Consider the following 55,782-nt stretch of genomic DNA (forward strand, 5'->3'; position numbering starts at 1 on the left):
GTGCAGCAGCTTGTTCACCCAGGTGATGAACTGCACGATCAAGGGCTCGTTGAGGCCGAGCGAGGTGCGGATGCGCTCGAGCCGTTCCGGCGTTGCATTGTCGCCGGCGAGGATCGCGGCGGGATCGCCGGGGGTGAGGCGGAGCAGGAGGAAGACGAACAGCGCGACGACGCCCATCACGGGCACGGCGGCGAAGATTCGGCGAAGGAGATATCCGAGCAAGTTGGATCCGTCAGATTAGAGTAAATCGGCGGCAGCGGTCATAGCCTGTTCTGCCACCAGCCTAACATTTCAGCAATTCCCGTGCCATCAGGGCCACAGTTTTTGCAGTGCGGTCAGCTGTTTTGGCGACCCCTCTTCAAGGGGGCCAGCGGAGCGTGCCCGCCAGACGAAATATCGCGGCGCGCCAGGCGCGCTCATCCAATCCGGTCACTCCAACGTCGCAAGCAGCCCGGCCATCAGCCGGCCGCGCTCAACGAGACTCTCGACTTCGATATACTCCTCTAACGTGTGGCCATTGGCTCCGCGCACGCCCAGGCCGTCGAGCGTGGGGATTCCCATCGCACCGGTGAAGTTGCCGTCGGAGCCGCCGCCGGAACTCGCATGCGGCAGTTCGGCGCCAAGCGACTTGGCGATGCCGCGCGCCTTCTCATACAACGCCATGGTGCCGGCATCCGGCTCCCACACCGGACGCGTCACCCCGCGCGTCACCTTGAAGGCGACATCGTTGGCCGTGCCCGACAGCGCCAGCATCCGCTCGACGCCGCGATCGAGATCGGCCTGCCGCTTGGCCATGGAGAGCGCTTCGCCGGTGGCGGTCGTGGCAACGCAGTTGACCCATTGCCCGCCATGCACGACGCCGACCGAGAAGGTGCAGTCCTCCGTCGTCATCGCGTCGATGGCGAGAATCTGCCGCGCCATCTCGCGGATCGCCGAGCGTCCCGCCGACAGCGTCGCGCCGGCGTGGCTCGGCCGGCCCGTCGCCTCGAGATTGAAGCGTGCGATGGCGTAACGTCCGGTGGTGACGCCGTTGTCGGCACGGCCGGGCTCGGGCACCAGCACATATTTGTTGCGCGCGGCTTCCGCCTCGATGATGTCGCGCGTCGAGGGCGTGCCGACTTCCTCGTCCGGCGTGAACAGCACGGTGATCGGCAGCGGCGTGGTGAAGGATGCACGCGCCAGTTGCCGGATCGCTTCCAGCGAGAGGTAGTTGCCGCCCTTCATGTCGTAGATGCCGGGGCCGTAGCACCGGTTGCCCTCGCGCCGCCATTTCAGCTTCTCGATGGTACCGACCGGGTGGACGGTATCCATATGGCCGGCGATCAGGATGCCCGGTTCGCCCTGTTTCGGATGCGGAAAGCGCGCGCGGATCACGCCGCCGAAACCTTGCCGGCCGGCGATGCGCTCGATCGTCGCACCCATGATCGCCATATCCCGCGCTGCGATATCGAGCATGCGATTCACCGCACCAGCGTCCCAGGTCGGGCTTTCGCATTCGACCCAGCCGCGCAGACCCTGGAGCATCGCCTCGGAATCGAAAGGAAGATTGGCTGGATTCATCTCAATGTCTCTCAAGCTTCGAAAGATGGAATGCGCATTGCATTGCTGCGGGGCAGGACGAGTGGAGAGTGTTGTAGAGCCAAACCGATCCTTGTGGAGCCCGTGCCCGCGCCGCCAGGGCTTGCAGCGAAACCGGATTGACGCGCTCGGCACTGTCTGCAAGTCTCGAAAGATAAAGGCATTGCATGAGGTTAGTTCGCCCAAGGAACGAGCCGCATGCTTAACCAATAACCTGCCTTTGAACAGTTTCACGTCAGGAGAAACTTTTTATGTTCCACTTCATGCGCCGGGGGCCTCGCGCGTTTGCCTCCAAACTTGCGCTGTCTGTCGTTGCGCTTTCGACGGCGCTTGCCTCGCCAGTGCTTGCAGCCGGCAAGACCATTACGGCGGTGATGCATTCGGATCTGCGCATCATCGATCCGATCTTCACCACGGCCTACATCACGCGTGACCATGGCTACATGGTCTACGACACGCTGGTGGCTCCCGATTCGAGCTTCAAGATCCAGCCGCAGATGGCGGACTGGAAGATCTCCGACGACAAGCTCACCTACACCTTCACGCTGCGCGACGGCCTGAAGTGGCATGACGGTGCGCCGGTGACGGCGGAAGATTGCGTCGCTTCGCTGAAGCGCTGGGCCGCGGTCGACGGCATGGGCCAGAAGCTCCTGGACTTCACCGCGAGCATCGAGGCGACCGACGCCAAGACCATCACGCTGAAGCTGAAGGAGCCCTACGGCCTCGTGCTCGATTCCATCGGCAAGCCGTCCTCGCGCGTCGCCTTCATGATGCCGAAGCGCCTCGCCGAGACGCCGCCGGACAAGCAGATCCCCGAGCAGATTGGCTCGGGCCCCTTCAAGTTCGTGGCATCGGAATTCCAGCCCGGCGTGAAGGCCGTCTACGTCAAGAACACCGACTACGTGCCGCGCAAGGAGCCGGCGAGCTGGACCTCCGGCGGCAAGGTGGCGAAGGTCGACCGCGTCGAATGGATCACCATGCCGGACTCGCAGACCGCCGTGAACGCGCTGCAGTCGGGCGACATCGACTTCATGGAAAACCTGCCCTACGACATGCTGCCGGTGCTGGAGGCAAACAAGGAGATCACGATCGAGGTCTCGAACAAGTTCGGCTTTCAGACGCTCGGCCGGATGAACTTCCTCTATCCGCCGTTCGACAACGTGAAGGTGCGACGAGCCGCTCTTCTGGCGATGAACCAGAAGGACGTTCTCGACGCGCTGGTCGGCAATGCCAAGTACCAGAAGATCTGCGGTGCGTTCTTCGTTTGCGATACGCCGTTCGCGACCGAGGTCGGCGCCGAGACCCTGGTGAAGGGCAATGGCATGGCGGAGGCCAAGAAGGCGCTCGCCGAGTCAGGCTATGACGGCACCCCGGTCGTGGTGATGGCGCCCGGCGACGTCACCACGCTCAAGGCCCAGCCCATCGTCGCGGCCCAGCTGCTGCGCGAAGCCGGCTTCAAGGTCGATCTGCAAGCGACCGATTGGCAGACGGTGGTGAGCCGCCGTGCCAGTCAGAAGCCGCCGAAGGAGGGTGGCTGGAACATGTTCTTCACCAACTGGGTCGCGGCCGACGTCTCCAACCCGATCGCCAATCTCTCGATCGGCGGCCAGGGCAAGAAGGGCGGCTGGTTCGGCTGGGCGGAAAGCGCCAAGATCGAGCAGCTCAAGGACGCGTTCGTCCGCGCGCCGTCGATCGACGAGCAGAAGAAGATCGCCGCCGACATCCAGAAGGAAGCCTATGAGCAGGTGATCTACATCCCGCTGGGGCAATACCTGCTGCCGAGCGGCTGGCGCAAATCGCTGACCGGCGTGCTCGACGGCCCGGCGACGCCGCTGTTCTGGAACGTCGACAAGTCGGAGTAAGGGAGGCGAATTCACGTAGCCTTCGTCGTCTTCACCACGCGGCGCCGCTGTCATCAGCGGCGCCGTTGTCTTTTGTGGTCTTGCGCCGGCGGAAAAGGCGTTGCGGCTTTTAACCTTTCCAGTTTCCAGTCGTTGCTATTTGTTTCAATCTTGAAATAGATGCGTCGTCCTTACGCATCACTTTCCCTCCTCAACCTGATTCCCGTGCCGATCGATTTTGCATTCCAGGCGATGGCCGAACGGTCCGATCGCGCGCCGGCACGTTGGCGGCGGCCTTTCCTGCATTGGCTCGATGGCGTCGAGGCGGGCTGGGCCGTTCCGCTCCTCATCGGCTGCTTCGTCGCGATCTGGACGCTCTATCTGGCGATCGCCTATGCCGGCGGCGGCCTGCACCCTGATACGCTCGAGGCCTGGATGCTGGGGCAGCATTTCGCCTGGGGCTATCACAAGCATCCGCCCTTGACCGGTTGGATTGCCGCCAGCTGGACCTCTGTCTTTCCGCTCAGCGATTGGTCGTTGCAATTGATGGCGATGGCCAATGCCGGGCTTGCGCTGATCTTCGTTGATCGGATCGCGCGGCAATTCGTGACCGGGCACAAGCGCATCCTGGTGCTTTTGCTCCTGATGCTGACGCCGGTCTATCAATTCCATGCCCAGCGCTTCAATGCCAATTCGGTGCTGCTGGCGGTCTGGCCGCTGGCGACCTGGTGCTTCCTGCGCGCATTCGAGACGCGCGCCCCGCTGTGGGCGGTCGCAATGGGATGCACGACGGCGCTGGCGATGGTCGGCAAATATTATTCGATCTTTCTCGTCACGAGCTTCGCGTTTGCCGCGCTGGCGCACCCGGCGCGGCGCGCTTATTTCACCTCCGCTTCGCCCTGGATCTCGGTCGTCGTCGGGCTCGCGGCGCTGTCACCTCACGTCTATTGGCTCGCGACGACGGGCGCGTCGACCTTCACCTACGCGCTGGCGCACACCGGCGGCAACGCTGCGACCTCACTCGGCGAGGCGAGAAACTTTCTGCTGGGGCTGGCGGCGGCGATGAGCATGTCGGCCGTGTTCTGGGTGCTCGTCGCAGGAACGCGCTTGAAGCGGTTTCCCGCGGACTTCGCCGCAATGGGCCCGGGCCTGCGGCTCTTGTTCTACGTCACGATGGGCACGATCGTGCTGCCGGTGGTGACGTCGCTCGTGATGGGCACCGATCTGCCGTCGCTATGGGCGCTGCAGGGACTGTTCCTCTTCACCGTTCTCGTGGTCTGCGGGACGAGCTACCCGATCGAGCGCTTCTACACGGTCAACCTCACCGTGATCGTGGCCGGCGTCGCGCTCGCGGCCGTCCTGATCGCCGCGCCGATCCATGCCGTCTATCGCAATGATCACGGGTATGAGGAGGGCCGGAATCTTTACGCCCAGGCGGCTAGTGAATTGACGCGCGAGTGGCGGGAGCAGACCGGCGTGCCGCTGAGCGCGGTGAGTGGTGATGGTTCGCTGGCCTTCGCCTCCGCGTTCTACAGCCCCGACCATCCACGTCATGCGGCGCCCTTCGAGTACGAACAGACCTTGGGCTTGCCGCGCAAGACGTCGCTCGACCGCGGCTGGGCCGCGCTGTGTTTCCGCGACCAGGAATCTTGCACGCGGTGGATGGCGTGGGCGTCCTCGCAGACCGGGCACTTCGTCAGGCGCGAGTTCACCGTGCGGGCCACCCTGTGGGGGCGGCCCGGTCTCTCGCGGGAGGTGGTCGCTCTGATCGTGCGGCCCCGGGGAATGCGGATGATACCCAAGAGCGCTGCGGATGATTTCAGCGCCAGCAGGCGCGGTTCGGAATAGGCTCCGCGCTCAGCAATGACTGTCGCGGATCTGCTCGAGGCCCTCGCTCGCCAAAGGCGTCGTCAACGTGGCCTGCTCTGCGCTCGGCTCCGAACGTTCCGTCTTCCGCCGTTCGACGTCGTGGTGGTCGTCCCGGTGTTCCGGTTCCATTGAATGTGACCTCTCGAATTGCTGCAGGACAACATCGAGGCGATCGGGAAGTTCCTTAAGCGACGGGACGATGATACGGCTTGAACAGCCGGCCCTTTTCCACCACCAGCACGATCGCGAGCGCAGCGAGCGTCGACAGGAAGAAGCCGATCGAGAACGGCAATAGCGTTCCGTCGAAGCTCTGTCCGATCGCCATGCCGACCACGATTCCGATCAGCGTCGTGATCGAGCCGTAGAGCGAGGAGGCGGTCCCGGCGATGTGGCCCTGCGGCTCCATCGCGAGCGCCGTGAAGTTGGCAACCATCATGCCGAACGAGAACATCATCAGAGCCGAGAGCACCATGAACAGAGCAAGCGGCAGGATGCCGAGCATTTCCGTCAGCAGCATCACGGCAGCGACGATTGTGTAGAGCGTCAGCGCGCCATGCGAGATCACGCGCATGCCGAGCCGCCCGACCAGTCTCGCATTGAGGAAGCCGGCGACGGCCGTGCCGGCTGCAATCGCGGCAAAGGCGAGTGGGAAGTAATGGCCGAGGTGATAGATGCCGGTGAAGACCTGCTGGGCGCAGAAGACAAAGGCAAAGAGCGCGCCGATGACGCTGCCGGCGGCCGTGGCATAGCCGATGGTCTGGCGATTGGTCAGGGTCTGCCGGAATGCCGAGAGCACATCGGCGGGCGCCAGCGATCTACGTCCGGACTCGGGGAGGGTTTCCGGCAGCCGCAGCACGCACCAGGCGAGTGCGAGCAGGCCGTACAGCATCAGTACGACGAAGATGCCGCGCCACGCCGTCACCAGCAGTACCGCCTGTCCGAACGAGGGGGCGATCACGGGCACCGCGATGAACACCATCATGGCAAGCGACATCACGCTCGCCATGCGGCGGCCGACATAGCAGTCGCGCACGATCGAGGTCGCGATCACGCGCGTGGCCGAGGTGCCGAGCCCCTGCAGCGCGCGCGCCAGCAGCAGCGTCTCGAATGAGGGTGCCGCGACCGCCAGCACGCTCGCCACCGCATAGACCGCCATGCCGCCGAGCAGCACCGGCCGGCGGCCGAAGCGGTCCGACAGGGGACCCATGACGAACTGGCCGGCGCCGAAACCGATCAGGAAGGTCGACAGCACCAGCTGGAGATGGTTGGCGACGGGAATGTTGAAGGCTGCCCCGATATTGGGCAGTGCAGGCAGCATCATGTCCATCGCAAGCGGATTCAGCGCCATGATGGACGCGATCACGATGACGAATTCTGGAAATCCCATCGGGCGGTGTCCCGCGGACACCCAATCGTCGGCATTGACGTCAGACAAGAAGCTCACCTCTGAAATTGAGCGACTTTATCCATCGCTCATGCTGCGTTGCACAACCCATGTTTCGGGATGGCTGGCAGGCGGAGGAGGGGCGGACAAGAATTGGTGAGGGGAAGCCCCCGCGCGAGCCGACCGCGGGTCCTGCTATGGCCCGGAAACCAGTGATTCACCATCCCTCCCTAAAGATCGGCGCCGAGCGGGGCAGGTCGGGTCCGGCGGGATGAAACGGAAACGCCTCCTGTCCACTGTGGCGGCCGATCGATGAGGCGCCGCGCCGGCGCCGAGAGAAACCAGGCCAAACAAGGTATCCGATTGTGTCTGATGTCAGCGGTACAGCACGTTGGTTGGAGCCCTCGGCCGACATGGCTTCGAGGCGTAACCTCTGGCTTGCCTGCCTGATCGCACTGACCGCGCTTCTGGTGATCGGCAATCTCGCCAGCGACGTCGGGCTCGATGTGAAATATGGCTGGGACACCCGCGTCAATTGCGCGGCGGTGGATGCCTATGCCGGCGGACTCGATCCCTACTTCGTCAAGAACCTGAAGGGTACCAAGCTCTCTTACCCCTATCTGCCGGTGACGCTGGAGGCCTTCCGTCCCTTTTGCGCGGATGGCATTCTGGTCGCTCATTACAAAACTATCTTTCCCGTGCTGGCCGTGCTCTGCGGCCTTCTCTTGCCAGGTCTTGGCTTGCCCGGTCTTGGCGTGCCCGGTCTTGGCCGAGCGCGCCCGAGCGCTCGCGACGTTGGGCTCAGGGTGCTCTGCGCGCTCGGCGCATTCGTCGGTTTCGAATGGGTCCAGGCGTCGGGCAACTTCGCGATCCTGAGCGGCGTGCTGACCGCGATCGCGCTGAGGCTTCTGCTTTCTCCGCCCTCATCCGGAGCGGCAGAGGACCGCAGCTTTCCGTCGCACCTCGCCGGCGCCGCGCTGCTCGGCCTCGTGATGTCGTTCAAGCTGGTGTTCTTTCCCGTGCTGGCCGCGCTGTACTTCCTGCCGCTGCCGCGCCGCCGCAAGCTGATGCTGATCGCGATGGCTGTGTTCAGCTTCGCCTTGCCGATCCTGATATCGCGGCTGGCATACCCCGATCTGTTCGCGAGCTGGCAACTTGCGGTGGCCGGAAAGATTCCGGACCAGCACCTCGTCGAGCTGTTCGAGAGCAATCCGTCCCTGCTGCTGCTGGCGCGGGATCTGATGGGGCATGTGGGCCTGATCGATAGCAAACCGGCGATCTTCGCAACCTATGCCTTCGCCGTGACCGCACTGGTGCTCGTGCCGTTCGCCCTGTCCATCCTGCGCTTGATCGGGAGCCGCCCGGCGCACGAGGGAGATTCGCTTCCTGCGCGAGTGGATCGCTGGCTGATGGATCACCCCCGTGCAGCCATGCGCATCACGGTGCTGGCGATGTTTGCGCTCTATCTCAGCTCGCCGCGCCTCAAGGAATATGCCTTCTTCGAGCTCGCGCTCTATGCCGCGATCCTGCTGGTCGATCTTCCAGCCAGGGCACTGGCCGCCGCGCTCACCGTCGGTCTCCTGATGCCCTCATTGATCTTCGTGACGGGGAGTTCCCCCGAGGACAATTCCATCCAGCTCTTCAGCGCGCTGATGTTCTTCTGGGTCCTGCTGCTCGACGCCCGTCATGCGGGCCGGGTGCCGGACACGGTCCAGCTATAGCCGTGGCGGTGGTAGAGCCGAACATCCCCGAATCCGCCATCCGACAGCAGTGCCTCCGCTTCGGCGCGCGTGTAGTATTTCGCGTAGGCGGGATTGAGCTGATCGTAGATGGTCAAGCGGCGAACGCTGCGCGGAAACTTCGCCAGCACCGAACGCATGTAGGACCGCATCGGTAGCGGCAATATCCGGCACAGCCCGATATAGGCTGTCAGCGCCCATTCCAGACCATGCGACAGCACCACCAGCAGCCGGTGCGGCAGCAGCACGGTGAGCTTGCGCAGCGGGATCGCGAGCGACAGATAGGTCTCGTTGCCTTCGTAGCCGTAGAGCCAGACGATGCAGCGTCCGCCGGGGCGCAACGCATCATAGGCCGCGCGAACCACCGGCGCCGGCTCGGGGATGTGATGCAGCACCCCCATCGAAACCACATAGTCGAGCCCGAGATCGGGCGGCAAGCGGTCGCCGGGCGCCTGCAAATAGTCGATGCGCTCCGCCCGGGCCGCCGTGTTGTCCTTCAGGACCAGCATGGCATCGGAGGGTTCGACCGCGACGACACGATCCGCCCCGGCATCGAGCAGCATGTTGACGATGCGTCCCGTGCCGCTCCCGATATCGGCGATCCGCTTGCCCTTGACCTCGTCGAGGGAAAGCAACGGACCGAACAGATCGGCAAGCAGGTCCGCCGAGCCGTAATAGGCGGGGTTTTCGCGGAACGCGGTCCATTGCTCGCCGAAATCGTTGATCGTCTGGTCCTTCAGGTCCGGCATGTGCCCGCTCCCTACGCTCGGCGCGGCGAGGGGGTCGCAAGCCCCGTCAACCAGATGCCCAGCGTCAGGATCGGCCACAGCGCGAACGCATTGTCGCTCCTGGCCTCGCGATGCGCAGTCCACAGCAGCCGGATCGCCTCCGGTTTCAGGAAGGGCGCAAAAACGTCGGCCTCCCTGTCGAGCACCCGGTCGCAGATCGGCCGCAGCCCACCGCGTCGCATCAGTTGCGCGATCGGCACGTTGAAGCCGCGCTTGCGCGACCATGCGGCCTCTCCCGGCATGCCCAGGCGCTCGGCGAGTTTGCGCAACACATATTTCGGTGCGCCCTTGGGCCAGGGATTAAGCAGCGAGACATCGAGGCTGCCGGCGAGGTCCATGACCCGTCGATCGAGGATCGGCACGCGCACTTCGAGACCATGCGCCATGCTCATGGCATCGACCTTGGTGAGGACGCTTTGCAGATGGAAGCGCTGGTCCGCGATCAGCGCCCGATCCAGCACGTTGTCATGCGGCTCCGAATAATATTCGGCGTATTCCGCGAACGGGTCAGTCGATGCAAGATCGGCCATACCGCGGTCATAGATCTTCTCGGCGAGAAAGCGGGGAACGAGCCGCCGCCATTGCAGATGCGGGCTGTTGCCGGCTTCGCCCAACCCGAGTGCGAAGCGGGCGAGTTGCGCCGCTGCCGGAAGCCGCTTCTCGTTGCCGCGCACCGACGCATAGGCGAGGCGTCCGGTCAGGCCGGCAAGGCCGCGCGGAACGACGTGGCGCGCGCGCTCCGCCATCATGGTCGCGGCATAGGTCTCATATCCGGCGAAGAACTCGTCTCCGCCATCGCCGGACAGAACCACCGTGGAATGCCGGCGGACCGCACCAGCCAGATGATAGAAGCCCAGCGCGCCCGTGTCGGCGCATTGGCCGTCGAAATGATAGACCACCGCCCGCAGCGACGCCTCGGCATCCTCGCCCGCTTCCCCGTCGATGACGTTGAGCGACAGGCCGGCGGCGGTGGCGATCTGCTGCGCCACCGCGGTTTCATCATGGCTTTTCTCGGTGAAGCCGGCCGTGAACAGCGGCGGCTTCAAGCCGAGCCGGCCGAGCGTCAGGCTGATCAGCGAACTGTCGATGCCGCCGCTCTGCAGCACGGCGAGCGGCACGTCGCTCACCATCTGGCTCTTGACCACGGTTTCGATCGTCGATTGCAGCCGGACAACGGCTTCGTCGAGGTCGCGGATCGCAGGCGCACGCACCGGCCGCCAGAAGCGTCGCTCGGTTCGCTCGCGCTCGGTGAATCCGATCATCGTGCCGGGCGGGAGCTGCTTGATGTCCTGGTACAGGCTCGTTTGCGTCCCTGGATGGCCTGCGGCGAGATAGGTATGCAGGGCCACGGGATCGATCCGCGCGGCGAGGTCTCCGCCCGCCGTAAGTCCCTTGATCTCGCTTGCGAACAGAACGCGGCTGCCGTTCTCGGAATAATACAGCGGCTTGATCCCGATGCCGTCGCGCGCCAGGATCAGGCGGCGCTCCTGCCGATCCCACAGGCCGATCGCGAAAAATCCCTCCAGGCGTTCGAACATCGCCTCACCCCAGGCGAGATACGCGTAAGGGAGGATCTCGGTGTCGCAGGTGCTGCGAAAGCGGACGCCGAACGATCGCTCGAGCTCGCTGCGCAACTCGTGATCGTTGTAGATCTCTCCATTGTAGGTGACGACGATGCGTTCCGAGGCATCGAGCATCGGCTGGCGCCCGGCATCGGAGAGATCGCGGATGGCGAGCCGGCGGTGGGCGAGGCCGACGGGGCCGTCCAGCCAGGTGCTCTCGCCGTCCGGCCCGCGATGGACCAGCGCTGCCGACATCGCCGCAACCGCACGGCCGTCGGCGGGCCGACCGTCACGATGAAAGATGCCCGCTATGCCGCACATCGCGTTCCCTTGCCGCGGGAGGTCATGGTCGCTGATTCATGATCTGCTTCAGCAGCACCGCGAGCAGTCCCATGGCGACGACGAGAATGCTGAGCAGGATCGCGCCGACGCCCAGCACGAAGGCGCTGACGACCTGCAGGATGATCCCGCCGATCAGCGAGACCAGCGCGAGCGCCATGCACATCATCGCCAGCAGCACGAAGATCTTCAGCGGATTGTAGTAGGTGCAGGCCTCCAGGACGTATTGCAGCGTCCGAATGGAGTCGCGGAACAGGTTCACCTTGGAGCGGCCGATGCGCTCCTTGTAGTCGATGTCGATGTAGTCGACGAACTTCGCGTTCATCATGTAGGCGAGCGTCAGCGACGTCGTGAAGCTGAAGAGGTCGCTGACATGCTCGAAATAGGAGATCGCGACCTGCCGGCCGAACACGCGCAGGCCGGAATTTATGTCGGGGATCTCGCGGTTGGCGGTGAATTCGACGATCGCCTTGAGGATCGCGCGCAACGGCGATTTCAGCCTCGACTCGCGGTAGTTGGGCCCGGTCCGGGCGCCGACGACCATGTCGAACCCCTGGTTGAAGCGCGCGACCAGCGCCGGGATCGTCTCCATCGGGTACGAGCCATCCGCGTCGCTGATGACGATCGTGTCGTAGGACGCAGCGCGAATTCCATCCTTCAGCGAGCGGCCATAGCCGATGTTGTGGGGATGCCTGAGCACCTTTGCACCGGCCTGTTCGGCAAGCTCGCCGGTGCCGTCGGCCGAACCATCGTCGACAATGATGATCTCATAGGGAGTGAGCTGAGCGCCGTCGAGGGCCGCCTTGGCTCGATCAATGGTTTCAACGATGCCGTTGCGCTCGTTGAGCGCAGGAATGACGACTGAAATCATAAGCGGCGTGCAATGCAGGTGACGGATTGCCCAAAGAAGCTTCGCGAGAGCGGATCGAGCGCCCGCGACAGCGGCACGGCATATTTGTCGAACAGGGCGATCTGCCCATTGACGGCGGCATCGTTCAGCGAATGATGCCGCTTCAGACGATTGGCAAGCCATCCCAGCCCGCCGATCGGATTGAAGTAATTCAGCCGGACCAGCTCGACCGGTTGATCGGCGAGCAGCTTGGCGAGGCGCGCGGTGGTGTAGCGGCGGCAGTGTCCCGCCAGGCGATCGAGATCGTTGTAGAGCAGCATCAGGGCGGGAACGCTGATCAGGAGATGGCCGCCGGGCTTGAGCACCTGGACCAAATTGGCAACCGCCGTGGCGTCATCCTCGATGTGCTCGAGCACATTGATGGTGAAGACCGCATCGACGCCTTGGGGAAACAGGGAACTCAGCTGATCGCGGACCAGAATGTCGCAGACGGCGAACTTGCGATCGGGCATCGCCTTGGCGGCACGTTCGACGCTTTCGCGGTCGTGGTCCACGCCGCAATAATCGCCCAGCTCGCCCAGCACTCTGCTGTAGAGCCCATGCCCGAACCCGACCTCGAGGATCGCACCCTTCAGGTAGGGACGGAACTGGTCGATAACCCAGTTCATGTAGTTCTGCGCGTCGGCGATTGCGCTCGAATAGGTATCGGCCCCGACTTTCAGGCCTTCCGTCGTGGACTGGGCGGGAAAGGAGGTTTGAGCCATGGAGCCTGCGCCTTGTTCTCGCTCGGGTTAGCAGCGAGCGCCACATTTCTCAAGGACATGTGCAGCACAATCGCCTTAAAGTTGACGGCTCGTGCGACAGGAACATGATGTGCTCCGACGCGCGCTCGATGCGCTGAAATCCCGCCTCGATCATCGATCCGTCGCCTGCTTTCGGTGAAGCGGCTGCTTGGACTCGGGCGAGGGCGATCTTCAGATGCTGAAGCCGTGCAACAGAGCTGTTGGGCAGATCGAGACGTCACCGGAGGCGTGTTCGATGATCGCTCAGCTGAAGCGGAGGGTAGACCGCCTTCATCGCGGAGCATCAAATCTCGTGGTGCGGGCAGCCGGGGTCGAACCGGCACAGCGCTTGCGCACCGAGGGATTTTAAGTCCCTTGCGTCTACCAATTCCGCCATGCCCGCTTGATCCAACGAGATCAAACACTTAAGTCCATCCTGGCCGTCTGGAATTGGCGCGTTGCGAGCCCGGAGGGACGGTTCTTCCTTAAGCGAGCCGGGCGCACAAGGCAAAGCCTCAATCCGGACATCTGTTGTTGCTTTAGGCATTCTCAATCCACGGGGACTATTCATCCGGCATGGCTGCTTCGTTTTCCACTTCGCCGCGCGGCTTCGGCGCGCTCCTCGCGCTGCTTGCGGCCGGCGCCGCGCTGTCCGGCTGCGCCGGCATGAGCGAGACGGTCGCGCCGGCCTTTGCCGATCCCGCCAAATACGAATTGTACGACTGCAAGCAGCTGGAGACCGAGCGCAAGTCGCTCGCCAAGCGCACTGACGATTTGCGGGGGTTGATGGAGAAGGCGGAGACCGGGACGGGTGGCGCCGTGGTGTCCGAGCTCGCCTATCGCAACGACTATGTTGCCGTGCGCGGGTCGGCGCAAATGGCCGAAGACGCCTGGCGCCGCAACAAGTGCCGGGAAACGCCGCCGGAGGCGACCCCGCCTGCCACGCAATTGTCGCCCGCGGCGGCTGCCAAGCCCGCTTCGAAATCCGGGAAAACGTCCCGCTGAGGCGCCGCGCTGGCGGCGCTTCGCATCAGGGCCGCCAGCCGTAGATCCAGTCCTGCCGCGCCAGCATGCGGTCCGGGCCGAGCGCGCGGATCGCAAGATCGCGTGCGGCCGCAAGCGGCCCGCCGAGATGATAGATGCGGCCCTGCTGCCGCGCGGTCCGCTGCACCCGCCGCACCCGCGCCTGACGGGCACGGCCGTATTGCGTCAGCGCAGCACTGATGCCTGCCGTGCTCTCGGCGGCTTCAAGGCTCAGATGCCGGGCGAGCACCGCGGCATCCTCGATCGCCATGCCGGCGCCCTGGGCCGCAAAAGGCAGCATCGCATGCACGGCATCGCCGAGCAGCGCCACCGGACCTTTGCTCCAGGGGCAGCCGTCGGGCACGCCGAACAGCGCCCATTTCCGCCAGCTGTCGACCGTGGCCAGCATCATGCGCGCCGAGGCCGGCCAGCGCGGCGCGGCGAAGGCGTCCATCACTTCCCGCGGATCGCCGGGCGTGCTCCAGCCCGGCCTGTTCCAGGTGCCCGGCAACACAGCGACCACGTTGATCTGGCGTCCGCCCGCGATCGGATAGGCGACGAGATGGGCATTCGGCCCCATCCACAGCTGCACCCGGCGCGCGGTGTAGTCCTTTGGCAGTTGCGTGGCATCCAGCGTGCCGCGCCAGGCGATCAGCCCGGAGAAGCGCGGCTGCACCTCGGGAAACAGATGCTGGCGGACCGTCGACCAGATGCCGTCGGCGCCGATCAGCGCGCTGGCGAGATCGCTGCGGCGGATCGTGCCGCTGCGATGGACCACCGTCAGCCCCTTGGCATGAGGCGCGACATCTTCGAAGGTCGCGCCCAGCTTGAGGTCGATGTCGGGATGATCGGCGACAGCACCGGCCAGCGCGGATTGCAGGTCGGCGCGGTGCACCACCCAATAGGGAGCGCCGGCCCGCAGCGAAGCTGCCTCGCCGAGCGGCATGCGCAAAAGCTCGCCGCCGGCCCGCGCGCTCATGATCGAGACCGCCTCCGGGATGACGGCGCGCAGCCTGAGGCGCTCGGTGAGGCCGAGCTCGACCAGCACGCGGCTGGCATTGGGGGAGAGTTGCAGGCCGGCGCCGACTTCCTCGAGCCGCTCGGCCTTTTCCAGCACAACGATGCGGAAGCCGCGGGCTGCCAGCGCCAGCGCGGCCGTCAGTCCACCGATGCCGGCACCGGCGATGACAATCGTGCGGGAGAGCGCCACCCCTGACCGATGGAAACGGTCAGGCCACCTTGTCCTTCAGGACGCATTCCGGCGGGCGGGCTTCGCCCGCCTTCAGATCGGCCGCGAAGCGGTACAGCGTCGAGCAGTAGGGGCAGATGATCTCGTTGTCGTTGCCGAGGTCGAGGAAGACGTGCGGATGGTCGAACGGAGGGTTGGCGCCAACGCACATGAACTCTTGCGAGCCGATCTCGATGACGGGGACACCGGCATCGTTATGGAAGTGCGGGACGACATGGTCGGACATCGTAACTCATCCTGGAGTGGCAATGGCGGCAGACACAATCACGAACTGACGCGGCATCTTTAAGGCGCCGCGGACCATACTGGTGGGTGTGGATGATTGCTAGTCCAGCGGAACCGAAAGGTTCGCAATTGCCCCATGCTCATTTGCTCATGCAAATTCGACACAATCTTAAGGCCTGAGAGAAGCCCTTCTTTCGTCGGGGACGTTGTGTCGCAATTTTGGCATACTATGTCTGTGGACGAGCAAATTTGCGCCGAATGACGAATCGACCGGCGCAAGGGATCCCAGGGACTTCCGGGCTTTTCCACATGAAGTGGCTGCGAATCACCACAGCGTTGACCGGTATCGCCGCGTGCGGCTTCATGCTCGCGCAGGTAGCACCGCACGCGCGCGAGGCCGGCGCGATCCTCGCCGCCCAGGATGATCCGGCCGTGCTCTCCGAGCTGAAGCTCGATGCATTGCTGCGGCAGAACGACCATCTGGTTCAGGACAACATCGAGGCCGCACTCGCCGCCGGCGATGCGGATCTCGCCGACAGTTTTGTCGCGCTCGCGCGCGACCGCAACATCGCGCTGCCCGACGACCTCCTGGGCCGCGTCAATGACGCGGTCAAAGCCGAAAGCTCCACCTCGCATTTCGCCAAACGTTTCGCCACCGGCCTCGTCACCGGCAATGCCGACGATGTCGCGAGCCTCTCGGGGACGGTGGCGGGCGATCTCTTCGTGATCGGCGACATCAGGGACGTGGTGCGCGAGGGCAAGCATCTTGCCATGGGCGAGGACACCGACCGGCTCGTGCTCGGGCTTGCGGCGGCCGGCCTTGCGGTGACGGCGGCAACCTACGTGTCCGTCGGTGGTGCCGCGCCGGTGCGCGCCGGACTGACGCTGGTGAAGGATGCACGCAAAGTCGGGCGGCTCGGCGAGGGGCTGGCGGTCTGGGCCGGCCGTTCCGCGCGCGAGGTCGTCGACACGCCGGCGCTGCGGAATGCGGTGGTATCAGGCTCGGTGCTGCGGCCGGGCGAGACCGTCAGCGCGATCAAGGCGGCGTTCCGGGCCGAGAAGGCCGGTGCGCTGGTCCGGCTCGGCAAGGATGTCACGCGCGTCGCCGAGAAGACCGGCACGCGCGGGGCGATGGACACGCTGCGCATCGCCGAAGGTCCCAAGGATGTCGCGCGCGCGGCGCGGCTTGCCGAAGCGCAAGGCGGCAAGACGCGCGCGATCATGAAGCTTTTGGGTCGGGGCGCCCTGCTGCTGATCGGCGGCGCGTTCAATCTGGCGCTCTGGCTGCTCAGCGCGGCACTGACGCTGTTCGGCCTTCTCTCCTCCATCAAGGCGACCACCGAGCGCCTGACCCAGGCCTGGTGCGATCGCAAACGGGCGCGGCGGCTTCGCCGTGCCCGGATCGCCGCGGAAGCTGCTCTGGCCAACGCGGCCGTCACGGCGTGAGGCGCGCGGCGCTCCAGGCTATTGTTTGAGCATGATGTTGCCGGAAAACCGCTGCACGCTTTGCCGGATCGTGCTCTAAGATCAATCACTCCCCACAACACCACGGAACTGCTGATGCCGAGCTTTCACAACGGCGCCGTTGAAATTGCCTATCTCGATGAAGGCGAGGGCGATCCGATCATCCTGGTGCACGGCTTTGCCTCGAGCAAGAACGTGAACTGGGTCTATCCGACCTGGGTCTCGGAGCTGCGCAAGAACGGCCGCCGCGTGATTGCGCTCGACAATCGCGGCCATGGCGAAAGCGCAAAGCTCTACGAGCCCGCGCAGTATTCGATCCCGACCATGGCCGGCGACGTGCTTGCGCTGATGGATCATCTCGCCATCCCGCAGGCCGACATCATGGGTTATTCGATGGGCGGACGGATGGCGGCGTGGCTCTCCCTCAACGAGCCGCAGCGCCTGCGCTCGGCAATCCTCGGCGGCATCGGCATCGGCGGCCTGATCGAGGGCACGGGCCCCGGCGAGAACGTCGCCAAGGCGCTGGAAGCGCCAGATCTCGACGACGTCACCGATCCCGTCGGCCGCACCTTTCGCGCGTTCGCCGATCAGACCCGCTCCGACCGCCGTGCGCTGGCCGCCTGCCTGCGCGGCACACGCGACCTCATGACGAGGGACGAAGCTGCGCGTATCGACGTGCCCGTGCTGATCGCGGTCGGCACCACCGACGACGTCGCAGGAAGTGCCAGCGCGCTCGGTGCCATCATCCCCGGCTCCGAAGTGCTCGACATTCCGAACCGCGACCACATGCGCGCGGTCGGCGACAAGGTCTACAAGACCGGCGTGCTGGATTTCCTCTCGCGCCGCGGCTGAGGCATGGTGTCTGAGGCCAGGAGGTTGTTGCCCCGCTATCCTGAAATGTCCCATCACAAGGGGCTGTCCGCTCCCTTCAGGTCCGCGCGAACCCGGGGCGCTTGCACGTAAGATGCCCCCCGCGTGAGGCGGCTATTTTGGGAGGCGACTGTAATCTATGCCCAGCCCGGGCGCGTCGCTCCGCCTCTTCGACTCGAAGGCGGAGATCTTCCAGTTCTGAGAGTCGGGAAGAGAGGTCGTTCAGCCGTTGGGCGAAGAGGATCGCGCAAGACTCCTTCATCAACGCCTCCCGCTCCAAGCTCGGGCCGACTGCGTTGCCCTAGGGGATGGGCGGCGGGAAAACAGGATACCCGTCCAACCGTTCCACTTGCCGTTGAGGCTATGACTTTCGGCATATGGTCCTAACCTGGCGAGGACACCAAAATTCTCGAAAGAGAGACTTGGCTGGTACGCCGGCCAAATCTCGATTTTTGGCATCGAGGTGCTTGTATGTCCTTTGACGCGATGGCCGCGGCGGTCGATTGGTTAGATGCCTACCGCGCCGGCGATGTTGACACGATCTTGCGGATGTACGCTGAAGATGCGGTCATCGTCTGCGGTTGCGGTTGCACGAAGACCATTACAGGGCCCGAAGGTCATCGCGCGTATTGGGTCGATCGGATGATCCAATATCCTGCGTCGAAGCTCGACAACTTACAGCAGGCGGAGGAGGGAGCGCTGATCTCTTACGTCGTGCGTGAAGGCCTGGTCAGCGCGGTCTTGAAGTTCAACGCCGCTGGCCAGGTAGCGGTGCACACCTGCGGACCTTCAAACTGACGTGCGATAGGAAAGCCGCCATCGCGGGCAACGGGATGCGAGCTGGTGCCTCTCCCGGGAACACGGTCCTTCCGCTCGATCGGGAAACACGTGGTAACCCATTTGTGGTTCCGGCAGCCGCGATCCTCGCTTTCCCGAGGCCCTTTTCGCCTGTGCGTTCAGGATTGGGCTCGGAGGAGCACCGCTATGAGCGCGGCAGCCAAGATCACTAGCCATATCAACGAGACGATCGTGGAGGCGAAGTGCCAATCTACGTCGCGGCGCCTGGGGTGCATTGTGTCTCCTTCCGGAGGCCGCGCGTCGGCTCAGCGGCCTCTATCGTCCTTCCCGTTGGGGCTGCCATCGCGGCCGCCATTGCCCCAGCCATTGTTGCCATGGTGCTGATGGTCGTGGTGAACCGCCCTCGCGCCAGACTGTGCAATCGCGTTGGACGTGAGGGACGTTGATAGCAAAAGGGTGATGGTCGGCGGCGTCACGGCGGCGAACTTTCCGCAGGTCTTCAAGAATTCCCGTCGGTCGTCGTCTTGGTCTGGCATTGCAGTGTCTCCAGAGGGGTAAAAGCGATTAAATCATATTAAATAAATTAAATAAATTAAATTTTGTTCCTGGGAACGGGCGGGAATTCCGGCGCCGGGCGCTGACCTTTCGGCATCCTGGAGTCCGGACCTCAGCTCGAGGCGGGTTGGAACGTCGGCAAAGGGGCCCACGAGCGGACGTGCAAGCGGGTCGCTCGAGAGTGCTTGGAGTCCGCCCAGGGGCTGCTATCGGACTCTGGTTCTTTGCCGACGCGGATAGGCTGTTGAACGCCAAGTCAGTTCCGGGTGTTGCTTTCGATGAAAGCGTTCGCTGCTCGGACGAAACCAAGCGCGATGACTCTTCATTCCAATCTCATGGCGCTTTGACGTCGTCGCCAAACCGCCGCGCCAGCGCCGCCAGCACCACGAAGGTGGCGACCCATACCATCCGCGCGCCATAGCGGTCGTGCGGGCCTGAGATGACGGCACAGATGAAGGCGTTGCCGAGCAGGGCCAGCGTCACGGTCGCCGCCAGCAGCGTCAGGTCGTCGAGCCGGCGGTTTGCCAGCGCGTTGCCGAGCAGCGCGACCAGGGCCAGCATCGAGGCCAGCGCCACCGGCACGTGCAGCCAGTTGATCGCGGTGAAGTCGAGCTGCCAATTCTGCTGTCGCGCGGAGCGCATCGGCGCGGCCTGCGCGGGGATGTAGCGCTCGATGATGCCACGGGTGTGCGGGATCCAGCCATTGGTGCCTTCGCCGGTCGCGACATGCAGCAATTGCTGGCCCATCGCCCGCAACGCCGCGCCGGCCTGCCAGGCCGGATAATCCCTGAGCGACTGCACGACGATGTAACCCATCTCCTCGTTCATGCCTTCGAAGCGGCCAAGCGTGTTGAACATGCTCTTGCCCCACAGGAACTCATCTGCCGTCGCCGGCAGCTCATTGCGATAGGGACAGAGCTTGTAGCGTTCGCGCGGGCAATGGTCGTCGAGGTAACGCGCGACGATGCCGTCCTGCATCATGCGGCCGAAGGCGACGCCGTAACCGCCGGGCGTCCAGGCCAGCTTGCCGGACAGCGCATAATTCGCCGAGACCAGCATCAGGCCGCCCGCAACGATGCTGAGGCTGGCCTGCGCCAATCCCGCCAGCGGTAGGCGCTCCTTGAGAAACGGCCGGGCGATCCAGCCCGCGACGCAAAGACCGAGCAGCACGCCGAGCGTGGCGCTGTGGGTGGCGGCGGCAAAGGCGGTGAAGACGAACAGCGAGATCTTCTCGAGCGCCGAGGTGCGGCTTGCGCCGACGACCAGGAGAAACAGCGACAGCACCGAGAGGCCGGCAAAGATGTCGGTGAGCAGCATGCTCGCAAGCCAGGGCAGCGCGGTCGACAGGATCAGGCCAAGGCTGATCGCGACGAAGCGAAAGGTCTGCATCATCGAGAGCACGCGCAGGGTGAGCTGCAACAGCCATAGCGTTGCCAGCGACTGGACCGCGAGGTTGATCCAGAAGCCAAAACTTTCGCCATAGTGCAGATAGAGGCCGAACACCGTGGAGCGGCTCGGGACGAGATAGCCCTCGTACCAGCGCGCCAGATAGCCGCCGGTATCCCATTGCAACAGCGGGTAGCCGTTCCAGAACGCCGGCGCGATCATCAGGAGGGGCAGGGCCACCGCCGCCAGACGCAGCCAAAGCGTATCCGCGGCGCGCCCGCGCAATTGATCGGTGGTGATGCTCAAATCTGCTCCCCGTCCTCGCCCCGAACCATGCTCGCAATAACGGTCGGGAGAGAATTCACCAATAGTTTGACGCCGCCCGACTTGAATTTGGCAAAACTCTGACCACTTTGAGCCAACCTTGCCGCTTGGGGGCTTCGAAAAAAATCTTTTGTTTCAACGTCTTGGCATGCTTTCGCGGGGCAAGGCGCTGTTCACTCCCAGGCAAGCCGGTCAGGACTTCGTCGCCTAAACTATGCTATAGAGCGGGCAAAACGAGCCCACTCGAAAGAGCAAATCCCAAAGAGCAAATCCATGGCAGTGCATCAGGTCAATCCGGGAGGAAAGCTCGCATCGCTCGATCCGATCTGGGATCGGATCCGGGGCGAAGCGGAGGACATCGTCCGTCGCGAGCCGGAGCTTGCGACTTTCATTTATTCGTCCGTGCTGCATCACAGCCGCCTTGAGGATTCGGTGGTCCACCGCGTCGCCGAGCGGCTCGATCACTCCGCATTGTCGGGCGACTTGGTGCGCCAGGCCTATATGGACGCGCTGCGCGACGATCCCGATCTTGGCAACGCCTTCCGCGCCGATCTCGTGGCCGTCTACGACCGCGATCCCGCGACCTCGCGCTTCATCGATCCCTTGCTCTACTTCAAGGGCTTTCACGCGATCCAGACCCATCGCCTCGCGCACTGGCTCTATCTGAGAGGCCGCAAGGATTTCTCGTATTATCTCCAGAGCCGCGCCTCCGCGGTGTTCCAGACCGACATCAATCCCGCCGCGCGCATCGGCCGCGGCATCTTCCTCGACCACGCCACCGGCTTCGTCTGCGGTGAGACGGCGGTGATCGAGGACGACGTCTCGATCCTGCATGGCGTCACGCTCGGCGGCACCGGCAAGGAGAATGAGGATCGTCATCCGAAGATCCGGCACGGCGTCCTGATCGGCGCCGGCGCAAAGATTCTCGGCAACATCGAGATCGGCCATTGCGCGCGCATCGCGGCCGGCTCGGTCGTGGTCAAGCCCGTGCCGCACAACGTGACCGTTGCGGGCGTGCCTGCCAAGGTCGTCGGCGAGGCCGGCTGCGCCGAACCGTCGCGCACGATGGATCAGATGATCAACGCGATGGGGCTTTAAGACCTGGCCTTGAAGGCGAAAAGGGCCGGATTTCCGGCCCTTTCGGTCCCCAAATTCTTTGGCAATTCATGCTGGCGGTTCGTCGCGTCTCGTCCTAAAACCCGCCGACCATTTTCGATCGGAGACTTGCCGTGGACGTCAAAGAAGTCAGAAAGTTAGATGCGTATCTGAAGCGCGTATTCGGCAATCCCAAGATCCGCGTCGTGCCGCGGCCGAAGAAGGACGATTCCGCCGAAGTCTATATCGGCGAGGAATTCATCGGCGTGCTCTTCGTCGACGACGAGGACGACGACCGCTCGTTCCAGTTCCAGATGGCGATCCTCGAAGACGATCTCGTCGATCAGGAATAGATGCGAGCGTGGTCCGGAAAAGTGCGCAGCGGTTTTCCGAAAAGATCATGCTTGAACAACAACCTGAAGCGCGATGACGATTCATCCTGATCGCATCGCGCTTTAGCGCGGTCCGGTGGCGCGATCGGTTCCGGGGTTACGCGCCCACCGCTGCGAGCATGTCGGGGATTGTGACGAATTTTTCCCGCGGCTTGCCGAGCAGGGCTCCCCTGGATTTCTCGGCAGTATCGATCACCATCCAGTCCGGATAGCTCACGACGCGGGTGACGCGGCCGACGACGCGTGCCAGCAGCGCATCCGGCGTGTCCGGGCGCGCTCGCCGATGCGCAAGATCTGCCAGCACGGCCTCTGCCGTGGCGATGCCGCAGCCGCGATTGGTGCCGATCGTGCCGTTCGGACCGCGCTTGCTCCATCCGCAGGCATAGAGGCCCTCGATCACGCAATGCCCGTTCGTGACACGTCCATTGGCATTGGCATGAACGCCGCGATGTGTGTCGTAGGGTACGCCGGTGACGGGCGCCGTCCTGCGGCCGACGCTGCCGAACACGAGGCCGCCGGCGATGTCCTCGACGGCGCCGGACCGGTGCGTCACCGAGAGGGTTTCCACCCGGTCTCGTCCGTGGATCGCGAAGGGCGAGAAGCCAAATCGAAAGACACAGTGGCGCGGCCTGGTCGCGGTCTGCTGCGAAAATCCGCGCAGCAGCGACAGCTTCTCGACCAGCTCCGGATCTGCGGGATGCTGCGGTTCGAAGTCCTTCGGCGTGACATCGCGGTCGTCGACGAGCGTGTCGCATGACCTCAATTCGAGGAAATCGCGCAATTCCTTGGCGCTGAATTTGGCCTGCACCGGTGCGCCGCGGCCGACGATGGAGATCTGGCGAATCCGGCTCGCCGCCAGCACCTCGAGCGCGTGGCGCGCGATGTCGGTCTGTCGCAGCTCGTCGGCGGTCTTGGCGAGAATGCGTGCGACGTCGAGTGCGACATTGCCGTGACCGATGATGATTGCCGCCTGATGGTCGAGATTGAAGCTGAGATCGGCGAAATCGGGGTGTCCGTTGTACCACGCGACGAAATCGCCTGCGCTGTGGCTCCCCGGCAGAGCCTCGCCCGGAATGCCCAGCGGCCGGCTCAGTTCGGCGCCCGTTGCCAACACGACGGCGTTATAGGCCTCACGCAGCTCGTCGACCGTCACATCGTCTCCGACCGTGACACCGCCGAAGAAGCGAAAGCCGGGCATGGCGGCGATGCGGTCGAACGCTGCCGTCACCTGCTTGAGCTTCGGGTGGTCGGGCGCCACGCCGAACCGCACCAGCCCGTACGGCACCGGGAGCCGTTCGAACATGTCGACCGTCACAGATGCACCCGAACGCAAGAGGGCCTCGGCCGTGTAGAAGCCGCTCGGTCCGCTGCCGACGATGGCGACGCGGACTTCGCTTGAAGCGAGGCCTGTCATCGGCCCAGCGCCTGCCGGCGTTCGTCCGCTCCGGGCAGCGCCGGCAGGCGGCCACTGATGACGGGAGTTTCGGCAGCGCGCTTGCGGTTGACGTCGATCCAGAATTTTTTGTCGGCTGCGAGGCGATAGTCGGGCTCGATCGCACCGACCGGGCAGGCCGGCGCGCAACCGCCGCAGTCGATGCAGTTTTCCGGATCGATATAGGTCATGGACTCATCGAGGTGAAAACACTCGACGGGACACACCGTGACGCATTCGGTGTATCGGCACCCCCGGCAATTGTCGGTGACCACATAAGTCATCGTCAGGCCCCGCTGACTTGGACGAGGATGTCGGAGAAGGTCGGGGCTCGGCCGAGGTCGGCGAACGCCGGCGGCGTCAGCACGTGGACCGTCGCGCCCTTGCGATTGGACCGCTGCCAGTAACCGGACGGCGCCACCACGACTCCAGGCATGATATCGGACGAAACGGTCGCAAAGGCTTCGAATGAGCCCCGATCGTTGAATACGCGAATGGGCGCGCCGGCGACGATCCCGCGCTGTGCGGCATCATCTGGATTGAGAAGCACCGCCTGTTCTTCGCCGGCCTGGGCGGTTTGCGCGGGAAGATTGCCGTAATTCGAGTTCAGGAAGGCGTGGCTCTTCGGCGAGATCAGGCTGAGCGGGTAGCGCGTCGCGAGCACCGGCGCCGTGCGCGGGTTCTCGTTCGGCGGGATGTAGTGGGGCAGGGGATCGACGGGCGTGGCATCCTGGTCGCCATTGTAGCCCTGGCGGAACAGCGGCACCACGAAGTTGCCGCCGCCCGCGATCGTCGATTTGAATTCGCACTTGCCGGAGGCGGTCGGGAAATTGCCCTCGCGATGCGGCGCCCAGTCGGCGGGCGCCGGCATGTTGAGGCGCGCATAGCCCTTGGTCTTGACGCCGTCGAGCGTGATGCCTTCGAGAACCGGATTGCTCCAGTCGAGCGAAGCTTCGATGATTTCGTCGTCGGTCCGGAAGAAAGTGGGGTCGGTGATGCCCATTGCGCGCGCCAGGCGGCGGAACAGCTCGGTGTTGGAGACGGCTTCGCCAAGCGGCGCGATCGCCTGGTTGTTGTAGGAGAGGTAAAGGTGCCCCCAGGAGAACATGATGTCCTTCTGCTCGAGCTGCGTGGTTGCGGGCAAAACGATGTCGGCATATCTGGCGGTGTCGGTCAGGAAGTGCTCGCTGACGACGGTGAAGAGATCCTCGCGTCCGAGCCCATTTTCGAGCTTGGCCTGTTCGCTCACCATCGCCATCGGGTTGGCGTTGTAGACGAACAGCGCCTTGATCGGCGGATCGAAGCCGAGTTCGCCGGTCAACGCCGGGCCGAGGCGCCAGGAGTTCAGCACGCGCATCTTCTCGGGCTGGAGGTCGGGCCGCATCAAGACGTCCCATCTGACCGGGAAGGCCCAGATCGGCAGCTGGAGCAGGCCGCCACCGACATGCTTCCAGGCGCCGATCAGCCCCGGAAGGCAGGCGATCGCACGCACGGTCTGGCCGCCGCCGGCATGCCGCTCGACCGCGACGCCGATGCGTATGACGGCGGGCGGTGTGGTCGCAAATTCTCTGGCCAGCTTGAGGATGTCGTCGACGGGAATGCCAGTTTCCTGCGACGCAAATTCCGGGGTGTAGCTCGCCGCGCGGTCCACAAGCTCGTCGTAGCCGATGGTGTATTTGTCGACGTAATCGCGATCGACCAGGTTCTCCTTGATGATGACGTGGATCATCGCCAGCGCGAGCGCGGCGTCAGTGCCGGGCCGGATCGGAATGTGCCAGTCGGCGAGGCGCGCGGTGCGGGTGCGGACGGGATCGATCACGACGAGCTTGGCGCCGGCCTTTTTTGCCTGCTCGATGAACGGCCAGTGATGCGAGTTCGTGCTCAGCGTGTTGCAGGCCCACAGGATGATGTATTTCGAGTGCACGAAGCTTTCGGGGTCGACGCCGGGCGTGTGCCCGATCGTCATCATGTACGCTGTGCAAGAGGCAGAGTCGCAGAAGGTGCGCTCCAGAACCGTCGCCCCTAACTTGTTGAAGAGGGGATCTCCGACATTCAACCCGTTGATGATGCCCTGCGTGCCCAGATAGCTGTAGGGCAGGATCGCCTGCGCGCCGTGCTCGGCGATCACTGATTTCCAGCGCGATGCGATGGTGTCGATGGCTTCGTCCCAGGAGATCCGCTGGAATTGCCGGGAGCCCTTCGGGCCGACCCGCTTCAGCGGAAAGAGGACGCGCTTGTCGCTGTAGACGCGCTCCTCGTAATTGTTGACCTTGACGCAGAGGCGTCCGCGCGTGAACGGGTGATCAGGATTGCCGCGGACGGCAATCGCCTTGCCGTCCTCGACCGTGGTCAGGATGGAGCAGGTGTCGGGGCAGTCGTGGGGGCATGCGCCTATGACCGTGGACCTCGCCATGGATCTCTCCGCTTCCTGATTCAAGACGGTCCGAAGGATGCGGCGGCCGGGCGCGCCCTGGCTTTTCAAAACGTGCGGTGTTGTTGTCCCGGACTGCTCTCGGCCGGTGGACGCCCTGCCGGTTCTCTGGCATGCTAATTGCCTGAACCGGCAATACCTCTCTACCCATACATCGCGTGATCTGGCGGAGATTTCCGATGGGTATGCTTGGCAACTCTGTCGATAAATATGTGACCGGCAGAATGCTCCAGACGTCCAACGACCGGCGGTGGGGGCATCTCCTGGCCGAACGATGGAGTCATGAGCCGGGCGACCTCCCTCCGCAATTGCCGCGCGACACCGAGATCGCGATATTGCTCCGCGGCAGCTCGGTCGTCGACCGCGAAGGCGCCGGCATGCGGCAGCGCACCTTCGGCAGGAGAGGCACCGTCTGGCTCTGCCCGGCCGGCATCCGCGAAGACTTCATCCGCGTCGAGGACCAGATGCAGGAATGCCTGCATCTCTTTCTTCCGGGCAAGCCGTTCGACGACACCATGCTCAGGGATCTCGACATCGATCCCTCGGGCATGTCGATCCGCTACGAGAGCATCGACCGGGACATGTTCATCGAGCACGTCGCGGACCGCATTCTCGCGGAGCTCGCGCAGGAGACCTCCACAGGCCGCCTTTTGATCGAAAGCCTGGGGCGGGCCTTGTCCGCCCATCTGGTGCACAGCTACGCCGCCAGTTCAGTCCGGCTGAAGCAATCCTATGCCGTGCAGAAACCGCTCGATGCGAGGCGCCTGTCGCGCGTCACGGAATTCATCGAAGCATCCGTCGAGCGCGAGTTCACCGTGAAGGACCTTGCATCTGTGGCCTGCATGAGCCCGGCGCATTTCTCCCGCAGCTTCAAGGCGGCGACCGGAACTGCACCGCACGAATATGTCAGCCGTCAGCGCCTCGATCTCGCCAAGCGGCTCCTGTCGACCAGCGATCGCCCGCTGGTCGATATCGCGTTTGCCGCGGGATTTTCCTCGCAGGCCAATTTCAACCGCGCCTTCCGCAAGGCGGTCGGCACGACGCCGAGCCATTATCGGGCGCGGAAGGGGCAGGATTGAGCCTGCCCGCATCAAGTCTGGATGATGTGGCCTTGAGATCCCCACGGGTTTTGCCCGATGGGTCAAGCTCTAATTCGGAAATAATGAATATTTAAAAATACGAAGTGCGGCCGTGACTTGGCTACTGTGCATGGGGTTGTTTTCGAGATTTTGTTCGGCGAGGGGTTGAGCCCGGCCTGCAAGCCGATCTCGCGGCCGCGCTTACCCCTTCGGTCCGCGCAACTGCGCCGTCAGCCTGTCCATCGCCTCCGCCGCATCGCGCCACTGTGACAGCCAGCTGCGCGGAAAGCGGAAGGTGAGGTCGGCGCCGCCGACGCGGCGCTCGGACAGGCACATGCCGGGCGTTGACGCATCGCGGGTGCAGCGCGCGGTCAGCGCGGGGCTTGCAGCCGAATAAAAATCTTCGCTGCCGTAGGGCGTGTCAGCCCGGAACATCCGCATCGTCAGGCCGTCCGCGGGCATCGCTGCTGCCTGGTCGAGATAGCGCGGATAGATCGTCGCAGTTCGCTGCTCGGGCGAGAGCGCATCGTGGTGGGCTGTGATCGACAGGAAGATGCGGTCGATCGATTGCACCGCCGCTTCCACCGTGTCGGCGGTGACGTGCTTTGGCGTGCCGGGCGGCTCCAGAGAGGGATAGAGGAAGTCGAGGTCGATACGCTCCTGCGGTCCGGAGTGCCGCTGGATCTTCATGCGGATCGCCGTCACCGGCAGGTTGAACAGCGTGCCGCCGACGCTCACCGGCAGCTTGTCCGGGGCGTTCGCGCCGCGAGTGCCCCAGGTCGGCCACAACAGATAGGCGACGAGCGCGACCGCGCACACCGCAGCAATGCCGCCGAGCACGATCGGGACGGCATGCGCCCAGGTGCGCGTGCGGGGGGACCTATGGGGAACTGCCGAAAACACCGTCATGAGCTTGCGCGAGGTCGAGCCGGAAGTCGGCCGGTGGCCGACGAATCAGCGGCGAATATGCCATGCGGCGCCGATTTCGCGCAGCGTTCCCGGCTGCGGGGGGCGGGGACGGCCCTGCGTGGACGGGACGGCGGCGTTAACCTTCCCTTAAGGATAATGTAGCGTTAACCGGCACCATTTGTCACAGGAATGCTCGGCGTTGCGTAAGGGCGGACCGTTCCGATGACACCTGAAGCTTTCAACACCTTCTTCTCGATCTGCATTGGTTTCGCGCTCGCGGGCGCGCTCGTGAACGGATACCAGGCGCTGGCGCGGCGGCCCGCCGGCTTCGGCCTGCTGCAGGACGGCGTGGCGCCGAAGACCTTCGCTGCGGTGCCGTTCCTGGTGTTCGCCGCGCCCTTCATCATCATGCGCAACACGCTGCGCGGCATGCGCGTGGAAAGCCGCCGTGCCGAGTTCGTGATGATGGCGACCCTCATCGCCGGCTTCTGGAGCATGATGAGCGGCACCTTCTTCCTGATGACGTTGCGCGCGGCCGGCGTTCTGGGCTGACGCCCGCGCATTGAGCGCTGCCGGCGCGGGGCCTTTGCGTCGCGGCTGCCGTTTGGCTATGCCAGTGGTCAACGCGACAGGAGACCTCCATGGCGATCTACGAACTCGACGGGCAGGCGCCCGACCTTCCCGCCGACGGCAATTATTTCATCGCCGAGACCGCCACCGTGATTGGCCGCGTGCGCCTGAAGCCGGGTGCGAGCGTCTGGTTCGGCGCGGTGCTGCGCGGCGACAATGAATGGATCGAGATCGGCGAGGGCGCCAATGTCCAGGACGGCTCGACCTGCCACACCGATCTCGGCTTTCCGCTTCACATCGGCCGGAACTGCACGGTTGGCCACAATGTCATCCTTCATGGCTGCACCATCGAGGAGGGCGCGCTGATCGGCATGGGCTCGATCGTAATGAACGGGGCGAAGATCGGCCGCAACAGCATCGTCGGAGCCGGTTCCGTCATCACCGAGGGCAAGGAGTTTGCCGAACGTTCCCTGATCATCGGCTCACCGGCGCGCGTGATCCGCACGCTCGACGACGCCCAGGTGCAGCGAATGGGAAGCGCGGCCAGGTTCTACGTCGCCAATGGTCCGCGCTTCAAAAAGGGCTTGAAGCGGATCGGTTGAGAAAGTCTGCGCGGCCGGTCCGCCCAGTGGCACGGTTCCGTACCGTACAAATACAGGCCGGTACTTTAATCCTCCGCTAGCGCGATCACGCTTATTGTTGAGCGTTTTCAACCAGGAGGAGCGGCGCCATGGATGCGACGGCGCTGGGATCCGGCTTCGGTGCCGGAACCAATCTATTGAAGAAGTTCGTAAGACTCGCGCGCGGCGCCGACACGCTGACGGTCGCCGAGAAGGTCTACAGCATTGCCGCCTTCCTTGCGATTGTCACCACCTTCCTCCTCGTGATGTCGGTCCAGTCCGTACGCTTGCAGACGACGTATCGCCACATGCATGTCACCGCCGCCGAGGCGGCGATCGGCGTCGGGCGCATCAATGCGCTGATCTATGCCATCGTGATGGAATCACGCGGCATCTACATGTCGGCCGATCGTCGTGCGATGAAGCCGTTCGCGGACGGGCTGGTGCGGCGCAACCACGAGCTCGCCGAGGCCGTGAAGAGCATGGAGAAGAACGTCGGCAACGACGACGCCGAGCTGTTCGCGAGCTTCCGCCAGCGCATCATGCAATTCATCGACTTCCGTCAGGAACTGGTGCGGCGCGGGATCGAGATCAGCCCGGCCGCGGGGCGCGAATGGGGCGACAACGACGCCAACCGCACCGTGCGCAGCAAGCTCAACAGCGATATCGAGGCGCTCGAGCGCATCTACCAGCAGCGCGCCCGCGAGGCGGACGAGCTTGCCAATGAGAACCGCTATGCGGCTGCCTATCTGTTCGCACTCGGACTCGCCGCCTTGATGCTGGCGGCGCTCAACGTCGTCGTCATGCGCAGTTCGGTCGTCGGCGCCCTGGCCGATATCACGCAGGCGACCGACCGGATCGCGCAGGGCGACGTCAAGAGCGAGGTGCCGCATCTCGGCCGTCACGACGAGATCGGACGTCTTGCGCGCGCCGTGCAGAACTTCCGCGACGCCGTCGCGCGCATCTTCGAGCTCGAGGAGCTCGAGCTCGGCACCGCCCAGGCGCGCGACGCCGCGAGGACCGAGCGCGACCAATTCAACGACAAGTACCAGGCCAAGAAGTGGCAGCTCTCGGCCGCTATCAACAGCATGCCGCAGGGACTGATCATGCTCGACGGCAAGGCGGTCGTGGTCGCGATGAACTCGAACTACCGGCAGATCTACAATCTGCCCGAGACGATCCAGGCTGGATCGACCCTCGAGGATATCCTCCAGCACCGGGTCAAGAGCGGGCTGTTCAGCGGCGACGTCGCGAAATATGTCGCGGCCGTTCTCGACCGGATCGCCAGGCGCGAGCCGGCGGCCTACGAGATCGCCTTGAACGACGGCCGCATCATCAAGATCTACGAGCGTCCGATGGACGGCGGCGGCTGGGTTTCCGTGCAGGAGGACGTCACCGAACAGCGTCAGCGCGAGCGCATTCTCGAGCGGATGGAGCGCTTCCTCGCCACCATCATCGAGAACGTGGCCGAGGGCATCATCGCCAAGGATGCGCGCAATCTGCGCTACGTCTTCGTCAACAAGGCGGCCGAGAAGATGATCGGCATGTCGCGCGGCGAGATCATCGGCAAGACCGCGCGGGAATTGTTCTCCCCGGAGGCGGCCGAGCTGATCGAGCGGCGCGACAAGCAGCTGCTCGCGCAGAAGCAGCAGCTCGCGCCGATCATCGACACCATCGACAATCCCGCGCGCGGGCGTCGCGTGATCTCCGCACGGCGGGTTCAGATCGGCGGCGCCAGCGAAGAGTCCCACATGTTCGTGACCATGGTCGAGGACCGGACCGAGAATAGGGTGGCGGCCGCATAGCGATCGGTGCGCGATCCGGAGCGGGACGTCAGCTTCCCTCGGATTCGCGCGCTTCGGTCGCGCCTGCGACCTTCTCGTGGCCGGCGGCCCACAGCGCATGCTCGTCGCTGCCGCCGAGATAGGGATTGGCCTCGGCCGGAATGTTGTCGCGCGCGGCGCGTTCGCCTTCTGCAAAAGGATCGCGATCGGTCATCCTGATTGAGCCTCCTCGCTTTCAAGCTGATGTGACGGCATTTGTTCCGGAACCTGCCTTCGCCGCGGCGGTTGACCGGCAAAGGAGAATTCTCATGGCTGCATCGCCTGCAACCGTCTCGATCAAGACCATGATGGTGATCTTCGCCCTCGCAGCGATGCCGGCCGCCGCGTTCGCGCAGGCGAGCGGCGGTTCGGCCGGATCGACCGGAGGCGCCGCGGGATCGACTGGAGGCTCCGTTGGATCGAGCGGTGGCGTCGCCAACTCGCCGGCTCCACCGCCCGGCACCAACAGCCTGGGTACGGCTCAGTCATCCGGCCCGGGCTCCGGCGGTACGACTGGCAGCGGCACAGGCGGCGGCGCCGATGCCGCCGTCAATGCCGAGAATCGGATGCTCGACAAGAAGCTCAAGAGCATCTGTCGCGGCTGCTGATCCTCGCGCGGAAGTGAGACAGCGTGGCTGTCCCGAATGCCCAAGTGACGTTAGCTTGATCCCGCTTTGAAGCGTGGAGCGTGTCCACGCGGAGGATCGAGTGATGTTACGCAGGATGATGATGGCGGCGCTGGCCGTCGCGGCAGTCGGGCTGTCGGCGCCGCAGGTGGCCCACGCCGGGGGTTTCGGACATGGCGGGGGACATGGCGGCTGGGGTCATGGCGGTGGTGGCTGGGGCCATGGCGGCCATTGGCATGGCGGCGGCTTCTGGCCAGGTGTCGCGATCGGGGCGGGCATCGCCGGCGCCGGCTACTATGGCGGTTATTACGGCTACGGCTCCCCCTATTACGGCGGTCCCACCTATTATAGTACCGGCTACGACGACTACAACGATGGCTATGGCGGCTGCTACGTCGCGCGCAAGCGCGTCATGACGCCGGCGGGCTGGCGTATCCGCCGCGTGGACGTCTGCGAATAGCGTCCCACAAAAAACAAGGCCGTTGACGCAGTATACCGTCAACGACCTTGCCAGCCCCGGACATTGAAATCGGCTCACGCCATCCGGTAAGGGCGACCATCGCGCGGAATCATACGGCCGAATGTGATCCAGTTCACAAGTGGCGAAAATAAAGTTCCACGGGGCGTGGTGGGAGTTAGCCGCGCGAGCGCTTTCGCGCACTGGCGTGGACACGGTGCCGCGCCGGTTTCCTGCGGGTAACCGAGGGCGTTTCAACCTCGGTCGCCCGTGCGCTGGCAAACGACTGCCGCAAGCTGTCGATGGACTCGTTCAGCGATGCGACCTGTTCGGACAGGCGCTTGGTGTCGGCCTGCTGCGCCGCCATCAGCCGCTTCATCGTCTGGAGTTGGTCCTGCACGACCTGGAGCTGGTCAATCGATTCCTGCTGGGTCGCCTCCAGCCCCTTGGTCTTCTCGACCAGCTGCTCGGAGGCCTGGGCCGTACGGGCCTGAAGCTGCCGCGATGCCACCACCCGGTCAGCTTCAGGTGCGGCGCCGGTATAGGCCCGCCAGATCGCGATCGAGGTTACCCCCGCGATCAGGAGCAGCAGCGCAGCGGCGGTCAGCGCGATGGGCTGGGCGCCAAGGCGAAGCAGGGGGTTCGACGGTGTGTCCTGGGCGAGATCGATCATCGCTGACAAAACCCAAATTGAAACTTGGTGAGTGGCGAAGACCGGCAACCAGAGGTCGCCGGGGCGTCCCGAAAGTGTTACGTTTCCGCAAGGAATGGGACCAAAAAGAGGCTAAGGGCCAAAAAACCAGGAATCAGCGGGCCTTGCGGCCTCCAAGGCTCCGCCCTGGCGCGGGAATCAAGGTTGAAACGGCGCAAACGGCCCGGAATAGGTCTTCGCGCGCGGGGCCGCGTAAGGCCCGAGCCGGGAGGTCTTCAGGCCCAGCCGCACCAGTGATTCCGCCAGCGTCACCGCAGCAGCGACGCCGTCGATCACGGGCAGGCCATGGGTGGTGGCGAGCTCCGCGGCGAGATCGGCCATGCCGGCGCAGCCGAGCACGATGGCTTCCGCCCGGTCGTCGCGGATCGCGGCCGTGATCTCCGTGGAGATCTTTGCGAGCGCGTCCGTGTTGCGCTCCTCGAGCGCGAGCACCGGGACCTCGGCGGCGCGGACGCGGGTGCAGCGTTCGGCGAGGCCGTACTTCTTGAGATTATGCTCGATCGGGACGATGGAGACACCGAGCGTGGTCACCACGGCAAAGCGCGCGGCGACCAGGCTCGCCATGTGGAAGCCGGCCTCTCCAATGCCGATCACTGGCGCCTTCGCGATGGCGCGGGCGGCATCCAAGCCGGTGTCGTCGAAGCAGGCGATGATGTGGGCCTCCGCACCATCGCGGTCGGCCTCGCGGATGCAGCCGAGCATGCCGGGCACGGCGAAGGCTTCGTCGTAAAATCCCTCGATCGAGACCGGGCCCATTGTCGGCTGCCGCGCGTCGATCACCGTGCCGGGCAGGGCGACGCTGCGCGCTGCAGCGGCGATCTTCGCCGTCATCGTAGCAGTGGTGTTGGGATTGACGATGTGCAGTCGCATTTCGATCAGACGAGTCCCTTCGCAGACAAGTCCCTTCTCAGGCAAGGCCTTTGCCGGCGTCCGAACCCTTGGCCGCCTGCTGCTTGTTGAGCATGTGGATGGTGCCGAGCGCAAGCGTGATCACCGTGAACGAGACAGCCGAGATCACTGTGCCGAGCGCATAGATGTCGGGATTCGTCACCGTGGTGGTCAGGCCCTGCAGATCGAGCGGCAGCGTATTCACCGCCCCGATCGCCTGGCTGGAGCGGGCGAGTTCGTCCCAGGATAGCGTGAAGCCGAACAGGCCGATGCCAATCACGGAAGGCAGGATGATCGGCAGCACGACATGGCGGAACGTCTGCCACGGCGTCGCCCCGAGATCGCGCGCGGCTTCCTCGAGGCGGGGATCGAAGCGGTTGAAGATCGCGAACATGATCAGAAGGCCGAACGGCAACGTCCAGGTCAGGTGTGCGCCGAGACCCGATGTGAGCAGGCCCATCGAGGTCTCGAAATTCTCGTTCCAATGCGCCTTGATCAGATCGTCGATGATGCGAAATTCAAGGGAGATGCCGAGCGAGGTGATGATCGAAGGCACGATCAGGCTGGCGATCGCCGAATAGAACAGAATGCTCTGCGCCCTGAACTTCCTGCGGAAGGCCATGCCGGCGGCGACCGACAGCACGACGGTGACGATCATCACGATGATGCCGAGCAATAGCGAGCGGCGGAAGGCCGCGCCGAGATCGACGATGCCGGTGCCCTGGAACAATTTTGCGATCCAGAAGGTCGACACGCCATTCATCGGGAAGGTGAGGCCGCCCTGCGGCCCCTGGAACGACAGCACGTAGATCGCGATCATCGGGCCGTAGAGGAACAGCACATAGGCCGCGAAGAAGATCGCGAGGATGTAGAAAGAGCGCGGGCGTCCTTCCTTCATGCTCAGAGCTCCTTCTTGATGTCCACGATGCGCGACATCATGGTGATGATCAGGAAGGTGATCGCGAGCAGGATCACGGCGTTGGCCGCGGCGGCCGGGAATTGCAGCGCGTTGACCCGCGTCTCGATGATCTTGCCGGCAGCGGCGATCTGCTGGCCGCCCATCACGCCGATGGTGATGAAGTCGCCCATCACGATGGTGATGACGAAGATCGAGCCGATGACGATGCCCGGCTTTGCCAGCGGGATGATGACGTTGACCAGCGTCTGGAAGCCGGTCGCGCCGGCATCATAGGCGGCCTCGATCAGCGACTTGTCGATGCGGATCATCGAATTGAAGATCGGCACCACCATGAAGAAGGTGAAGAGGTGCACCAGCGCCAGCACCACCGAGAATTCGGAGAACAGCAGCCATTCCAGCGGGTGGTTGATCAGGCCGGTCTTGACGAGGCCCGAATTGACGAGGCCGTTGCGCCCGAGCAGCGGGATCCAGGCGATCATGCGGATCACGTTGGAGGTCCAGAACGGGATCGTGCAGAGCAGCGACAATCCCATCTGCCAGGTCTTGGACTTGACGTGGAAGGCGAGGAAATAGGCGACCCAGAAGCCGATGAACAGCGTGATCGCCCAGACCAGGAAGCAGAGCTTCAGCGTCTTCACATAAGTCTTGCCGATCGTGCAGAGATCGGGCAGCTGCGCGATGCAGCCTTCGAACGTGTCGGTGTAACCGCGGCCGGAGAACGCCGGCAGCAACTGGTATTCGTTGTAGTCCCAGAACGAGACGATGACGACGAAGACCAGCGGAATGAGAAAGAAGGCGAGAAACACCAGCATCATCGGCCCGGCCTGGAGCCAGGAGATGAAGGACGGCGACAACCGCGCGGCCTTTGCGGCGCGCGCGGTGTCGGGTCCCCGGGCGAGGTCCGGGGATGCCTGTTGCAGGATGTCCTCTGACGTGTCCATCAAATCACGCTGCGATGAACTCGTTCCACTTGCGGACCATGTAGTCGTTCTCGTCCATCACCGCGTTCCAGCAGGCGACGCCGCCCATGCGGTCCTCATAGGAGCCGCCGTCACGCACGGCGCCCGCCTTTTCGAGCAGCGAGCCGTCGGGTGCCTTGATGTCCTTCTCGGCCGGCTTGCCTTCCATCCAGTACGCCCACTCGTAGGGCTCCATATGCGCCTTCGCGGTGGAGAGCACGGCGGAGTAGTAGCCCTGGCGATTGAGATAGGCGCCGGCATAGCCTGACAGAAACCAGTTCACGAACTCATAGGCCCATTCGAGCTTCGCGCCCGAGACGCCCTTGGAGACGCAGAAGCCCGAGGCCCAGGAGCGATAGCCTTCCTTCAGCGGCTGGAAGGTGCAGGCAATGCCCATCGAGCGGACCTTGGTGACTGCCGGCGACCACATCGACTGGATCACGGTTTCCCCTGATGCCATCAGGTTGACGCTCTCGTTGAAGTCTTTCCAGAACGCGCGGAACTGGCCCGCCTTCTTGGCCTCGGTCATCACCTTCATGGTGAGATCGATCTCTTCCTTGGTCATGTTGCCCTTGTCGGCATATTTGTACTTGCCGGTGGCTTCCACGACCATCGCGGCGTCCATGATGCCGATCGAGGGGATGTTGAGGATCGAGGCCTTGCCCTTGAATTCGGGGTTGAGCAGCTCGGACCAGGAGCTGATCGGACGCTTGATCAGATCGGGGCGGATGCCCAGCGTGTCGGCGTTGTAGACCGTTGGAATCAGCGTGACGAATTCAGTCGCCGACGTCGCGAACTTCTTGGAGTCCTTGCCTTCGAGATAGAGGACCTTCCAGGGCGCGGTGCCCTGGCCGCCGATCTTCTTGCCACCGGGCGTCTCGCCCTTGGTGAAGACAGGCGTGATGTTGTCGAACTGTTTGATCTTCCTGGCGTCGAGCGCAAGGATGTTGCCCGACGGCACGATCTTCTTCAGCGAGAAATATTCGGTGTCCAGCACGTCGAAGGAGTTCGGCTGGGTCATCACGCGCTTGGTGACGTCGTCGGTGGTCGCGGTGATGTATTCGATCTTGATGCCGGTGTCTTTCAGGCACTGCTTGGAGATGTCGTCGCCCTCGTTCACGGCGGTGCCGAGATAGCGCAGCACCTTGGTCTCGGCCGACTTCACATAGGGAAAGCCGGTGATGGCGCCGGAGCCGGCGGCAAGGCCGGCCAGACTGGCGGTGCCCTTGAGCAGCGTGCGGCGGCTGACGCCCTTTGTCCTGGTGGTCTCGCTCATGTCAGTCACTCCTCTGTTGCGCATTCCAGTGATCGATCGGCGCTATTGCAGGCGTTGCGCCTTGGCGGGATCCCAGGTGGCCAGCACGCGATCGCCCGGACGGAACGGGTGGACGTCGAAAGTGGCTTCGGGAACGTGGGAGAACAGGGCGGTGCCGTCGTCGAGCGTGAGCGAGACGGCGATGTAGGAGCCCTGGTACTCGGTCTGGATCAGCCGCGCCGGCGCGCCGAACGCACCGTCGATGAACGGCGCGATGCCGAGCTGATCGGCCCGCACGGCGATCAGATTGCCGGCGTCGCTGAGCACGTTGTGGCCGCCGATGAAGCGCGCCACGAATTCGGTGCGGGGATGGTGGAAGATGTCGCGCGCGGTGCCCTGCTGCTCGATCCGGCCGTGGTTCATCACCACGATGTGGTCGGCGAGCGCCATCGCCTCTTCCTGGCCGTGGGTGACCTGGATGAAGCTGATGCCGAGCTCGCGCTGCAGCCGCTTCAATTCACCGCGCATCTTCACCCGCAGGAACGGATCGAGCGCGGAGAGGGGCTCGTCGAGCAGGAGGATCTGCGGCTCGGTGATCAGCGCGCGGGCGAGTGCGACTCGCTGCTGCTGGCCGCCGGAGAGCTGTGCCGGGAGACGGCCCGCATATTGGCTCATCGCGACCAGCTCGAGCAGTTCGCCGGCGCGCTTGTGACGCGTCGGCTTGTCGACGCCGCGCATCTTCAGGGCGAAGGCGACGTTGTCGATCACGCTGAGATGCGGAAACAGCGCGTAGGACTGGAACATCATCGCGGTGCCGCGTTCGGCCGGCGGCAGGTCGGTGACGTTCTGCGCGCCGAGGATGATGTCGCCCCCGCTGACCGCCTCGTGGCCCGCGATCATCCGCAGGGTCGAGGTCTTGCCGCAGCCGGACGGGCCGAGCAGGCAGCAATAGGTGCCGGCCGGGATCTTCAAATTGACGGTGTCGACCGCCAGCGTCGTGTCGTAGCGCTTGGTGACGGCGACCAGTTCGAGAGCGGCGGGAGTGGCCATGGCGTGTCCGGGGAGGGGCGGTGCTTCCGGCCTCTCTCCGCAAGGTCCGTGCCAACCAGCTTCGGTCCGCCGATTTCTCAAAACTGTGCAGCGGAGTCAGATCGTTAGATCGAATCCGGTGCATCCGGGCTGCCCGCCGCCTGCACGGTCATTTGCACACAAAATAGGCGAAGATTGTATAAAGTTTCGCCTGTGATTGGATACAGGTCGTCGACTAACATTCGAAAGCGAACGTCGTCGACCGAGCCCTCAAGCCCAACTCTCGAACCAATGGCCGCCAAGACCCGCCCCAAATCCGACGCGCCAGACGCGAGCGATCGCGTCAGCCGCATCCGGGAGGGCGTGACCGCCGCGATCCTCGAGCATCGCCTGCTGCCGGGCACGAAGCTCGGCGAGGACGAGATTGGCGAGATCTACGGCGCGAGCCGCACCCTGGTCCGCACCGCGCTGCAGCAACTTGCACATGAGGGCATCGTCAACATCGAGAAGAACCGCGGCGCGTTCGTCGCGCGCCCCACGCCCGCCGATGCCCGCGAGGTGTTCGAGGCGCGGCGCCTGATCGAGCCCACCATCGTCGATCATGCCATCGACGCGATGTCGCCGGCCTGGCTCGATCGTCTCCAGCAACATCTCACCGAGGAGCGCGAGGCCGAGCTGCGCGGCGACGCGCGCGCCTCGGTTCGGCTTTCCGGTGAGTTTCACAAGCTCGTCGCCGAGATGAGCGGCCACAGCATCTATATCGGCTTCCTCAAGGAGATGATCGCGCGCTCCTCGCTCATCATCCTGCTGTACCGCCGCCACGACACGCCCGCCTGCGGCACCGATCATCACGCCGGCATCGTCGCCGCGATCCGCAATCGCGACAAGCAGGCTGCGCGCGCGCAGATGCTCTCGCATCTGACCGAGATCGAGGACGAGCTGTTCCTCAAGGACCCCGCCGCCGACGAGCTGCGGCTCGCGGACGTGCTGGGCGTCTGATCCGCATCGATCGCAAGCGCCGGGAATCGCCGCCGAGAGCTGCGATCCCGCGTCAGTGGCTGAGTTCGCGTTCTGCGGCGAGCTGCCCGTCGGGGGTGATCTCGTAGTCGCCGCCTCGCTTTGTCATCCATCCTGACCTGACCATCTCCCGTGCAAGCTGCACCGAGCAGATGGGATGGTTACCTCCCGGGTAATACAGCCTGTCATTTCGGACGAGCAAGTGACCGTACAGTTGGGCATGACGTAATGCCCTGCGCATCCCGGGTGATGGATCTTTCATGCCGGTTCAAGCGCGAGCGCGACGAAGGTTCCTAATCAGCGCCGGGACTTTCGATGGCGTTTGCGCTGCGCAGGGTGGGCAGGAACCCACATTCTGCCGCATCGTTGTTCTTTTCGAAGGAGCAGCGTCATGAACGTACGGGACGAGTACACGCGATCGCTCTGGATGGATGTTTCGGTCGCGGATGCCCCCGCGCTGTCGCGCACCGTGGCCGTGGACGTCGTTATCATCGGCTCTGGAATAGCCGGGCTGTCCGTGGCTTATGAACTGGCCTGCCATGGACGCTCCGTCGCGGTGCTCGATCGCGGCGGCATTGGTAGCGGGATGACGGCGCGCACCACGGCGCATCTGGCGACGGCGCTCGACGATGGCTACGGCGAATTGGTCAGGGTCCGCGGCCCAGATTGTGCGCGGCACTATTATCAGAGCGTCGAAGCCGCAATCGCCCGCGCCGAGGCCATTCAGCGCGATGAGCACATCGATTGTGATTTTCGGCGTGTCGACGGCTACTGGGTGCAGGCGCCCGAAACGCCTGCATCCGAGCTGGATACAGAATTGGATTGCTGTCGCAAGCTCGGGATTCCCGTCGAAAATTGCGCCGAGCCGACCGTATTCCATTCTGGAGGTCTCGTGCGCTCGTTGCGCTTTGCCCGCCAGGCGCGCCTGCACCCGACCAGATATCTTGCCGGACTGGCCGGCGCACTTCAGCGCCGCGGGGCGCAGCTCTACGCCGACACCTGCGTTGAAAGCATCCGTCAAGCGCGTGGCGACATGATCGTGACGACCGGCTCGGGCTACGAGGTCCGCGCCGCCGACGTGGTCGTCGCGACGAACTCGCCGGTCAATGTGCAGGTCGCGATCCATACCAAGCAGGCGCCTTACCGCACTTATGCGCTCGCCGCCAAAATCCCGGCCGGCGCGCTCAAGGATGCGCTGTATTGGGACACGCTCGATCCCTATCACTATGTCAGGCTTCAGCCGCTCTCTGCGGAGGAGGATCTCGTCATCATCGGCGGCGAAGATCACAAATCCGGTGAAGCGGACGACGGCGCACAGCGCCTTGCCGCGCTCGAGCGCTGGGCGCGCGAGCGATTGCCGGCGCTGCGCGGGGTCACTCACCGATGGTCAGGTCAGGTGCTGGAGCCGAGCGATTTCGTCGGCTTCATTGGCCGCAGCCCCGGCGAGGAGCATCTCTTCATCGTCAGTGGTGACTCCGGACAGGGCATCACGAACGGGCTGGTGGCGGGCATGCTGATTGCAGATCTCGTCATGACCGGGGCGAGCCCGTGGGAGGAAGTCTACGCCCCGGCACGCAAGATTCAGAAAAACATCGGCGAGTTCATCAGCGAGAACATCACGCCGCTGAAGAATTTCGCGGAGTATCTGACGGCGAGCGAGATCGCGGGCGTCGAACGTCTGCGCCCCGGGGAGGGGCGCCTCGTCCGGAGCGGCCTGAAGAAGATCGCGGCGTGCCGGGACCGGAACGGACATTTGCATCTGCATTCGGCAAGCTGCACCCATCTCGGCTGCGTCGTGCACTGGAATGCGCTCGAGCAATGTTGGGATTGCCCGTGTCACGGTTCGCAATTCGCCCCGGATGGCACCGCGCTCAACGGCCCTGCGGTGTCTCCGCTCGGCGACATCGACAAACCCGCCAATCTTGAAGCCGCAGAGTGAGGCGTGCAGTCCTTGCGGACGCGCTGGGCGCGTTCCCTGATTTCGCACAACGGCGATATCTGTTTGATTCAAATTGGAGCCGATCTCGGCGACCTCTCATCAATGTAGATGGCAGGACTGCATATTTGCCGCTGTGGTGGCCAGTTGACGGAGGCCAGACGTCGGCGTCAACTGGCGCCGAGACGTTGCGTGCCTGCCATCACCCCTCGCGTAGCCCTGCACCTAGCGGAGGCCGGCCATGTCGGGTTTGAGGATGCCGGCCAGAGTGTCCGGAATCGCCACGCTGCTTGCGGCCGTTGTAACGATCCTCGGCAGCGCCTCCTCGGCAAAGGCCCAGCAGGACTCCGTCGTCCTGTTTCGCAACGTCCGGATATTCGACGGCAAGAGCGCCGCGCTGTCAGCCGCGTCCAACGTCCTCGTCAGAAATGGGAAGATCGAGAAGATTTCGACCGCGGACATCGCGGCCGCCGGTCAGGTGGTCGACGGCGGCGGCCGTGTCCTGATGCCGGGACTGATCGATGCGCATTGGCACGCGATGCTGGTGCGCCCGACGCCGATGGCCGTGCTCGCGGGCGATGTCGGCTACAACAACCTGCTCGCCGCCAGCGAGGCGACGGCCACGCTGATGCGCGGCTTCACCACCGTGCGCGACATGGGCGGGCCGAGCTTCGGCCTCAAGCAGGCCATCGACGAGGACCTGGTCGCCGGCCCGCGCATCTATCCCTCCGGCGCCATGATCACCATCACCAGCGGGCACGGCGACTTCCGCCAGCTCTCCGATCTGCCGCGAACGATCGGCGGCATGCTGAGCCGCATGGAGCGGATCGGCGGCAGCATGGTGGCCGACAGTCCGGATGAGGTGCGTGTGCGTGCGCGCGAGCAGCTCATGCAGGGGGCCTCGCAGGTCAAGCTCACCGCAGGCGGCGGCGTTGCATCGCCCTTCAGTCCGCTCGACGTCTCCACCTTCACCGAGCCCGAGCTGCGCGCGGCGGTCGAAGCCGCCGACAATTGGGGCACCTATGTTGCTACGCACGCCTATACGCCGGTCGCGATCCAGCGCTCGGTCGCAGCCGGCGTCAGATGCATCGAGCATGGTCATCTCATGGACGAGGCGAGCGCCAAGCTGATTGCGGAGAAGGGGATCTGGTTGAGCACGCAACCGTTCCTGGATATCTCCGGTGCCGCCGCGCTCGGCCCCGCCGAGCAGGACAAGATGAAACAGGTGGTTGCCGGAACCGACCGCGTCTATGCGCTCGCGAAGAAGTACGGCATCAAGACCGCGTGGGGCACCGACGTCCTGTTCTCGCAGGCGCTGGCGGATCGACAGGGCGCCATGCTGGCCGCACTCACGCGCTGGTACACATCGGCCGAAGCGTTGGCGATGGCGACGTCGGCCAATGCCGAATTGCTGAGCCTGTCGGGTCCGCGAAATCCCTATCCGGGCAAGCTCGGCGTGGTCGAGGAGGGCGCGTTCGCCGATCTCCTTCTGGTCGACGGCAATCCGCTCGACAACATCAAGCTCGTCGAAGATCCCGCGAAGAATTTTGTGGTGATCATGAAGGGCGGCAAGGTCTACAAGAACATCCTCGCACGCTGACAAGCGCGCGCGTCGATCACATCTTGCGCGCCTGCCAGACATGAGGTGGCGGGATCGCTCCTAGGGGCGATCCTCCGCTACCGGCCTGTTGCGCTGCGAACCGGCCGCGATCTCCGGAACCGCGGCAGGCCGCCCAGGGCTTGTCACAATTGCAGGCCTGTCATCGGGGGCATGGCTTCTCAGCGTCTCCAGAACCAGAAAGAATTTCTCGGCTAGCATGGGTCAAACTCGCTGGCGCGTTCATTTCGGTTTCGAGAGCAGCGAATTTCGCTCGTCGAATCGATCATTTGCTGCGCTCAGGGCAGTTTAGCTCGTATTGGCACGCCGGATTGTGACAAGCGTTGCCGGATTCCTGCGTCTGCGTCGTGTCGATGATCACGCACTGCTGCATAACGTGACTATTCCTCGCGGGCCGCTCCCGCTATATGCTGTCGCTCTGTCATTGAACTGTCATGTCACCGTAAATGCTGAAATCAGACGCAACCCCGGCTCGCAAAACCCCGAGTGCGCCGGACGGGAATCCTGTCCCGAAGGACAACAACAGGACGCAAGTCGTCGCCGGCTTCCTCAGGCAGATTGAACCGGCCGAGCCCGGCGCGGAACCTGCGATCGTCGAGGGCGCTGTGAGTGATCAGACGCCATCGCAAGATGCCCCGCCTGCTCCGGAACCAACTCGGTCGAGCCTTGCCGCGCACCCCGGCGAGATCGAGCTCAAGCTGCTCGTCGATGCCGATCGCATGGCGCATTTCAACGCCGCGCCGGTCATTGCGGCGAATGCGCGCAACAAGGGCTCGCGAAAACACCTCAAATCCGTCTACTATGATACGCCCGATCGGATGCTTCGGCGCAACGGCCTGAGCCTGCGCGTTCGCCAGAGCGGCGCGCGCTTCGTGCAGACCGTGAAGACCGACGTGGCGGACGATCCGCTGCGCCGCGGCGAGTGGGAGGCGAGCGTGGCCTCGCTTGCGCCCGATCTCGCTCTGGCGATGCCGTTCATTCCAGAGAAGCTTCGCAGCCATCTCGAAGCGCAGCCGCTCGAAGCTATCTTCACCGCTGATGTCCATCGCCACGCGCGGATGATCGACCTGCCGTCCGGCACGGTCGAGATCGCCTTCGACCATGGCGTGCTCACGGCGAGTGATCGATCGCTGCCGGTAAGCGAGATCGAGCTGGAGCTCAAGAGCGGCAGCGCGAGCACGATCTACGAGGTCGCGTTGCGGCTTGCGGAGCACGGCGCGGTGAAGCCGTCCATCCGCAGCAAGTCGGCGCGCGGCTTCGACCTTGCCGCGGGCGTGCCGCCCTCGGCACGACGCCCGCGAAAACTTCGTCTCGATCCGTCGGTGACGCTCGACGAAGCCTTCGCGACGATCCTGCGCTCGTGCTTCCTTCATCTGCTTCAGTCGCTGCCGGCGGCCGAGGACGGGCGCAATCCGGAAGGCGTGCATCAGCTGCGTGTCTCGCTGCGCCGGATTCGATCGGCGCTCGACCTGATGCGCTCGGTCGGCGCGCTGAGCAATCTCGACGCATTGAGGTCGGAAGCGCGCTGGCTGGCGCAAGACCTGTCCGCCGCACGCGACTGGGATGTGTTCCAGCTCGAGACCCTGCCGACGATCGCGAAGGCTTGCCCTTCAATCGCCGGCTTCGATGCGCTCGGCCGGGCTGCGGCCGAGCGCCAGTCCGAGGCCTATCGCAAGGCGCATCAGGCGCTCGACGATCGCCGCTGCGCCATGTTCCTGATCGGCCTCGGCAACTGGATCGAGACACGGGGCTGGCGCAACCACGTCGCCGCCGAAGATTTCGGCCGGCTCGCCGAGCCCGCCGTCAACTTCGCCCAGCGCATTCTGTCGGAGCAATACGCCAAGGTGCTCAAGCGCGGCCGCCGCTTCAAGTCGCTCACGATGGACGAGCTGCACCGGGTGCGGCTCGCGACCAAACGGCTGCGTTATCTCAGCGAGTTCCTGCTGCCGCTGTTTGCGGATCGCAAGTCCGCGAGGAAATTTGCCCGCAGGCTGGCCGGTTTGCAGGAGGAGCTCGGCGCCTACAACGACATGGCGGTCACGGCTTCGCTGCTCGACGGGCTCGGAGCCGATCCCGACAGCGCCATCGCCGGCGCCGCGATCGCCGGCTGGCAGGCGCGTGCATCGATCGGCATCAAGCCGGCCTTGCAAGGCACCTGGCGCGATTTCACCGCCGCGCGCGTGCCTTGGTCCTCACAGGACTGATCACGCATCCCCCAAAAAGTTGCGGCCAGCCATTGGGGGATGGCTGGCCGCGCGCGAACCGGTCTGGGACGGGGAGGGGTGGGGATGTGACCGGGTCGCGTAACTCCTTGTCTCGTTCTTAATCTCTGGCGCTGGCGGTGGAGACCGCCGGCTTGGTATCGCCCAGCGAGACCCAGACGTTGGGATCGCTCTGCGACTGGCGCTTGACGAAGCGGTAGCCGGTTTCCGTCCAGGCAACGACGTTCTCGTTCTGATTGTCGAGAACGAACTCGCCCTTGTCGGTCTTCACCGTCAGCACCGCGTGTCCTTCGCCCTTCTTGTCGCGCACGACGGTGATCAGCAGAGCCTGGCGCGGCCATCCGGCATCGATCAGCATCTTGCGCTTCAACAACACGTAGTCTTCGCAGTCGCCGTAACCGTCGGTCGGCAGCGACCATTTCTCGATCACGCCCCAGTGCTCCTGGTCGGTCAAAGGCTTGACGGTCTCGTTGACCCAGCGATTGACCTTGACGAGGTCACGCCATGCGGCCTGCGACATCACGATGTCGCGCGGCTGTGCCGGCGTGCCCTGGCACTGGGCGGTATTGTCCGCACAGAACTCGACCCAGCCGATCGGCGCACGCGTGGTGTCACCGAGGCTTGCGTAAAGCAGACGGCTCTCGCCGGCCTGCGCTGCCGCGCTGATCCCGAAGAGCATGGCAGCCAGCGCCAGCCCTTTCCCCTGTCCCTTGAAGTCAAACATTGCGGCCCCCGTTTCTTGTTGGGACCACATTTCGCACGGAGCTTTTGAGTTGCCGCTAAGTCAACCAAGTCAAGTCGAGACGAATACAAGTAAAAGGCGCGGCGAATTCGATCTATACTTGAATCGAATTCTCATAAAATTTGAAACAACCGCAATTGATTCAAATTTTATCGATTAACGCGGAAACGCTGGCGGGGACGGCCGTTTCCACTCCAAACGGGCCGCGCGTTAACCGGCGCGAGGTCGGCCATCACGCATGAAAAAGGCGGCGTCCGCATTGCGGAGGCCGCCTTCGGGGCTGAAAATACAGGGGTTTTGGCGTCCTTGCGCTTTACCGCGCGGTAACGCTCTCTTCGAGTGTCTCGATCGGCTGCGCGTGGACGAACTCCAGCGCGAAGCCGTCTTCGAGGTTTCGGACCACGCGGCCCTGGACCCGGCCGAGCATGACCGTCGATTTCAGCGGCGGCCGGTTCTCCGCGGCAATGGCGGCACCGGACAAGGAAAGGTCGATGATGCGGCAGGTCATCTTCGTGCCGTCCTCGAGCGTCAGCACCGCGATCGGGTTGCGCGGCACGATACGGTCGTGGCGGCGGTCCTCCGGCAGATTGAGGATGTCGCGGTTGGCAAGCCAGGTCAGCTGCGCGGCGAGCTTGTCGCGCTTTCGGGGTGTCGCCCCGATCGTCATGGCGAAGCCATTGTCGATGATGCGGGTGATCTTGCCCTCGACGCGGCCGATATGGTCGAGATAGGCGACGACGCGGTCGCCGACATTGCCGATGCCGGGGGCGAGCAGCGCCAGGCCGCCCGGCGACATGTTGATCACCTGGCAGGGGAATTCGCGGCGGTCCGGCAGCATGTAGCGGCCGAGCAGGTGCACCTTCACCCGCTGGAAACGCCGACGCTCTTCGGCGGCAGGAAGAAATTTTTTGTTCGCCAACGCCATTTTCAACACCCGACCCCCCGCCCGGGCGGAGTCCGGGACGACCCTAAGGTGCATAGGGTTAATGCCGCGTTAGGATCGGGCGCGGCGGAAACGGACAGACACAATGCGTTCGGAAAGCCACACCCGGAGGGGTGCTCACGCCGGCCTCGTCGCCCGCCGCTGCAGCAGGAGCAGCAGCGCCAGCAGCACCGCGGCGGACAGCCCGAGCGACCAGTGAATGCCGATCGCCGCGCCAAACAGCCCGACGGTGATGCCGCTGAACGCCCGCATCCCGAGCCCCGCCATATTATAAAGACCGACGACGCGGCCGCGAATGTCGTGCGGGGCATTCACCTGCACCAGGGCCTGCGCCATGGTGTTGAACGACAGCTCGAAGAAGCCGGCGAAGAACAGCAGCACGATCGCAACCGGATAGATGCGCACTGTGGCGAAGCCGAGCAGCGCCGCGCTCCAGAGCATCGCGAGCATAATCGCGGTGCGCGGCGTGCCCTTGAGCCGTCCCCAGGATTCCAGCGCGATAGCGGCGAGCACCGCGCCGGCCGCATCCGCCGCGAGCAGCACGCTGTAGGAGACGCCGGGATCGCCATGACCGAGATCGCCGGCAAAGCCCGGCATCTGGGCGTGGTAGGCATTGCCGATCATGAAGGAGGTGAGGCCGGCAAGCCAGGTCATCGCCGTCAGGGTTGGCTGGGTGCCGATGGCGCGGATGGTCAGCACGATGTCGGCAAGGCCGCGCACGGCAAAGCGCCGCACCGCCACGCTGTTGTCGCGCACAGGCGCCCAGAACAGCCAGAGCAGCATCGGCAGATAGAACAGCGTGTTGAAGATGATGCCGTGCGAGGTGCCGAGCGTCAGCATGATGATTCCGCCGACGGCAGGCCCGACCAGGATGCCGAGATAGCGCGCCATCGCGTTCAGCCGCACCGCGCTCGGCAGGTCGGCGGGGCCGACGAGGTCGTAGAGCAGCAGCTGGTTCGGCGTCTGCCACAGCACGCCGGCGCAGCCGTGGATCACCAGCAGCAGCATCGCGTGCCACATCTGGATCGTGTCGGTGATGAAGAAGAAACCCCATCCGCTCGATGCCACGATGAACAGCAGCATGCCGCACTGGATGATGCGGCGCGGATCGAACCGGTCGGCAAGCCCGCCGACGGCGACCGAGAACAGCAGGAACGGCAACCAGTGCGACAGCACGGCAAAACCCGCCAGCGCCGGCGAATGGAATTTCTGGAACACGACCCAATAGCTGATCACATGCTCGATATTGTCAGCCATCATCGCCAGCACATAGGCGGTGAACTGCAGCCGGTACGGCACCGACTTCATCGCCGCGAACGAGCCGGACGCAGCCACGGGATTTTGGGGGAGGGGGTTCAAGGGGGCACCTGGGTGGGATTCAATTCGTCCCTACACGCTCGCAGGTATGCGCTCAAGACTTGGACGCTCACGAAGATCAGCCATGCACTGTCGCAGCACACTCAATCATCATCCCTGCGCAACCGCGAAGCGGTTGTCGCCGGAGGTGCGCGCTCTTGCGCGCCTCGAAGGATGAGCCGCAAGCTCCCGGAGCCATCCTTCGAGGCTCCCCGCGGGGCGCTACGCGCCGCACGTCTCGCACCTCAGGATGACGGCTGAGCTGGTAGCAGCCCCGTAGCCCGCATGAGCGCAGCGATTTCCGGGGCCGCTGATCCCGCATGTCGCTTCCGCCTTCGCTCTCCGAGCTACGGCGGACAAGTCGCTCATGAGGGCTACGAATTCCTGCATCTTGGCACACGCACGCATCTCACATACGCTTCGCCTCAGCCCGCACCATCAATCATAACAAGCGGGCATCGAGGAAATAGCCATGGAATCCATCCGCGTCTGCACCCATGCAGGGCCGGGCTCCGAGCCCGTCATCCGCACCGTGCCGTGGCCGAAGGTCGGCCGCAAGGCCGCGTTGATCAAGGTCGGCGCCTGCGGGGTCTGCGGCACTGATCTGCATATCCTCAAGGGACATTGGCCGAAGCCGCTGCCCTGGCCTTTCACGCTCGGCCACGAGCTCGGCGGTGTCATCGTCGAATGCGGCGAGGAGTTCACCGAGGACTTCATGAGCAAGCCGCTCAAGGTCGGATCAAAAGTGATGATCCCGCCGCTGATGCCCTGCGGCCATTGCTATTACTGCATCCATTATCCGCAAACGGCCAACAAGTGCCTGACGCCGGTCTATTACGGCCGCTATCTCGGCTTCGACAAGGCGCCGCACATGTGGGGCGGCTGGGCCGAATATGTCTATGTCGATCTCGAGATGCTGCCGGGCACCAAGATCTACAAATTGCCCGACGACATGTCGCTGCGCCTCGGTGCTCTCTCCGAGCCGCTGACCTCCTGCATCCGCGCCTTCAACCGCGCCAGCCGCGCCGGTGGTTTTTCCTGGGGCGACACGGTGGTGATCCAGGGATCGGGCCCGATCGGCATTCTCGCGGTCGCGGCTGCGAAGGAGATGGGGGCAGGGCGCGTGATCTGCGTCGGTGCGCCCGAGGAGCCGCGGCTCAAGCTGGCGCGCGAGTTCGGCGCGCAGGCGACCGTGAACATCGAGGAGATCAGATCGCCGCAGGAGCGCATCGCGCGTGTGCGCGAGATCGTCGGCGGCTTCGGGGCTGATCTGGTGATGGACTGCTCGGGGCACCCCACCGCCGGCCCCGAAGGCATCGAGATGCTGCGCGACGGCGGCACCTATGTCGAGATGGGCCAGTTCACCGATGCCGGCTCGATCGACACCTCGTGGCACCGCATCTGCACCAAGGACCTCAACGTGCTCGGGTCCTGGGGCTTCACCGGCAATGACCTGCCGCTCGGCGTCGACATGCTCTATCGCACGGCGGGCAAATATCCCTGGCTGAAGATGCAGACGATCTATCCGTTCACGGAGGAAGGCGTCGCGCAGGCGGTGAAGGACGCCATGGCGATGAAGACGGTGAAGTCGACCATCGTGCCGTGGCCCGAATTGGTGGAATAGAAGATGCCGTCGATCCCGCACGATCTCGCGGCGTTCCTGGTCGAGGCCAAGCGGCGCACCTATGCCGGCCTCGACGACGACGCGACGGTGGCCGCGCCGCTGCTCGCCGGCTCAAAACAGCTCGAGCATCGCGCGCCGCCTTACGCTTATCGCGATATCTATTTCGGGATGGGATTTTTCGTCGGGCAGGAGACCGTCTCCCGGGACGACCGCGTCATCTCGTCGATGAGTTACAGCGGTGGCGCCCGTGCCGAGATCACGGACCGGGACACTTTCCTCGCGATCTACAAATTCCTGCGTCACGCGCTGCTGGCTGTGAGCGTCGAGCAGCCATACCGCGGACCGCGCCGGTTCGAACAGGCGGGGATGCTCTACCGCAACGAGGTCGAAGGCGCGCTCGATCGTTTTCATGGGGTCGAGACGATTGCGCGGCAGGATGGCACGCAGTTGTATGAGCTGCGCTTCAGTGGCGGCTTGCTGCGATAGACGATCCCGTAGCCCGGACGAGCGAAGCGACATCCGGGGACACCGGCCCTGCTTTCCGTTTTGCTCCATGCGGGCAACGAGACGGAATTACGGAATGAAGGACGCGATGACAAACGAACAGACACCCGACCGAACCCCACGCGCCTCCTCCCCCTTCAACGCCATCCGCGCGATCGACTACACCGTCATCTTCGTGCGCGACATGGCGGCGATGCGCCGCTTCTATGAGAACATCCTCGCCTTTCCCCTGCTGCGCGAGCTGTCGCCGAACCGGATCGAGTTTGGCTTGGGCAGCAACACGCTGGCGCTGGCGCGACCGAGCCGAACCGCCGCCGATGCGCCGACGCCGCCGGGCAGTGCTTCGCTGCAGCTGGCGTTCAAGGTCTCCGCGGCCGAGGTCGATGCATGCGCCGACGAACTCGTTCGGCAGGGTGTCGCGCTGGTGTCGCCGCCGACCAACCAGTCGTTCGGGCATCGCACGCTGTTCTTCCGCGACCCCGACGGCAATCTTCTGGAGATCTATGCCGAGATTTAGCGGTTACCGTCCCGTCGCCCGAAAAGTTCCACCGGAAATCCCCGACTTATTCACGCCGCGGTGAAACTTAGGTCCAGGTTGCGGCTTTCAGTTCCCAGGAGAGCGATCGTGAAGCGAATCCTGAAACCCGTCACTTACGTGCTAGCTGCCATCTACTTCGTGGTGGATGCTGTCTTCATGGCCGTGGCGCGGCCAATAGCGCGCTGGGTCGGACGGCATTTCGAATTCAGGCGTTTGCGCACCTGGATCAGATCGCTGTCGCCTTATGCGTCGCTCGCTCTGTTCTCCGTGCCCGTCATCGTTCTGGAGCCGGTCAAGCCGGTCGCTGCTTATCTCACCGCAACCGGTCAGTTCCTGAGCGGCGCGGTAACGTTCATTGTCGGCGAATTGCTCAAGCTGGTGCTGGTCGAGCGCTTGTTTCATCTCACACGCGACAAGCTGATGCGAATTCGCGCCTTTGCATGGGCTTACGGAAAATACGCCGGGGCGAAGGCGTGGCTGCAGGCGACCGAAGCTTGGCGCGCCATCCGGGCGCTGGCCCGTGCGGTCAAGGACGCTGTTGCGCGCGTGAGAGCCAGGCTGGTCGGCAGCTTCAGCGGACTGGCGGCCTCCAGGGATTAGACCGCGCAGGCGCGCTGCGCGCTATGCGACCTTGCGCTTTGCTGCGGTTGCCTTGTCCCCGGTATTCGGCGTGCCGGTCGGCTCGATGAGCAGGAGATGAACCTCCTCGCGCGCCACCGGGCGATGCTCGACGCCTTTGGGCACGACGTAGAGTTCGCCCGGACCAAGCGTCACCGTGCGATCCCGCAACTCGATGTCCAGATTGCCCTTCAGGACGAGAAAGAAATCATCGGTGTCCTCGTGCCTGTGCCAGGTGAACTCGCCCTTCACCTTCACCACCATCACGTCGCAATCGTTGAAGGTCGTGACCGTGCGCGGCGACCAATGATCCTCAAAGGTCGCCAGCTTGTCGGCGAGCGATATGCTACCTGTCATGTTTTCTCCGTTGCTCTCTCGTGAGGCACGATTTGGGATCGCGGGGCGGGTGCGACAAGACCGTCCTCGTTGACCGGTCGATCTTGCCGTACCGATGCGGTCCGAGATCTCGCCGCAGCCGGCTATTTGACGCATCCGGTCAACATGGCCTGCGCCCATTCGGGGCGGTTGTTGGCCAGCGCGCGCGCCGATGCGGCGTCCCAATCATATTCGAGGGCCAGCAGCTCGACCTGCCAGCCCCTCTTTTTCTTCGTGAGGATCGCATAGCGGGCGTGAGGCGAGCGGTGCTCCAGGTTTGCGGCAAACGGAATGTCCGCGAAGACGGGGCAACCAACGCTTCCCGGATTGAGAACCAGGCAGTCGCCCGGTCCCTGAACCGCGGCCTGGCGGTGGCTATGGCCACACAGCACCACGCGCGCCGTCGGCTCGCTTGCGAGGCGCGTCGCCAGCACCTCGCGGCGTGCCGGGACAAAGCGGCCGTCGTCGAGCGATTCTTCCAGCAGGCACGCCGTATCGTTGTCGGGCGTGCCGTGGCAGGCGAGGATCCCGTCGTCGAGACGAATTTGCGAGGGCAGGCCATGGAGCGCGCGTCGTTGCTCCGCAGTCAATGCGCGACGCGCAAACAGGCCTGCCGGCGAGAGTTTGTCGTCCGGAAACTCCTCGATCCAGCGGTCATGGTTTCCGCGCACGGTCGGCAACGCCAGCGATTGCAGGGCTTCGAAAGTCTCTTTCGGCCACAAAGGGCTGGTGACGCAATCGCCGAGGTTCACGGTGCAATCGACGCCACGCGCCTTGATGTCGGCCAGCACGGCCTCCAACGCAGCAAGGTTGCCGTGGATGTCGGAAATGACTCCCAATCGCATCGTTGCGCTCCCCCTCTAACTCGGTTCGATCTCGGCCCATTTGCCTTGCCGCCGGACCCCGTTGCGCCGATGTTAATCAAGGTGGCCGCAAAAATCCGCTGCAACCTCTGAGGCGCGGCTCTTTTCGCGAAGCCATGCATCATTGGCATGGTGATTTCCGAACTCTTGGCGTAAAGAGCACCCAGATCAAATCCAGCGTGCGGCCGGGCCGTTTGCCGCGCACGCGAGCTCAGGCCCCTCGGCTCACCGTTTGCGCGCCTGAATTAACCAAGGTTCTCCATCCCGTGTCTTTTCCGGCCCTGACCCCGCCGCTCGCCCGCGCTTTGGCCGAGCGGAACTATGATTCACCGACCCCCGTTCAGCTCGCCGTGCTCGCGGACGAAGCCGCCGGCCGCGACCTGCTGGTTTCGGCCCAGACCGGCTCCGGCAAGACCCTCGCTTATGGCCTCGCCATGGCCAAGGATCTGCTCGGCGATGCCGAGCGGTTCGAGCGGGCGGCCGCACCGCTCGCCCTGATCGTGGCGCCGACCCGCGAGCTCGCGATGCAGGTTCAGCGCGAACTCGCCTGGATCTACCAGCATGCGGAGACACGCGTCGTCTCCTGCGTCGGCGGCATGGATCCGCGCCGCGAGCAGCGCGAGCTTGCCGCGGGCGCTCACATCGTCGTCGGCACGCCCGGCCGGCTATGCGATCATTTGCGCCGCGGCCGTCTCGACATCTCGGAATTGAAAGCGGTCGTCCTCGACGAGGCCGACGAGATGCTCAATCTCGGCTTTCGCGAGGACATGGAGTTCATCCTCGAGACCACGCCGGAGACGCGCCGCACCCTGCTGTTCTCGGCGACCTTTCCGCGCGGCATCGTCGCGCTCGCCAAGCAATATCAGCAGCAGGCGTTCCGGATCGAAGTCGCCGGCGACGAAGGCGGTCATGCCGATATCGAGTACCGCGCCATCCGGATCGCACCCGCCGATGCCGAGCATGCGGTCGTCAACGTGCTGCGCTTCTACGAGGCGCCGAGCGCGCTGGTGTTTTGCAGCACGCGCGATCACGTCAGGCATTTGCAGGCGGCGCTCCTGGAGCGTGGATTTTCCGTCGTCGCTCTGTCGGGTGAATTGACGCAGAACGAACGGACCATGGCGTTGCAGTCGCTGCGTGACGGCCGCGCGCGCGTTTGCGTCGCCACCGACGTTGCCGCCCGCGGTATCGACCTGCCGAGCCTCGACCTCGTCATTCATGCCGACCTGCCCAACGACGCCGAGGTGATGCAGCACCGCTCGGGCCGAACCGGGCGCGCCGGACGCAAGGGGACCAGCGTCCTGCTGGTGCCGCCCGCCCGCCGGCGTCGCGCAGAGCTGCTGCTCAATCTCGCAGGTGTCGATGCCGACTGGGGCACGGCGCCGCAGGCGGACGAAATCCGCAAGCTCGACCATGAGCGCATGAAGGACGTGCTGTTCACCGAGGAGACGACGGCGGACGATCTGGTGCTGGCCCAGGCGCTGCTGGCCGAGCGGTCGGCCGAGGATATCGCAGCTGCCTTGGCGCGGCTTTATCGCGCGCGGCTGCCGTCGCCCGAGGACATCCTCGATCCCGGCGAGCGCAGCGGCCGGCCGCGCGATGATCGCGGTCGGGACAATGTTCGCACGCCGCGCGACGATGGCCGCACCTCACGCGGCGACGATCGCCCTGCGGGGCCGCGATCGAAATCAGGCAAATCCTCGCCGCGTCACGGCATGGGAGAGGCCAGCGTCTGGTTCCGCGCCAACATCGGACGACGCAAGAATGCGGAAGCGCGCTGGCTGCTGCCGATGATCTGCCGTCGCGGCGGCATCGACAAGGGCGATATCGGCGCCATCAAGATCATGGACACCACGACCGAGTTCGAGATTTCCGAGCGGGTCGCGGAGTCTTTCGCGGTCAAGATCAAGCGTCCGGACAAGGAAGACAATATCCGCCTCGAGCCGATGGCGGGCGCGCCGCAGCAACAGGCGCCTGCGGAGGAGCGGTCACACCCGCCCCGGCGCGAGAGCCGCGACAGCGATCATCGGGAACGTCGCGAGGATCGTCCACGCGACAAGAGTGAATTCAAGCCGCGCAGCAAGCCGCAGGGCGAGCGCGGGCCGAAATTCGCCGATGCTCCGTCCTTCGGCAAGAAGCACAAGAACAAGCCGGGTCACGCAGAGCCGTCGGTCACGCCGTGGCCCGCGAAGGGCGCGCCTGGAAAGAAGCCGAAGAAGAAAAAGCATCGCGGCTGAACCGGCACCGTTCAGCGCAGACGACAATGATGCCGCCGGGTTGCACCGGCGACATCATCTGAGAAGTCGGGTGTGAGCTCAGCGGCCACCGCCGCCACCACCACCACCACCGCCGCCGCCGCCACCACCGCCGCCGGCATCGCGCATCGACGAGCTGTAGCGCGGGTCGGTCTGCTTCATGTAGGTCGGCGAGGTATCGCGGACGGGAATGACGCTGCTGCGGGAGCGGCCGGGGTTCGGCTGCTCGAAGACGATGCCACAGCCTTCGAAAAAGGCGAACTGGCAGCCATCGGTTCGGTGGGGCGCCGCGTTGGCGCTGGTCGCGGCGAACGCGCTCGTCGCAACGCATGCAATCAAGGCAATCTTCGACAACGTGAGCTTCATGGATATTCTCCAGCCTCGGTTCGGCGAGACCGGAACGGCTCGCACACACCTTCGACGGAGCGCCACCTGACCCGGTTCGAGGGCGCGGCTTCACGCCCGCGTGAGCCGGCCGGCCGGCGAGGGACATTACACCGCGGTAAGGTCGCGCAGCATGTACGTCGAGCCTTCGCCATAGGATGCCAGCTTTGCGCGCAGTGCCGCGTCCGCCGTGACGGGCCGAAAGCCGAGACGTTGCCACAGCGGCCGCGTGGCATAGACCGAGACCAGCGCGAGCGTTGCGATGCCTGACGCACGCGCCAACTGTTCAACATCAGCAACATAGGGGCGCACGACGCCGCCGCGAAAGTCGGGCAGGACCGCGACGTCATGGACGTAGAGGCAATCCGCATCGTCAGGCAGTCGTGCGAGCAAGCCGTCGAGCGGCGGGATCCGGTATTGCTTCCAGGGATGCGCGAGACCGTAGCCGGCGATCTCGTCGCCCGCGACCAGCACGCGGCATCCGTCGGGATAGAGCCGCATCTTCTCCGCGAGCACCTCGGGGCTCTCAGGAAGAGCGGGATGAATTTGCGTCGCGATCGCGCTGATCGCGGGCAGGTCGGATGCGTGCGCGGGACGCCAATGCGGCTTGCTCATGTCTTTCCGTCTCGGTTGACCCAGTTTATTCCGCCGCGTCGGCGCGCGCAGCGAAAAATATCTTTGCCGCCATCTCAGGAATACGACGCCGCGTGCGGCGTCCTACCCATGCAAGCCAATTGCATGACAGGAGATATCATGACGTCCTCGATCCGCCTCGCGCTCTCGCTGGCACTCTCGCTCGCGATCGTTCCCGCCGCCTTCGCCGCACCGCCGACCAAGACCGGCAAGACCGACAAGGGCAACGTGCTCACCGATGCCAAGGGCATGACGCTCTACACCTTCGACAAGGACGCGGACGGCAAGTCCGCCTGCAACGGTCCATGCGCGACGAACTGGCCGGTGCTGAAGGC

At 64.4% G+C, this 55,782-nt stretch carries 54 protein-coding genes and 1 tRNA gene (2 of these 55 only partly in view); 25 read left to right on the forward strand and 30 right to left on the reverse strand.

The window, feature by feature from the left end:
- Together GDN70_RS15525 and GDN70_RS15530 are read right to left on the reverse strand one after the other, a co-directional pair.
- A protein-coding gene (locus GDN70_RS15525) for an ABC transporter permease (RefSeq protein ID WP_028141176.1) crosses the window boundary here: on the reverse strand, positions 1–222 show its 5' portion. The gene continues 720 nt to the left of window position 1, outside the view; 222 of the gene's 942 nt are visible here — the first part of the coding sequence; it begins with the start codon at positions 220–222; its stop codon lies beyond the left edge, outside the window.
- Positions 223–429: 207 nt separating this feature from the next.
- Positions 430–1,560 carry a M20/M25/M40 family metallo-hydrolase gene (locus GDN70_RS15530; RefSeq protein ID WP_152102740.1) on the reverse strand — a complete coding sequence of 377 codons (1,131 nt, stop codon included), beginning with the start codon at positions 1,558–1,560 and terminating at the stop codon, positions 430–432.
- A gap of 269 nt (positions 1,561–1,829) precedes the next feature.
- Between GDN70_RS15530 and GDN70_RS15535 the strand changes: the two genes are divergently transcribed.
- Entirely contained in the window at positions 1,830–3,440 is a 1,611-nt protein-coding gene (locus GDN70_RS15535) for an ABC transporter substrate-binding protein (RefSeq protein WP_028141174.1), read from the forward strand.
- A gap of 159 nt (positions 3,441–3,599) precedes the next feature.
- Positions 3,600–5,267: a glycosyltransferase family 39 protein gene (locus GDN70_RS15540; protein ID WP_049802010.1), complete on the forward strand. Its 1,668-nt coding sequence runs from the start codon at positions 3,600–3,602 to the stop codon at positions 5,265–5,267.
- 205 nt (positions 5,268–5,472) lie between these two features.
- On the opposite strand, the gene GDN70_RS15545 is transcribed toward GDN70_RS15540, so the two are convergent.
- A complete protein-coding gene (locus GDN70_RS15545; protein WP_038949929.1) occupies positions 5,473–6,723 on the reverse strand; it encodes a multidrug effflux MFS transporter in 1,251 nt (416 codons plus the stop codon).
- A 362-nt stretch (positions 6,724–7,085) separates the two neighbouring features.
- Here GDN70_RS15545 and GDN70_RS15550 point away from each other — a divergent pair, with 362 nt between their 5' ends.
- Positions 7,086–8,393: a hypothetical protein gene (locus GDN70_RS15550; protein WP_244625885.1), complete on the forward strand. Its 1,308-nt coding sequence runs from the start codon at positions 7,086–7,088 to the stop codon at positions 8,391–8,393.
- On the opposite strand, the gene GDN70_RS15555 is transcribed toward GDN70_RS15550, so the two are convergent.
- The 5 genes from GDN70_RS15555 to GDN70_RS15575 all read right to left on the reverse strand — a co-directional run bounded on the left by GDN70_RS15555 (position 8,357) and on the right by GDN70_RS15575 (position 13,135).
- The gene (locus tag GDN70_RS15555; protein WP_152102742.1) at positions 8,357–9,160 is read right to left on the reverse strand and encodes a class I SAM-dependent methyltransferase; all 804 of its coding nucleotides are present in this window, start codon (positions 9,158–9,160) and stop codon (positions 8,357–8,359) included. The two genes, GDN70_RS15550 and GDN70_RS15555, sit on opposite strands and share 37 nt — an antisense overlap.
- An 11-nt stretch (positions 9,161–9,171) precedes the next feature.
- On the reverse strand, positions 9,172–11,082 hold the full coding sequence (asnB, locus tag GDN70_RS15560) for an asparagine synthase (glutamine-hydrolyzing) (protein ID WP_152102743.1): 1,911 nt from the start codon (positions 11,080–11,082) through the stop codon (positions 9,172–9,174).
- A 22-nt stretch (positions 11,083–11,104) separates the two neighbouring features.
- A complete protein-coding gene (locus tag GDN70_RS15565) occupies positions 11,105–11,971 on the reverse strand; it encodes a glycosyltransferase family 2 protein (protein ID WP_028141168.1) in 867 nt (288 codons plus the stop codon).
- On the reverse strand, positions 11,968–12,714 hold the full coding sequence (locus GDN70_RS15570; RefSeq protein WP_152102744.1) for a class I SAM-dependent methyltransferase: 747 nt from the start codon (positions 12,712–12,714) through the stop codon (positions 11,968–11,970). The genes GDN70_RS15565 and GDN70_RS15570 overlap by 4 nt, the downstream gene beginning before the upstream one ends.
- A 332-nt stretch (positions 12,715–13,046) precedes the next feature.
- A tRNA-Leu gene (locus tag GDN70_RS15575) sits at positions 13,047–13,135 on the reverse strand.
- Positions 13,136–13,308: 173 nt separating this feature from the next.
- Here GDN70_RS15575 and GDN70_RS15580 point away from each other — a divergent pair.
- Positions 13,309–13,737, forward strand: a complete 429-nt coding sequence (locus tag GDN70_RS15580; RefSeq protein ID WP_152102745.1) for a twin-arginine translocation pathway signal — start codon at positions 13,309–13,311, stop codon at positions 13,735–13,737.
- Positions 13,738–13,762: 25 nt separating this feature from the next.
- On the opposite strand, the gene GDN70_RS15585 is transcribed toward GDN70_RS15580, so the two are convergent.
- Both GDN70_RS15585 and GDN70_RS15590 read right to left on the reverse strand, forming a co-directional pair.
- On the reverse strand, positions 13,763–14,965 hold the full coding sequence (locus tag GDN70_RS15585) for an FAD-dependent monooxygenase (protein WP_152102746.1): 1,203 nt from the start codon (positions 14,963–14,965) through the stop codon (positions 13,763–13,765).
- 19 nt (positions 14,966–14,984) lie between these two features.
- The gene (locus GDN70_RS15590; RefSeq protein WP_007602543.1) at positions 14,985–15,230 is read right to left on the reverse strand and encodes a zinc-finger domain-containing protein; all 246 of its coding nucleotides are present in this window, start codon (positions 15,228–15,230) and stop codon (positions 14,985–14,987) included.
- Between the two features lie 308 nt (positions 15,231–15,538).
- Here GDN70_RS15590 and GDN70_RS15595 point away from each other — a divergent pair, with 308 nt between their 5' ends.
- The 3 genes from GDN70_RS15595 to GDN70_RS15605 all read left to right on the forward strand — a co-directional run bounded on the left by GDN70_RS15595 (position 15,539) and on the right by GDN70_RS15605 (position 18,361).
- Entirely contained in the window at positions 15,539–16,675 is a 1,137-nt protein-coding gene (locus GDN70_RS15595) for a hypothetical protein (protein ID WP_028141165.1), read from the forward strand.
- Positions 16,676–16,789: 114 nt separating this feature from the next.
- Positions 16,790–17,545 carry an alpha/beta fold hydrolase gene (locus GDN70_RS15600; protein ID WP_028141164.1) on the forward strand — a complete coding sequence of 252 codons (756 nt, stop codon included), beginning with the start codon at positions 16,790–16,792 and terminating at the stop codon, positions 17,543–17,545.
- A 489-nt stretch (positions 17,546–18,034) separates the two neighbouring features.
- Complete coding sequence (locus GDN70_RS15605; protein WP_028141163.1) at positions 18,035–18,361, forward strand: nuclear transport factor 2 family protein; 327 nt, start codon at positions 18,035–18,037, stop codon at positions 18,359–18,361.
- A gap of 305 nt (positions 18,362–18,666) precedes the next feature.
- On the opposite strand, the gene GDN70_RS15610 is transcribed toward GDN70_RS15605, so the two are convergent.
- Entirely contained in the window at positions 18,667–18,897 is a 231-nt protein-coding gene (locus GDN70_RS15610) for a hypothetical protein (protein ID WP_038949924.1), read from the reverse strand.
- A gap of 352 nt (positions 18,898–19,249) precedes the next feature.
- Positions 19,250–20,608, reverse strand: coding sequence for a hypothetical protein (locus GDN70_RS15615; RefSeq protein WP_028141162.1), 1,359 nt, complete (start codon positions 20,606–20,608; stop codon positions 19,250–19,252).
- A 291-nt stretch (positions 20,609–20,899) separates the two neighbouring features.
- Here GDN70_RS15615 and cysE point away from each other — a divergent pair, with 291 nt between their 5' ends.
- Together cysE and GDN70_RS15625 are read left to right on the forward strand one after the other, a co-directional pair.
- The gene (gene cysE, locus GDN70_RS15620; RefSeq protein ID WP_038949923.1) at positions 20,900–21,724 is read left to right on the forward strand and encodes a serine O-acetyltransferase; all 825 of its coding nucleotides are present in this window, start codon (positions 20,900–20,902) and stop codon (positions 21,722–21,724) included.
- A gap of 131 nt (positions 21,725–21,855) precedes the next feature.
- Positions 21,856–22,074 (forward strand): DUF3126 family protein, encoded by a 219-nt coding sequence (locus tag GDN70_RS15625; RefSeq protein WP_007602550.1) that lies wholly within the window; start codon positions 21,856–21,858, stop codon positions 22,072–22,074.
- A 136-nt stretch (positions 22,075–22,210) separates the two neighbouring features.
- Here GDN70_RS15625 and GDN70_RS15630 read toward each other — a convergent pair whose 3' ends face one another.
- Genes GDN70_RS15630 through GDN70_RS15640 form a run of 3 tightly spaced genes read right to left on the reverse strand, consistent with a single transcriptional unit; the run spans position 22,211 to position 25,958 of the window.
- Positions 22,211–23,527 (reverse strand): FAD-dependent oxidoreductase, encoded by a 1,317-nt coding sequence (locus GDN70_RS15630; protein ID WP_152102747.1) that lies wholly within the window; start codon positions 23,525–23,527, stop codon positions 22,211–22,213.
- On the reverse strand, positions 23,524–23,829 hold the full coding sequence (locus GDN70_RS15635) for a ferredoxin family protein (protein WP_028141159.1): 306 nt from the start codon (positions 23,827–23,829) through the stop codon (positions 23,524–23,526). The genes GDN70_RS15630 and GDN70_RS15635 overlap by 4 nt, the downstream gene beginning before the upstream one ends.
- A gap of 2 nt (positions 23,830–23,831) precedes the next feature.
- Complete coding sequence (locus tag GDN70_RS15640; RefSeq protein ID WP_152102748.1) at positions 23,832–25,958, reverse strand: molybdopterin-dependent oxidoreductase; 2,127 nt, start codon at positions 25,956–25,958, stop codon at positions 23,832–23,834.
- A 197-nt stretch (positions 25,959–26,155) separates the two neighbouring features.
- Here GDN70_RS15640 and GDN70_RS15645 point away from each other — a divergent pair, with 197 nt between their 5' ends.
- Entirely contained in the window at positions 26,156–27,055 is a 900-nt protein-coding gene (locus GDN70_RS15645) for an AraC family transcriptional regulator (RefSeq protein WP_244429180.1), read from the forward strand.
- A gap of 201 nt (positions 27,056–27,256) precedes the next feature.
- Here GDN70_RS15645 and GDN70_RS15650 read toward each other — a convergent pair whose 3' ends face one another.
- Entirely contained in the window at positions 27,257–27,964 is a 708-nt protein-coding gene (locus tag GDN70_RS15650; RefSeq protein ID WP_028141156.1) for a hypothetical protein, read from the reverse strand.
- Positions 27,965–28,186: 222 nt separating this feature from the next.
- Between GDN70_RS15650 and GDN70_RS15655 the strand changes: the two genes are divergently transcribed.
- From GDN70_RS15655 to GDN70_RS15665, 3 genes are all read left to right on the forward strand, one after another.
- Complete coding sequence (locus GDN70_RS15655; protein WP_028141155.1) at positions 28,187–28,516, forward strand: hypothetical protein; 330 nt, start codon at positions 28,187–28,189, stop codon at positions 28,514–28,516.
- Between the two features lie 89 nt (positions 28,517–28,605).
- Positions 28,606–29,136 (forward strand): gamma carbonic anhydrase family protein, encoded by a 531-nt coding sequence (locus GDN70_RS15660; RefSeq protein WP_038972407.1) that lies wholly within the window; start codon positions 28,606–28,608, stop codon positions 29,134–29,136.
- Positions 29,137–29,264: 128 nt separating this feature from the next.
- Positions 29,265–30,959 (forward strand): PAS-domain containing protein, encoded by a 1,695-nt coding sequence (locus GDN70_RS15665; RefSeq protein WP_081494357.1) that lies wholly within the window; start codon positions 29,265–29,267, stop codon positions 30,957–30,959.
- Positions 30,960–30,987: 28 nt separating this feature from the next.
- Here GDN70_RS15665 and GDN70_RS34955 read toward each other — a convergent pair whose 3' ends face one another.
- Positions 30,988–31,152, reverse strand: a complete 165-nt coding sequence (locus GDN70_RS34955) for a hypothetical protein (protein WP_162832279.1) — start codon at positions 31,150–31,152, stop codon at positions 30,988–30,990.
- A gap of 94 nt (positions 31,153–31,246) precedes the next feature.
- On the opposite strand from GDN70_RS34955, the gene GDN70_RS15670 reads away from it, so the two are divergent.
- Positions 31,247–31,585, forward strand: a complete 339-nt coding sequence (locus tag GDN70_RS15670) for a hypothetical protein (protein ID WP_038949915.1) — start codon at positions 31,247–31,249, stop codon at positions 31,583–31,585.
- Positions 31,586–31,688: 103 nt separating this feature from the next.
- Positions 31,689–32,063, forward strand: a complete 375-nt coding sequence (locus tag GDN70_RS15675) for a hypothetical protein (RefSeq protein WP_038949914.1) — start codon at positions 31,689–31,691, stop codon at positions 32,061–32,063.
- A gap of 175 nt (positions 32,064–32,238) precedes the next feature.
- Here the strand turns inward: GDN70_RS15675 and GDN70_RS15680 are convergent, their stop codons facing one another.
- The 6 genes from GDN70_RS15680 to GDN70_RS15705 form a co-directional block, all read right to left on the reverse strand.
- Positions 32,239–32,733: a hypothetical protein gene (locus GDN70_RS15680; RefSeq protein ID WP_038949912.1), complete on the reverse strand. Its 495-nt coding sequence runs from the start codon at positions 32,731–32,733 to the stop codon at positions 32,239–32,241.
- 177 nt (positions 32,734–32,910) lie between these two features.
- Positions 32,911–33,642 (reverse strand): aspartate/glutamate racemase family protein, encoded by a 732-nt coding sequence (locus GDN70_RS15685; protein WP_038972406.1) that lies wholly within the window; start codon positions 33,640–33,642, stop codon positions 32,911–32,913.
- A gap of 37 nt (positions 33,643–33,679) precedes the next feature.
- Positions 33,680–34,558: an ABC transporter permease gene (locus tag GDN70_RS15690; RefSeq protein ID WP_038972405.1), complete on the reverse strand. Its 879-nt coding sequence runs from the start codon at positions 34,556–34,558 to the stop codon at positions 33,680–33,682.
- Positions 34,559–34,560: 2 nt separating this feature from the next.
- Positions 34,561–35,520 (reverse strand): ABC transporter permease, encoded by a 960-nt coding sequence (locus GDN70_RS15695; protein ID WP_038949909.1) that lies wholly within the window; start codon positions 35,518–35,520, stop codon positions 34,561–34,563.
- A gap of 4 nt (positions 35,521–35,524) precedes the next feature.
- Complete coding sequence (locus GDN70_RS15700; RefSeq protein WP_026202682.1) at positions 35,525–36,814, reverse strand: PotD/PotF family extracellular solute-binding protein; 1,290 nt, start codon at positions 36,812–36,814, stop codon at positions 35,525–35,527.
- A gap of 42 nt (positions 36,815–36,856) precedes the next feature.
- Entirely contained in the window at positions 36,857–37,843 is a 987-nt protein-coding gene (locus GDN70_RS15705) for an ABC transporter ATP-binding protein (RefSeq protein ID WP_028141146.1), read from the reverse strand.
- A gap of 270 nt (positions 37,844–38,113) precedes the next feature.
- On the opposite strand from GDN70_RS15705, the gene GDN70_RS15710 reads away from it, so the two are divergent.
- From GDN70_RS15710 to GDN70_RS15730, 4 genes are all read left to right on the forward strand, one after another.
- Entirely contained in the window at positions 38,114–38,821 is a 708-nt protein-coding gene (locus GDN70_RS15710; protein ID WP_028141145.1) for a GntR family transcriptional regulator, read from the forward strand.
- A 409-nt stretch (positions 38,822–39,230) separates the two neighbouring features.
- Positions 39,231–40,778, forward strand: coding sequence for an FAD-dependent oxidoreductase (locus GDN70_RS15720; protein ID WP_028141144.1), 1,548 nt, complete (start codon positions 39,231–39,233; stop codon positions 40,776–40,778).
- A 238-nt stretch (positions 40,779–41,016) separates the two neighbouring features.
- Positions 41,017–42,375, forward strand: a complete 1,359-nt coding sequence (locus GDN70_RS15725; protein WP_371731587.1) for an amidohydrolase family protein — start codon at positions 41,017–41,019, stop codon at positions 42,373–42,375.
- A gap of 464 nt (positions 42,376–42,839) precedes the next feature.
- Positions 42,840–44,597 carry a CYTH and CHAD domain-containing protein gene (locus GDN70_RS15730; RefSeq protein ID WP_152102749.1) on the forward strand — a complete coding sequence of 586 codons (1,758 nt, stop codon included), beginning with the start codon at positions 42,840–42,842 and terminating at the stop codon, positions 44,595–44,597.
- A gap of 118 nt (positions 44,598–44,715) precedes the next feature.
- On the opposite strand, the gene GDN70_RS15735 is transcribed toward GDN70_RS15730, so the two are convergent.
- The 3 genes from GDN70_RS15735 to GDN70_RS15745 all read right to left on the reverse strand — a co-directional run bounded on the left by GDN70_RS15735 (position 44,716) and on the right by GDN70_RS15745 (position 47,608).
- Positions 44,716–45,339 (reverse strand): transglutaminase-like cysteine peptidase, encoded by a 624-nt coding sequence (locus GDN70_RS15735; protein WP_028141141.1) that lies wholly within the window; start codon positions 45,337–45,339, stop codon positions 44,716–44,718.
- Between the two features lie 331 nt (positions 45,340–45,670).
- A complete protein-coding gene (locus tag GDN70_RS15740; RefSeq protein ID WP_026202686.1) occupies positions 45,671–46,282 on the reverse strand; it encodes a PilZ domain-containing protein in 612 nt (203 codons plus the stop codon).
- A gap of 135 nt (positions 46,283–46,417) precedes the next feature.
- Complete coding sequence (locus GDN70_RS15745) at positions 46,418–47,608, reverse strand: MFS transporter (RefSeq protein WP_173015946.1); 1,191 nt, start codon at positions 47,606–47,608, stop codon at positions 46,418–46,420.
- A gap of 520 nt (positions 47,609–48,128) precedes the next feature.
- Between GDN70_RS15745 and GDN70_RS15750 the strand changes: the two genes are divergently transcribed.
- From GDN70_RS15750 to GDN70_RS15765, 4 genes are all read left to right on the forward strand, one after another.
- Complete coding sequence (locus GDN70_RS15750) at positions 48,129–49,280, forward strand: zinc-binding dehydrogenase (RefSeq protein ID WP_152102750.1); 1,152 nt, start codon at positions 48,129–48,131, stop codon at positions 49,278–49,280.
- A 3-nt stretch (positions 49,281–49,283) separates the two neighbouring features.
- On the forward strand, positions 49,284–49,766 hold the full coding sequence (locus GDN70_RS15755) for a DUF5680 domain-containing protein (RefSeq protein WP_152102751.1): 483 nt from the start codon (positions 49,284–49,286) through the stop codon (positions 49,764–49,766).
- Between the two features lie 106 nt (positions 49,767–49,872).
- The gene (locus GDN70_RS15760; RefSeq protein ID WP_152102752.1) at positions 49,873–50,301 is read left to right on the forward strand and encodes a VOC family protein; all 429 of its coding nucleotides are present in this window, start codon (positions 49,873–49,875) and stop codon (positions 50,299–50,301) included.
- Positions 50,302–50,409: 108 nt separating this feature from the next.
- Positions 50,410–50,922, forward strand: coding sequence for a hypothetical protein (locus GDN70_RS15765; RefSeq protein ID WP_038972398.1), 513 nt, complete (start codon positions 50,410–50,412; stop codon positions 50,920–50,922).
- 21 nt (positions 50,923–50,943) lie between these two features.
- Here GDN70_RS15765 and GDN70_RS15770 read toward each other — a convergent pair whose 3' ends face one another.
- Both GDN70_RS15770 and GDN70_RS15775 read right to left on the reverse strand, forming a co-directional pair.
- A complete protein-coding gene (locus GDN70_RS15770) occupies positions 50,944–51,297 on the reverse strand; it encodes a cupin domain-containing protein (RefSeq protein WP_152102753.1) in 354 nt (117 codons plus the stop codon).
- Positions 51,298–51,419: 122 nt separating this feature from the next.
- Complete coding sequence (locus tag GDN70_RS15775; RefSeq protein WP_038972397.1) at positions 51,420–52,160, reverse strand: metallophosphoesterase; 741 nt, start codon at positions 52,158–52,160, stop codon at positions 51,420–51,422.
- 284 nt (positions 52,161–52,444) lie between these two features.
- Between GDN70_RS15775 and GDN70_RS15780 the strand changes: the two genes are divergently transcribed.
- Positions 52,445–54,412, forward strand: a complete 1,968-nt coding sequence (locus GDN70_RS15780) for a DEAD/DEAH box helicase (RefSeq protein ID WP_097668556.1) — start codon at positions 52,445–52,447, stop codon at positions 54,410–54,412.
- 78 nt (positions 54,413–54,490) lie between these two features.
- Here GDN70_RS15780 and GDN70_RS15785 read toward each other — a convergent pair whose 3' ends face one another.
- The gene (locus GDN70_RS15785; protein ID WP_038949894.1) at positions 54,491–54,796 is read right to left on the reverse strand and encodes a hypothetical protein; all 306 of its coding nucleotides are present in this window, start codon (positions 54,794–54,796) and stop codon (positions 54,491–54,493) included.
- A 126-nt stretch (positions 54,797–54,922) separates the two neighbouring features.
- The gene (locus tag GDN70_RS15790; protein ID WP_097668557.1) at positions 54,923–55,429 is read right to left on the reverse strand and encodes a GNAT family N-acetyltransferase; all 507 of its coding nucleotides are present in this window, start codon (positions 55,427–55,429) and stop codon (positions 54,923–54,925) included.
- A gap of 138 nt (positions 55,430–55,567) precedes the next feature.
- Between GDN70_RS15790 and GDN70_RS15795 the strand changes: the two genes are divergently transcribed.
- Positions 55,568–55,782: the 5' portion of a hypothetical protein gene (locus GDN70_RS15795; RefSeq protein ID WP_173015819.1), read on the forward strand. It continues 172 nt past the right edge of the window; the window shows 215 of its 387 coding nt (coding positions 1–215); the start codon lies at positions 55,568–55,570; the stop codon falls past the right edge of the window.

This window comes from Bradyrhizobium sp. TM102, assembly GCF_009176685.1.
Taxonomy (GTDB): Bacteria; Pseudomonadota; Alphaproteobacteria; order Rhizobiales; family Xanthobacteraceae; genus Bradyrhizobium; species Bradyrhizobium ottawaense.

Bases quoted from the DNA above. Each gene is read 5' to 3' on its own strand.
- GDN70_RS15690 (WP_038972405.1), bottom strand. From the start codon at position 34,558: ATGAAGGAAGGACGCCCGCGCTCTTTCTACATCCTCGCGATCTTCTTC.
- GDN70_RS15735 (WP_028141141.1), bottom strand. From the start codon at position 45,339: ATGTTTGACTTCAAGGGACAGGGGAAAGGGCTGGCGCTGGCTGCCATG.
- GDN70_RS15600 (WP_028141164.1), top strand. From the start codon at position 16,790: ATGCCGAGCTTTCACAACGGCGCCGTTGAAATTGCCTATCTCGATGAA.
- GDN70_RS15650 (WP_028141156.1), bottom strand. From the start codon at position 27,964: ATGACGGTGTTTTCGGCAGTTCCCCATAGGTCCCCCCGCACGCGCACC.
- GDN70_RS15760 (WP_152102752.1), top strand. From the start codon at position 49,873: ATGACAAACGAACAGACACCCGACCGAACCCCACGCGCCTCCTCCCCC.
- GDN70_RS15655 (WP_028141155.1), top strand. From the start codon at position 28,187: ATGACACCTGAAGCTTTCAACACCTTCTTCTCGATCTGCATTGGTTTC.
- GDN70_RS15580 (WP_152102745.1), top strand. From the start codon at position 13,309: ATGGCTGCTTCGTTTTCCACTTCGCCGCGCGGCTTCGGCGCGCTCCTC.
- GDN70_RS15660 (WP_038972407.1), top strand. From the start codon at position 28,606: ATGGCGATCTACGAACTCGACGGGCAGGCGCCCGACCTTCCCGCCGAC.
- GDN70_RS15680 (WP_038949912.1), bottom strand. From the start codon at position 32,733: ATGATCGATCTCGCCCAGGACACACCGTCGAACCCCCTGCTTCGCCTT.
- GDN70_RS15555 (WP_152102742.1), bottom strand. From the start codon at position 9,160: ATGCCGGACCTGAAGGACCAGACGATCAACGATTTCGGCGAGCAATGG.
- GDN70_RS15785 (WP_038949894.1), bottom strand. From the start codon at position 54,796: ATGAAGCTCACGTTGTCGAAGATTGCCTTGATTGCATGCGTTGCGACG.
- GDN70_RS15640 (WP_152102748.1), bottom strand. From the start codon at position 25,958: ATGGCGAGGTCCACGGTCATAGGCGCATGCCCCCACGACTGCCCCGAC.
- GDN70_RS15770 (WP_152102753.1), bottom strand. From the start codon at position 51,297: ATGACAGGTAGCATATCGCTCGCCGACAAGCTGGCGACCTTTGAGGAT.
- GDN70_RS15730 (WP_152102749.1), top strand. From the start codon at position 42,840: ATGCTGAAATCAGACGCAACCCCGGCTCGCAAAACCCCGAGTGCGCCG.
- GDN70_RS15605 (WP_028141163.1), top strand. From the start codon at position 18,035: ATGTCCTTTGACGCGATGGCCGCGGCGGTCGATTGGTTAGATGCCTAC.
- GDN70_RS15675 (WP_038949914.1), top strand. From the start codon at position 31,689: ATGTTACGCAGGATGATGATGGCGGCGCTGGCCGTCGCGGCAGTCGGG.
- GDN70_RS15550 (WP_244625885.1), top strand. From the start codon at position 7,086: ATGGCTTCGAGGCGTAACCTCTGGCTTGCCTGCCTGATCGCACTGACC.
- asnB (WP_152102743.1), bottom strand. From the start codon at position 11,082: ATGTGCGGCATAGCGGGCATCTTTCATCGTGACGGTCGGCCCGCCGAC.
- GDN70_RS15750 (WP_152102750.1), top strand. From the start codon at position 48,129: ATGGAATCCATCCGCGTCTGCACCCATGCAGGGCCGGGCTCCGAGCCC.
- GDN70_RS15710 (WP_028141145.1), top strand. From the start codon at position 38,114: ATGGCCGCCAAGACCCGCCCCAAATCCGACGCGCCAGACGCGAGCGAT.
- GDN70_RS15535 (WP_028141174.1), top strand. From the start codon at position 1,830: ATGTTCCACTTCATGCGCCGGGGGCCTCGCGCGTTTGCCTCCAAACTT.
- GDN70_RS15590 (WP_007602543.1), bottom strand. From the start codon at position 15,230: ATGTCCGACCATGTCGTCCCGCACTTCCATAACGATGCCGGTGTCCCC.
- GDN70_RS15720 (WP_028141144.1), top strand. From the start codon at position 39,231: ATGAACGTACGGGACGAGTACACGCGATCGCTCTGGATGGATGTTTCG.
- GDN70_RS15665 (WP_081494357.1), top strand. From the start codon at position 29,265: ATGGATGCGACGGCGCTGGGATCCGGCTTCGGTGCCGGAACCAATCTA.
- GDN70_RS15635 (WP_028141159.1), bottom strand. From the start codon at position 23,829: ATGACTTATGTGGTCACCGACAATTGCCGGGGGTGCCGATACACCGAA.
- GDN70_RS15565 (WP_028141168.1), bottom strand. From the start codon at position 11,971: ATGATTTCAGTCGTCATTCCTGCGCTCAACGAGCGCAACGGCATCGTT.
- GDN70_RS15595 (WP_028141165.1), top strand. From the start codon at position 15,539: ATGAAGTGGCTGCGAATCACCACAGCGTTGACCGGTATCGCCGCGTGC.
- GDN70_RS15725 (WP_371731587.1), top strand. From the start codon at position 41,017: ATGTCGGGTTTGAGGATGCCGGCCAGAGTGTCCGGAATCGCCACGCTG.
- GDN70_RS15790 (WP_097668557.1), bottom strand. From the start codon at position 55,429: ATGAGCAAGCCGCATTGGCGTCCCGCGCACGCATCCGACCTGCCCGCG.
- GDN70_RS15745 (WP_173015946.1), bottom strand. From the start codon at position 47,608: ATGAAGTCGGTGCCGTACCGGCTGCAGTTCACCGCCTATGTGCTGGCG.
- cysE (WP_038949923.1), top strand. From the start codon at position 20,900: ATGGCAGTGCATCAGGTCAATCCGGGAGGAAAGCTCGCATCGCTCGAT.
- GDN70_RS15685 (WP_038972406.1), bottom strand. From the start codon at position 33,642: ATGCGACTGCACATCGTCAATCCCAACACCACTGCTACGATGACGGCG.
- GDN70_RS34955 (WP_162832279.1), bottom strand. From the start codon at position 31,152: ATGACCGATCGCGATCCTTTTGCAGAAGGCGAACGCGCCGCGCGCGAC.
- GDN70_RS15610 (WP_038949924.1), bottom strand. From the start codon at position 18,897: ATGCCAGACCAAGACGACGACCGACGGGAATTCTTGAAGACCTGCGGA.
- GDN70_RS15530 (WP_152102740.1), bottom strand. From the start codon at position 1,560: ATGAATCCAGCCAATCTTCCTTTCGATTCCGAGGCGATGCTCCAGGGT.
- GDN70_RS15755 (WP_152102751.1), top strand. From the start codon at position 49,284: ATGCCGTCGATCCCGCACGATCTCGCGGCGTTCCTGGTCGAGGCCAAG.
- GDN70_RS15740 (WP_026202686.1), bottom strand. From the start codon at position 46,282: ATGGCGTTGGCGAACAAAAAATTTCTTCCTGCCGCCGAAGAGCGTCGG.
- GDN70_RS15630 (WP_152102747.1), bottom strand. From the start codon at position 23,527: ATGACAGGCCTCGCTTCAAGCGAAGTCCGCGTCGCCATCGTCGGCAGC.
- GDN70_RS15695 (WP_038949909.1), bottom strand. From the start codon at position 35,520: ATGGACACGTCAGAGGACATCCTGCAACAGGCATCCCCGGACCTCGCC.
- GDN70_RS15670 (WP_038949915.1), top strand. From the start codon at position 31,247: ATGGCTGCATCGCCTGCAACCGTCTCGATCAAGACCATGATGGTGATC.
- GDN70_RS15775 (WP_038972397.1), bottom strand. From the start codon at position 52,160: ATGCGATTGGGAGTCATTTCCGACATCCACGGCAACCTTGCTGCGTTG.
- GDN70_RS15570 (WP_152102744.1), bottom strand. From the start codon at position 12,714: ATGGCTCAAACCTCCTTTCCCGCCCAGTCCACGACGGAAGGCCTGAAA.
- GDN70_RS15645 (WP_244429180.1), top strand. From the start codon at position 26,156: ATGGGTATGCTTGGCAACTCTGTCGATAAATATGTGACCGGCAGAATG.
- GDN70_RS15705 (WP_028141146.1), bottom strand. From the start codon at position 37,843: ATGGCCACTCCCGCCGCTCTCGAACTGGTCGCCGTCACCAAGCGCTAC.
- GDN70_RS15540 (WP_049802010.1), top strand. From the start codon at position 3,600: ATGCGTCGTCCTTACGCATCACTTTCCCTCCTCAACCTGATTCCCGTG.
- GDN70_RS15700 (WP_026202682.1), bottom strand. From the start codon at position 36,814: ATGAGCGAGACCACCAGGACAAAGGGCGTCAGCCGCCGCACGCTGCTC.